Here is a 56,724-nt window from a genome sequence, read left to right as displayed (position 1 = left end):
AAGCATTGACCGGTGCTTGCCCGGCAGACAGCTTGGCCAACGCGCTGGACGGCCGATCCTGCGCCTGCGACCACACCAGCCGGGCAAAGCTCTGCGTATAGATATTCACGCTGGCGAAGCAGGCCAGATAACCAATGATGCAGGCGACCCACAGCGCATGCTGCCCAAACAGTTGCACCACGATGCCGGGCAGCGACGCGGCGGCAGCCTGATGCTCGCCGTAAGCGTGGAAATGCAGCACCGCCACGGTGCAGCCCCAATAGACCGCCCCGGCGACCAACATGCCAAGCAACAGCGCACGCGGGAAATCGCGCTCGGGGTTACGGAATTCGGTCGCCAAATGCGCGAACGCTTCAAGGCCGACAAAGCACCAGAACATCACCGCCAGCGCATGGAACAAATTGGGAGGAGAAATTTCGTCTATCGCAGGCCAGGGGATTTGGGCAGGCGAGATATCGCCTCGCCACCAGATAGCGGCCACCAACCCCACCACCAGAATGGCGATCAGCGTTTGAATATTGGCGCTGGAGCCCGCGCTGCGCGTCCCCAACAGCCAAATCGCCAGCAGCGTGGCGATCTGCACCAACAGCAGGCCGTTGGCGCTCCAACCGAGCGTGGCTTGCCAGAACCCGGCGGCAATTTGCAAGGCGGCTGGCAGGCCGACCGGGATCACCGACAGAAACAGCCAGCCGGTGACCTTCGCCATGCGCGGACCAAAAGCCATACCGACAAAGTGCGCAGCGCCGCCGGCGCTGGGGAAGTGGCGGCCCAGAGCCGCAAAGGCGATGGCAATAGGGAATACCAGCGCAATCAGCACCGGCCAGGCCCACAGGCTATCGCCTTGCGCTACCTGAGCCGCCAGTGCCGGAACGGCAAACACCCCGGTACCCAGCAACGAAGTGGACAATAACCCGACGCCCTGCGCCAACCCCAGTTCCTGCTTCAGCCCACTCACTGACCACCGCCATTTTCAGCAGGCTTAACCACGCCCGTCTTTGATTGCCTTGATGATGTTGGTGGTCGACAGGCCGTCTTCAAAGTTCAGTACCTTGACGTCGCCGCCGTTGGCCCACACCTCGGCGCTGCCGGCGATCTCTTCAGGCTTGTAATCACCGCCTTTCACCAGCAGATCCGGCAGGATGTCGGCGATCAGACGCTGCGGGGTGTCTTCTTCAAAAGGCACTACCCAGTCCACCGCTTCCAGAGCGCCAAGCACAATCATGCGGTTTTCCAGCACGTTGACCGGACGGGTTTCGCCTTTCAGACGTTTGGTGGACGCATCGCTGTTCACCGCCACGATCAGGCGATCGCCCAATTTGCGGGCATTAGCCAGATAAGAAACATGGCCGGCATGCAGAATGTCGAAGATGCCGTTGGTCATTACCACTTTCTCACCGCGCTGGCGAGCCTGGGCCACGGCAGTTTTCAACTGGGCTTCGGTCATCACGCCAAAGCCGGTCTCGGCACGGCCACGCACTGCGTTTTCCAGTTCGATTGGCGAAACGGTCGAGGTCCCCAGTTTGCCCACCACCACGCCGGCGGCGGCATTGGCCAGGAAACAGGATTCCTCCAGCGTATTACCGGCGGCCAATGCGGCAGCCAACACGCCAATCACGGTATCGCCGGCACCGGTCACGTCAAACACTTCCTGCGCCAAGGTTGGCAGATGCAGCGGCGCAATGCCCGGTTGCAGCAGCGTCATGCCATGCTCGGAGCGGGTAACCAGCAGTGCGGAAAGGTCAAAGTCCGCCACCAGTTTCATGCCGCGTTCAACCAATTCGGCTTCGTCTTTGCAGTGGCCTACCACCGCCTCAAACTCGGACAGGTTTGGCGTCAGCAGCGTCGCGCCGCGATAACGCTCAAAATCAGAGCCTTTTGGATCGATCAGCACCGGCACCTTGGCGGCGCGGGCCAGTTGGATCATGCTCTGCACCTGGCTCAATGCGCCTTTGGCGTAGTCAGACAGCACCAGCGCGCCAATGTGCGGCAGGGCCTGCTGGATGCGTTCCAGCATCGGCTGCGGATCGACGTTGGAGAAACCTTCTTCGAAATCGAGACGGATCAGTTGCTGATTACGCGACAGCACGCGCAGCTTGGTGATGGTCGGGTGCGTCGGCACCGAAACAAAATCACAACGCACGTTCACTTCGTTCAGCTTGGCGCTCAGCGCCCGCGCCGCGTCATCAATGCCGGTCAGGCCCACCAGACGTGAGTTAGCGCCCAGCGAAGCGATGTTCATCGCCACGTTAGCCGCACCGCCCGGACGCTCTTCGATGGTATCAACCTTGACCACCGGCACCGGCGCTTCCGGTGAAATGCGGCTGGTCGGGCCATACCAATAGCGATCCAACATGACGTCACCCACCACCAATACCCCGGCGCGGCGAAAATCAGGCAGCGTAACTTTCATCCGATAACTCCAAAAAAGTCCAAAATTTTAGTGGCGCAGATATTACCACAGACGTCCGTAATACCTGCAAAACGTATTGCGCAACCGGCCTTGTCAGCCCAGCCATTTCGCCCAGCTGGCGCGTACCTGCTCACGCTCGGCGGCGAACAGCTCACTGCTGACCTTGCCGGAATGCTCTTGCAACGCCAGGTGATGGATCTCATCGCGCATGGTGACATAAGCCTGGGTCAGCGCGCGCGCTTCCTCTTCCGGCATGATGTCGTAATTGGCCATCAGTTCGAAAATGCGCACGTTATCCGACCAGCGCGTCAGGCGCGGCTCGGCGCCCGCATAGCCTAAGACCAGATATTGGGCGATAAATTCGATATCGGTGATGCCGCCCTCGTCGGCTTTGATATCAAACAGATCGCGCTGCTTGCTGCCGAGGTGACTGCGCATTTTCTCGCGCATCTCGCGCACCTCCTTCCGCAAGGTTTCAGGATCGCGCGGTTTGCACAGGATCTCACGGCGGATGACGTCAAACTGTTGATGCAAAGCCGGATCGCCGTGCACGATGCGTGCCCGCACCAGTGCCTGATGTTCCCAGGTCCAGGCTTCGTTCTGCTGGTAATCGGCAAACGCCTCGACGGTGCTGACCAGCATGCCGGCGGCGCCCGAAGGCCGCAGGCGAGCGTCCACTTCGTACAGAATGCCGGACGAAGTGCGGGTACTGAACAGGTGCATCACCCGCTGCGCCAGGCGCAGATAGAACTGGCGACCATCAATGCAGCGTTCGCCGTCAGTCATCACATCCGGCGGGCAATCGAGGATAAACACCAGATCCAGATCGGAACTGTAACCCAGTTCCCAGCCGCCCAACTTGCCGTAGCCAATCACCGCAAAACCACGCCCTTCCCGCTCTTGCAAATGGGTTGGCTGGCCGTAGCGCGCCACCATGTCGCTCCACGCCTGCTGTACCACCACGTCGATGATCGCCTCTGCCAGATAGGTGAGGTGATCGCTCACTTTCATCACCGGCAGCGCGCCGGAGATATCCCCGGCGGCGATACGCAGTTGCTGGGCCTGCTTGAACTGGCGCAACGCTTCCAGCTTTTGTTCTTCGTCGTCTTCCGGCACCCGCAGCAGGTACTGGCGCAGCTCGCTGCGGTAGGCGTCCGGCGCCACCGGCTGATACAACGTCGCCGGATCCAGCAGCTCATCCAGCAGCAGCGGGTAGCGCGACAGCTGATTGGCGACCATCGGCGAAGCGGCGCACAGGCGAATCAAGTGGCTGAGCGCCGCGTGGTACTCCACCAGCAGCTCAAGATAGGTGGTGCGGGTCACAATGCTCAGCAGCAGTTGCGTCAAACGCAGCAGCGCGGTCGGCGCATCCCGGCGCGGGCACACCTCGGCCAACAAACGCGGCATCAGTTGATCGAGCACGTCGCGGCCGCGCGGGCCAATGGTGCGTTTGTCTACGTCATGGCGGAATTCGGCAATGATACGCAGCACCTGCCTGCGCGCGTCTTCATCCAGATGCGGGGTCAGCGGCGCCAGTTCGTTCTCTTCCAGCGCATCCTGCCACAGACTGTGATAGTGCTGATAATCGGGATCTTCGCCCACATCGGGGCTATCATCGCCAATCAGGTCGTTAAATACCGCCCTTACTGCCTGCATGTGGGTTTCCAGCGCCGCCAGCAGCGCCGGCCAGTCGCTGAACCCCATGCCCCAGGCCAGACGCGCCTGATCGAGCTCATCCTGCGGCAGCGTTTGGGTCTGTTGATCGGCAATCGCCTGCAGCAGGTTTTCCAGCCGGCGCAGGAACAGGTAGCTGGCGCTCAGCGCCTGCGCCTGTTGCGGCTCCAGCAGCCCCAGTTCACCCACCGCTTGCAGTGTCGGCAGCAGCGAACGCCCTTGCAGCATCGGCTCGCGCCCGCCGCGGATCAGCTGGAACACCTGGGTGATAAATTCAATCTCGCGAATGCCGCCGGCGCCCAGTTTGATGTTGTCTTTCAAGCCGCGGCGGCGCACTTCACGTGCGATCATCCCTTTCATGTTGCGCAGCGACTGGATCACGCTGAAATCGATATAGCGACGGAACACAAATGGCCGCAGGGTTTTGCGCAACTCCTGGCTGTAAGCGTCTTCAGACCCGCCCATCAGCCGCGCCTTTACCATGGCGTAACGCTCCCAGTCACGGCCCTGCTCCTGATAATAATCTTCCAGCGCGGCAAAACTCATCACCAGCGGACCGCTGTCGCCGAAAGGCCGCAGCCGCATGTCCACGCGATAGACAAAGCCGTCAATGGTTTGCTGGTCCAGCGCTTTGATCAGCCGCTGCCCCAGACGGGTGAAGAACTGGGCGTTATCCAGCTCACGCCGCCCGCCCTGGGTCTGGCCGTTTTCCGGGTAGGCGAAGATCAGATCGATATCGGACGAGAAGTTCAGTTCACCGCCGCCCAATTTCCCCATGCCGAGGATCAGCAGCGGCTGCGGAACGCCCTGCGCGTTGCAAGGCGTGCCCCACTCGCGGCAACAGGTTTGGTACAGCCAATCGCGGGCGCTGACAATCAGCGTTTCCGCCAGCCCACTCAGTTGCAGCAGCGTTTCTTCCGTACTGCACAGGTTCAGCGCCTGCGCCCAGGCGATCCTCACCAGCGTCTCGCGGCGGAACAGGCGCAGCACGCGCATCAGTTGCGCTTCGTCACGCACCTCTTCCAGAGAGTCCTGCAACCAGGCCGCATAGTGTTGCCACTCATTCGCCACCGGCGGTTGCTTACGCAGCGTCTCCAGCCATGCTGGCTGGTTGAGCAACATGTCGCTGACAAAGTCACTTGATGCTAAAACCCACTGTTCCTGACTGCTGAGCGCGCAATCCGCGCCCTGAGTTTCCTGAAAACGCTGCACGATGTTCTGTGCCTGAGCCTGTAACGCGCATGAGAGTGGCAACATAGTGAATGATCCGTCCTGCGGCCTGCGCCTCGCAGGCCGGCTTGATTAGCGGAGCGCGCCGTTTAACCAGAATGGCGCATGCGATAAGGCCTGTTTGCGGGTGGCTTCGTACCAGCCCTGACGCCGTTCAGCCACCGCCAGCTGCAGTTCGCGCCAGCTTTCGATATACGGGCCGGTTTCGTCGTCCGGATACGCGCCCGACAGCAGAATAAATGCCGAGACCTGGCGCGTCAGACGCGGCAGCTGTTCTTCATACTCGTCGTCATTGAGCGTGCGGGTGAAGGCTTCTTTCAGCTCGGCGGCGCTGCGCCCCAGCATAATGTCGCTGAAACGTTTGAAGGAACCGTCCAGCTTGGTCTGTGCTTTTGCGTCGATAAATGGCCGCCAGGCGCCGGTCACCAACCACGATGTGAGCGCCAACTTACATTGCAGGTATTCCGCGCTGTAGCACAGCACCTGCGGTTTGGTGGTCTTATCAACCAGCAACGGCTCCAGGGCAGTTAGCCGGGCGCGCAGATCGGCGCTGGCCTTGCGCGGCACCAGGCCGCCGAAGATAACCAGTGCCTGGCGAATCAGAGCAATCGCCTCCATCACCGAACGGCGAGCCTGGTTATCACCGCGCAACCACAGTTCTTCGTGGTATTGCCAATGGCTCAGCCCCAGTTCAAAGCTGGCAACCATCCCCTGCTCAACGCTGGATTTGGCTGCCGGCTTCAATACCGCCAGCGGGTGGCGCTCGCGCGGGAGGTTGCCCTGCGCCAAATGATAACCGCGCGCCGCCTTGCTCAGGCTGCCCTGACGCAGGCCGCCGTGTTCTGCCAGCGCGTTCGCCAACGCCAGCAAATCGGCGGTGTTGCCTTCTTTAAGCTCCAGTTCGATCTCGCACAGCGCTTCGTTCAGTTCACCCGCGCTCACCTCGCCCTGGTCCAGACCGACCTCAATCTCGCTCTTACCGTAAGTGACCAGCCACTTCTCACGCACGAAATCGGTGCGGAACAGCGGTTGCAATTGCTGCTGCAGCGCCTGGATGTCGCAGCCCTGTGGCCAGATATCCGCCGGGAACAAATCCAGCGCCAGCTCGGGCTTGGCGATCGCCACGTTGTATTCCGGACGCTGATGCAAACCCGCCACCACCTTGCCGGCGGTTTTGATGGTCATTTCGTAACTGTCGTCAAAACCGCGAATGCGCAGACCCATATCATGGCTGCGCAAAAAATTGTCGGCGGTTTCAAAGTAAATATTGGTCAGCTTTTGCGGCGCCGAATGCTGATGCGCCCAGGCGGCCAGTTGCTGCGGCAACGCGGCGACGGCATCCGGGGTAGCAATAAATTTCAATTCTATTTCAACGGTCATAAGTCTTTTACACCAATAAGTTACGCGTTCGCGTCAGCCTTCACGGCGGCGAGCTCTGCCTGCCACGCTCTGCCCGATGACGCACAGTTGCCGTTATCTTACCGCGATTCCCGGCGCCTTAACCCTGCTAACTGCAGAAAAAACCTGTTACGTTATAAAACGCTGCGCAACTCACAGAATCTGCCACAGTAAGATAGTTCTCATTCCGGTTTTTGCGTTGCGTCGTCAGACTGAACGCTCTACTATCGTTCCATAAATTCACACAGAAACGATGAACTAATGCAGAAATTACGCCTAATTTGCCTTGCCGTGCTGAGCTTCAGCATCACTTGGGGCGCACATGCCGAAGATAAGCGCTATATCTCCGATGAATTAAGTACTTACGTCCACAGCGGCCCAGGTAACCAGTACCGTATTGTCGGGACTCTGAACGCCGGTGAAGAAGTCGCCCTGTTGAGCGTAAATGAAAGCACCAATTATGGCCAAATCCGCGATCCGAAAGGCCGCAATATCTGGATCCCGCTCGATCAGCTCAGCCAGACGCCAAGCCTGCGCACTCGCGTACCTGCGCTGGAACAACAGGTGAAAACCCTGACCGACAAGCTGGCCAATATCGACAACAGCTGGAACCAGCGCACGGCAGAAATGCAGCAAAAAGTGGCTGCAAGCGACGGCACCATCAGCGGCCTGCAGCAGGAAAATCAAGATCTGAAAAACCAGTTGGTCGTAGCCCAGAAGAAGGTTAACGCGGTTAACCTGCAGCTTGACGACAAACAGCGCACCATTATCCTGCAGTGGTTCATGTACGGCGGCGGCGTCGCCGGCGTTGGCCTGCTGCTCGGCCTGCTGTTGCCGCACCTGATCCCGCGTCGCAAGAACAGCAATCGCTGGATGAACTGATTTCAGTATCGTTCAGTTTGAGATTGGCGCCTGCGGGCGCCTTTTTTATTGGCTTCGGCACGGCCCGGCTAATTGAGGTAATCTGGTCAACAGAGTCCCAGAATCATGCAGGAGCATAATAGTGAAGATCTACCTGGTCGGCGGCGCTGTCCGCGACAGTTTACTTGAGATACCGGTTTTCGACCGCGACTGGGTGGTGGTGGGCGCTGCGCCTTCAGAACTGCTGGCTCAGGGGTATCAACAGGTCGGTAAAGACTTCCCGGTGTTTCTCAACCCTGAGACCCATGAAGAATATGCGCTGGCGCGCACCGAGCGTAAATCGGGCCAGGGGTATACCGGCTTTACCTGTTACGCCGCGCCGGACGTGACGCTGGAAGAAGACTTGCAGCGCCGCGATTTGACCATCAACGCCATCGCTCGCGGCAGCGACGGTGAGCTGATAGACCCTTTCCACGGCGTGACCGATTTGCAAGCGCGCGTGCTGCGCCACGTTTCCGATGCCTTCGGTGAAGATCCGCTGCGCGTGCTGCGCGTGGCCCGTTTTGCCGCCCGCTTTGCCCATCTGGGTTTTACCATTGCCCCGGAAACCGCTGAGCTGATGCGCCACATGGCACGCAGCGGTGAATTGGCGACGCTGACCGCCGAACGGGTATGGAAGGAAACGGAAAAAGCGCTGCAAAGCCAGAGCCCGCAAGTGTATTTCCAGGTCCTGCGCGACTGCGACGCGCTGGCGATACTGTTCCCCGAGATTGACGCCCTGTTCGGCGTGCCGGCCCCGGCCAAGTGGCACCCGGAGATCGACACCGGCATTCATACCCTGATGACGCTGGCTATCGCCGCCCAGCTCAGCCCTGACGTCGACGTACGCTTCGCGGCACTGTGCCACGATCTCGGTAAAGGGCTGACACCACAAGAACTCTGGCCACACCATCACGGTCACGGCCTGACCGGCGTTAAGCTGGTCGAAGCATTGTGCCAACGTTTACGGGTGCCCAACCCGGTGCGCGATTTGGCCAAACTGGTGGCTGAATACCATGATCTGATTCATACCGTAAGCAAGCTGCGTCCGGAGACTCTGCTGAAGCTTTTCGATGCGATAGACGTCTGGCGTAAACCGCAGCGGCTGGAACAGATGATCCTGACCAGCGAGGCGGACGCACGCGGCCGTACCGGCTTTGAAAACAATCCCTACCCACAGGGCGACTATTTGCGCCAGGCTTTCCAGGTGGCAAATGCGGTCTCGGTAAAAGAGGTGGTCGCCAGCGGCCTGCAGGGGCTGGCGATCCGCGATGAGCTAAAACGCCGCCGCCAGCAGGTACTGGCCGACTGGAAACTCACCCAGGATATCCCTCTCGATCAGGCATAAAAAAACCCCGCGAAGCGGGGTTTTTTATTGACGCGGTCGCTTACATGAAGACCATGTAAACCACGGCGGCAACGATAAAGCGGTAGATGGCGAACGGCACAAACGAGATGCGCTTAATCAGCGACAGGAAGGTCTTAATCGCAATCAGCGCCACCACGAAAGCGGTCGCAAAGCCGACGGCGAACATCGGCAGATCGCCCATCGTCAGGAAATGCAAACTCTTGTACAGGTCCAGGCCACTGGCGCCAATCATCATCGGCACCGCAAGAATGAACGAGAACTCAGAAGCCGCATAACGGTTCACGCCCACCAACATGCCGCCGGCAATGGTGGAGCCGGAACGGGAGAAGCCCGGCCACAGCGCCAGACACTGGAAACAGCCAATCATAAACGCCTGACGGTAGGTAATGTCATCCAGCCCTTCCGCGCTCGGTTTTTTCGGCTTCAGCCATTCCGCTGCCAGCAGCAGGAAACCACCGACCACCAGCGCATACATCACGTTCTTTGGTGCGAACAGCGACTTGATGAAATCATGGAGTAACAGCCCCAGCACCACCGCCGGGATCATCGCCAGCAGGATATGGCCCAGTTTTAACCGCCCAGCGGTCTTGCCTTCGTGCTCTACCGGCTTGCCGCCAAAGTGAATGCCGATCAGGCCGAACAGACGGCGCCAGAACATCACCACCACCGCCAGAATCGACCCCAGTTGAATAATGACTTCAAAGGTTTTGGCCTTGTCGCCGGTAAAGCCCAGCCACTCGCCGACAATAATCATGTGCCCGGTAGAGGATACCGGCAAGAATTCAGTTAACCCTTCGACCACCCCAAGAACAAACGCGATAAACAGTGAATGCATGTCCGCCATGTGTTTCGCTCACCCTATAAATTTGCGACTACCAACATAAAAAAGCGGCAGTGTTCAATACATTGCCGCTAAAACAGTTCTCTGGTTCAGACCAGGTTAACGGTCTTTAGTTGCACGCGTATGACAGGAAGTCACACCGGCCGGGTACCACGTTCAATAATGACCCCAACCCGGCTGGCGTGTGCAACTGCGCCCGGTTTGCTGACCTTAATACGGACCCACGGGGAATTGAAGCGCTGGAGTAAAATTTCAGATATTTCCTCTGCCACCCGCTCCACTAACGCAAAACGATTCGGTTCCACGTGCTGGATGATGGCTTCGCTGATATCGGCATAGCTCAGGCAGTCGTTCACATCATCGCTGGCAGCGGCCTGGCGGTTGTCCCAGCCCATTTCGATATCGAACACCAGCTTCTGGCGAATGTTTTGTTCCCAATCATAAACGCCAATGGTAGTAATAACGGTAAGCTCTTCAATAAATACGATATCCATCACGTCATTCTCTGTTTTTGGCCTTGCCGGATACCACTTCCAGCGGAATATGCGTATTATCCATAGATGTTGCTAGTAAAACGACCATTATTAAACGGAACCGCGTTATGAGTGCTACCGCGCTTGGCATGATTATCTTCGCGTATCTGTGTGGCTCAGTTTCCAGTGCGATCCTGGTTTGTCGGATCGCCAGGCTGCCCGATCCGCGTGAACATGGCTCAGGGAATCCAGGGGCCACCAACGTCCTGCGCATCGGCGGTCGCCTGGCGGCGGCGGCGGTGCTGGTGTTCGATATTCTCAAGGGAATGCTGCCGGTTTGGCTGGCGTACAAGCTTGAAATACCACCGCTGTATCTGGGCCTGACGGCGATAGCCGCCTGCCTGGGGCATATCTATCCGGTATTCTTCCATTTCCGCGGAGGTAAAGGCGTGGCGACGGCCTTTGGCGCCATCGCGCCGATCGGTTGGGATCTTACCGGCCTGATGACCGGCACCTGGCTGCTGACCGTGCTGCTTAGCGGTTACTCCTCGTTGGGCGCAATTATCAGCGCCTTGATTGCCCCGTTTTACGTTTGGTGGTTCAAACCGCAGTTCACCTTCCCGGTAGCGATGCTGTCTTGCCTGATTTTGATGCGGCACCATGACAACATCCAACGCCTGTGGCGTGGGCAGGAAGGGAAAATCTGGGACAAGTTCCGCAAGAAAAAAGCGGATGCGGCGGATCAGGAAGAAAAGAAAGAATCGTGAAGTAAAAGGCCGGAAATTTCCGGCCTTATGTCTATCATACCGCAGGCAATTCTGCCAACGGCCAGCGCGGACGCACCGAAACGCTCAGTTCCGGGTTGGCACCGCTCTTCAGCCGCACCAGACCCGCGTAGGCGATCATCGCGCCGTTATCGGTACAGAATTCCGGACGGGCATAGAACACCTCACCGCCGCGTTTATGCATCATTTCCGCCATTTTGCTGCGCAGAGTACGGTTGGCGCTGACGCCGCCGGCCATCACCAGGCGTTTGAAGCCAGTCTGCTCCAGCGCACGTTTGCATTTTATCGCCAGCGTATCCACCACCGCATCTTCGAACGCGCGGGCTATGTCTGCACGCGTCTGGTCATCATTGCCGTTAGAGCGGATGGTGTTGGCGGCAAACGTCTTCAGCCCGGAGAAACTGAAATCCAGTCCCGGACGATCGGTCATCGGACGCGGGAAGGTGAAACGGCCCGCCACACCTTGTTGCGCCATCTTAGACAGCATTGGCCCACCAGGGTAATCCAGCCCAAGCAGCTTGGCGGTTTTATCGAAAGCTTCACCGGCCGCATCGTCTATCGACTCGCCCAGCAGTTCATACTGCCCAATGCCGGTCACGCTGATCAACTGCGTGTGGCCGCCGGAAACCAGCAGCGCGACAAACGGGAATGCCGGCGGATTGTCTTCCAGCATCGGCGCCAACAGGTGGCCTTCCATGTGGTGCACCGGCACCGCAGGCACGTTCCAGGCAAACGCCAGCGCGCGACCAATGGTGGCGCCGACCAGCAACGCCCCCACCAGGCCTGGCCCGGCAGTGTAGGCGACGCCGTCGATATCGGCGGCGGTCAGGTTCGCTTCTTTCAAGGCCGCCTGAATCAGCGGCACGGTTTTACGCACGTGATCGCGGGAGGCCAGCTCCGGCACTACACCGCCGTAATCGGCATGCAGCTTCACCTGGCTGTACAACTGATTCGCTAATAAACCGGTCTGATCGTCATACACTGCAATTCCGGTTTCATCGCAGGAGGTTTCTATACCCAGTACTCGCATTACCCTTTCCCATCATTCACGTGCGGCCTGCAGTTTACCACAATCATGCCTATTTACCGCCAGCAGGGTACATCTTGTCGCCGGCCGGAAGCTATGTTGATGATTCCAGCCATAAATGCCGGTTTGATTAAAAACGAGCATTTTTTTCTGATTAGACTATAATCAGCGCCCGATGCAAAATTGCGCACGTTTTACCAGGGCGGCGCAGGTTTCAATTTGCTGTGGTGCTTTACAAAGCAGCATCCGTTGAAGTAAAATTCCGCACCATTTTGAAAAGGCTGGCGCTTGGCCAGCAGCAAACCGAATTTTATTGAGGTGAGAGGCACATGCCGGTAATTAAAGTACGTGAAAACGAGCCATTTGACGTTGCTCTGCGTCGTTTCAAACGCTCTTGCGAGAAAGCAGGCGTTTTAGCTGAAGTTCGTCGTCGTGAGTTCTATGAAAAACCGACTACCGAACGTAAACGCGCTAAAGCTTCTGCTGTGAAACGTCACGCGAAGAAACTGGCTCGCGAAAACGCACGCCGCACTCGTCTGTATTAATTCTTCGGGGGTAACCCCGCCGCGTGAATTTCTGATTTTAAAAATCGCGCAGACCGTGTAGTTGCATACGAAGGCCGTGCTTTCCGAAAGGAATGCGCGGCTTGTTCTCGTTTATAGGCTAGTAAAGTAAGGGCTTATGGCTGGACGAATTCCGCGTGTATTTATCAATGACTTGCTGGCTCGCACCGACATCGTCGATCTGATCGACGCGCGTGTAAAGCTCAAGAAGCAAGGCAAGAACTATCACGCGTGCTGTCCGTTCCACCACGAAAAAACGCCTTCATTTACGGTTAATGGCGAAAAGCAGTTTTACCACTGTTTTGGTTGTGGTGCGCACGGTAACGCCGTCGACTTTCTGATGAATTACGACAGACTCGAGTTTGTCGAAACCATCGAAGAGCTGGCGACCATGCACGGACTGGAAGTGCCTTACGAGGCAGGAACCGGGCCGACCCAGATTGAACGCCATCAGCGTCAAAGCCTGTATCAACTGATGGAACAGCTCAGCGCGTTCTATCAACAGTCACTGCATCAGCCTTCCGGCACGCCGGCGCGCAATTACCTGCAACAGCGCGGGCTCAGTGACGACGTTATCCGCCATTTTGCCATCGGCTTTGCACCCGCCGGTTGGGATAACGCACTGAAGCGTTTTGGTCGTGACGCCGACTCGCGTCTCGCATTGAACGATGCCGGCATGCTGGTGACTAACGATCAAGGCCGCTCGTACGATCGTTTCCGTGAGCGCGTGATGTTCCCTATTCGCGACAAACGCGGGCGAGTGATCGCCTTTGGCGGGCGCGTATTGGGTGACGGCATGCCGAAATACCTGAACTCGCCGGAAACCGAAGTATTCCACAAGGGTCGTCAGCTGTACGGCCTGTATGAAGCGCAGCAGAACCACCCTACCCCGCAACGTTTGCTGGTAGTGGAAGGCTATATGGACGTGGTAGCGCTGGCGCAATACGGCATCGATTATGCCGTCGCCTCGCTCGGAACTTCAACGACGGCTGAACATATTCAGCTGCTGTTCCGCGCTACCGATAACGTTGTCTGCTGCTATGACGGCGACAGAGCCGGTCGCGAAGCGGCCTGGCGCGCATTGGAAACCGCATTGCCCTATCTGAACGACGGGCGCCAACTGCGGTTTATGTTTTTGCCCGATGGCGAAGACCCGGACACATTGGTCCGAAAAGAAGGCAAAGACGCCTTCGAGCAGCGAATGGAGCTGGCGCAGCCGCTTTCCACTTTCCTGTTCGAAACGCTGATGCCACAGGTAGATTTGAGCAGCCCGGACGGCCGCGCCAAGCTGAGCACGCTGGCACTGCCACTGATTACTCAGGTGCCGGGCGAAACGTTGCGTTTGTACCTGCGCCAACAGCTCGGCAGCAAGCTTGGCCTGCTCGATGACAGCCAGCTCGACAAGCTGATGCCCAAACAGGCTGAAAATGCGAATACTTATCAGGCGCCCCAGCTAAAACGCACAACCATGCGTATACTGATAGGGTTACTGGTACAAAATCCGCAACTGGCTACACTTATCCCTTCACTCGAGGGATTGGAGCAGACCAAACAGGCGGGTTTACCGCTATTTGTCGAGCTGGTGCAGACCTGCCTGGCCCAGCCGGGGCTGACGACCGGCCAATTGTTGGAGCAGTATCGCGACAACAAATTGAGCCAGCAGCTTGAAACCTTGGCGACATGGAACCATATGATCGTTGAGGACAGGGTCGAGCAGACATTTTTGGATACCTTGGCCAGCCTGTACGACTCCGTACTGGAGCAGCGGCTGGAAACATTGATCGCGCAGGCCAGAACGCACGGCCTGAGCCCGGAAGAACGTGAAGAAGTCCGTTCTCTCAATCAGGTTTTAGCGAAGAAAAACTGAATACCAAACGGCTTAAGTGCCGATAAATGCGAGGGCAGAGCCCTGCAATATGCCGCCACAGTGGGCCGCGGCAACAACAAAAACGCCCCAAATGCTATTGTTGGCGGTTTCGCCGACCGACACCAACCTAAATACTCTGAAGTGTGGATACCGTCTTATGGAGCAAAACCCGCAGTCACAGCTTAAACTTCTTGTCCAACGTGGTAAGGAGCAAGGCTATCTGACCTATGCTGAGGTCAATGACCATCTGCCGGAAGATATCGTCGACTCCGATCAGATCGAAGACATCATCCAGATGATTAACGACATGGGCATCCAGGTGATGGAAGAAGCCCCGGACGCCGATGACCTGTTGCTGGCTGAAAACTCCAACAGCACAGACGAAGATGCGGAAGAAGCTGCCGCTCAAGTCCTGTCCAGCGTTGAATCTGAAATTGGCCGTACCACCGACCCGGTGCGCATGTACATGCGCGAAATGGGTACCGTTGAACTGCTGACGCGCGAAGGCGAAATCGACATCGCCAAGCGTATTGAAGACGGTATCAACCAGGTTCAGTGCTCGGTTGCCGAATACCCGGAAGCCATTACCTATCTGCTGGAGCAGTACGATCGCGTTGAAGCCGGCGAAGCTCGCCTGTCCGACCTGATCACCGGCTTCGTCGATCCTAATGCGGAAGAGGACATCGCCCCAACCGCAACGCACGTCGGTTCTGAGCTGTCGACCGAAGAGCAGAACGACGACGAAGAAGACGAAGATGAAGACGACGACGCTGAAGACGACAACAGCATCGATCCGGAACTGGCACGTCAGAAATTCACCGACCTGCGCGATCAGTATGAAGCGACCCGTCTGGTCATCAAAAAGAACGGCCGTAGCCACGCCAGCGCAGCAGAAGAAATTCTGAAGCTGTCTGAGGTGTTCAAGCAGTTCCGCCTGGTGCCAAAACAGTTCGACTTCCTGGTCAACAGCATGCGCATCATGATGGACCGCGTTCGTACCCAGGAACGTATCATCATGAAACTGTGCGTTGAACAGTGCAAAATGCCGAAGAAAAACTTCGTCACTTTGTTCGCCGGCAACGAAACCAGCAATTCCTGGTTCGAAGCGGCGCTGGCAATGGCCAAGCCATGGTCAGAAAAGCTGAAAGACGTAACGGACGACGTGCAGCGCAGCCTGCAGAAACTGCGTCAGATCGAAGAAGAGACCGGCCTGACCATCGAGCAGGTGAAGGACATCAACCGTCGCATGTCTATCGGTGAAGCGAAAGCCCGCCGTGCGAAGAAAGAGATGGTTGAAGCCAACTTGCGTCTGGTTATTTCTATCGCCAAGAAATACACCAACCGCGGTCTGCAGTTCCTGGATCTGATCCAGGAAGGCAACATCGGTTTGATGAAAGCGGTAGACAAATTCGAATACCGCCGTGGTTATAAGTTCTCAACTTACGCCACCTGGTGGATCCGTCAGGCTATCACCCGTTCTATCGCCGACCAGGCGCGTACCATCCGTATTCCGGTGCATATGATTGAGACCATCAACAAACTCAACCGTATTTCGCGCCAGATGCTGCAAGAGATGGGCCGCGAACCGACGCCGGAAGAGCTGGCTGAACGTATGCTGATGCCGGAAGACAAAATCCGCAAAGTGCTGAAGATCGCCAAAGAGCCGATCTCCATGGAAACGCCAATTGGTGATGATGAAGATTCACATCTGGGCGATTTCATCGAGGATACCACCCTCGAGCTGCCGCTGGATTCTGCCACCTCCGAAAGCCTGCGCTCTGCAACGCACGACGTATTGGCCGGCCTGACCGCCCGTGAAGCGAAAGTGCTGCGCATGCGTTTCGGCATCGATATGAACACTGACCACACGCTGGAAGAAGTGGGCAAACAGTTCGACGTTACCCGTGAGCGTATTCGTCAGATCGAAGCCAAGGCACTGCGTAAACTGCGCCACCCAAGCCGTTCCGAAGTGCTGCGCAGCTTCCTGGACGACTAAGGCCAGCGGTTAGCGGCAAACAAAAAACCCCGGCCTGCCGGGGTTTTTTATTGCCTGAAATCCTGAGGAATCACTCCAGCGCAAGGAACAGCTCGCGGTAGCTCTCGGTAAGCTGCTCCAGCGTGGCGCGGTTCAGCCCGCTGGGATTAGGCAATACCCACACCTCGGTTTTGCCGATCGTCATCTCCTGCCGTCCCCAGGGCGCATTTTTCACCCCAAAGGCGCTACTGAACGCCTGCTTGCCCAGAACCGCCAATGCACGCGGCTGGAATTGCAGAATTTTGTCTTTTAACGCCTCCCCGCCGCTGCGCAACTCTTCACGCGTCACTTCGCTGGCCGCTACCGTCGGGCGCGCCACCAAAGCGGTGATGCCGCAGCCGGTATCCTGCAACTGCTGCCACTGCTCCGGGGCCAGTTGGCGCTGGGTGAAACCGGCCTGATGCAGCACCTTCCAGAAACGGTTGCTGCCATTGGCAAAGGGATAGCCCTGATGGGCGGAGGAAAGGCCGGGATTGATGCCACAAAACACCACCCGCAAGTTTGGCGCCAAAAGATTCATGGGTCTGTGAGGTCCGATAAAAGGGATTTACACCGGTTATCGCAAAATCCACCAGCAATTACAACAGACTACAACTGCGCAGAAAAACAACATACAGGCGGCAAACAGTAGACCTGCACCGGAGGATTACCGTATAATCTCGCCGCTTGGCCCCTTAGCTCAGTTGGTTAGAGCACGCGACTCATAATCGCTTGGTCACTGGTTCAAGTCCAGTAGGGGCCACCAAATTCTCGCTGATATAACAGCGCATCAAACCACCTCTCTGCAGGTGGTTTTTTGTTTCCGCTCACTCAACGCTGCCAAAGTGAATCTCGCCCCTCCTGATGCACGTCGCAACGCCGCAGCCCGATGTCACGCAACTGACAACGGCTCATCGAGCACAAAGACTTTCTACGGATATACGTAAAATACCCACGGCGGCAATACCGGCATAATTTGCGCCACAAGCCTTCGCGGTCAGCAGGTAAATCTAGTGTCTTTTCCATCACGTCACCCCAATTACACGCAAAGTAATAGGGTGACTCAGGTCACAAACACAAGACAGATTCAACGACTAACAATCAAAACCACACAGATCGACGTTCTGTGATTCTGTATGGTTAAAACAGTGGGTTTGTGTACCGGTTACCGTCTTGCCGATCGCCGACATCATCAGGCTGCGCCGTTCTGCCGCCGATGAGCGACCTGCTCCGCTCGCTGCAGGATCTCCTGCAAATCGTCCTCGTCGATGTCAAACAGCTCGCCCTGCATCAGCACTTCATGCAGATCCGCCCGGGTAATAGATACCGCATCAATCGGCAAGCCGGCAGGCTTGGTCTCGGCCGGTGCCAGTTGGTGCGGGTAACGGCGCCCGGCCAGGTTATTGAAGATAATCGCCAGTACCGCCAGCAACACTGAGTTAAGCAGCACCGGGTACAGTACAAAGCTGTAACCCAGTTGGTGAATGCCCGGCCCGCCGAGGATCGCAGTCAGCGCCACCGCGCCGCCGGGCGGATGCAGGCAACGCAGTTTGAACATCAATCCAATGGCCACTGCGGCCGCCACGCCGCAAGCCAGCCCGGGATCGGCAATCAGCAGGCTGGTGCTGACCCCCACCAGCGCAGCCGACATATTGCCGCCCACGATCGACCAGGGTTGCGCCAACGGACTGTTCGGTACGCCAAACAGCAAAACGGCGGAGGCTCCCATAGGCGCGATAAACCACAGGTTTACCTCCCCCAACACAAAATGGCTGATCCAACCGGTAATCATCAACCCCAGCCCGGCGCCGATGCTGGAAAGCAAAATCTCTTTTTTGCCCATGGCCAACGGATGCGGCCACAGACGCGCGCAGCCGATCTTGAGTCTTGTTACTAACGGGTTCTTCATGTTACTTCGCACTGCCAAATTCAACGTAATAGCAACAAATATATCACATCATGCCCGGCGGAATAACCGCAGCCCCGCCTGCACCCGGCAACAACTTTCCGCTAACAGATTGATTTTTCGCCACCCCTCGGTAATGATCAATGTTCTCCCCTTAGCCTTGAGGAAAAGCCGATGTCTCAACCGATTGCCGAGCTCTATACCGACAGCCAATTTTTCAGCCCTTATGCCATGTCCGCATTTATTGTGCTGACGGAGAAAAGCATCCCCTTCACCGTGAAACCGGTCGATTTGGCGCAGGAAGAAAATAAAGGCGCTGCCTATGCGGCACTGTCGCTAACCCGTCGGGTGCCTACGCTGGTGATCGGTGAGTTCCAACTGTCCGAGTCCTCGGCAATTAGCGAGTATCTGGAGGATATCCATCCGGCTCACGCGGTCTACCCGCGCGACGTCAAGCTACGCGCCAAAGCGCGTGAAATTCAAGCCTGGCTGCGCAGCGATCTGTTGCCAATTCGCGTCGAACGGCCAACCGAGGCGGTATTCGGCAACGAAAAATTCCCGCCGTTGTCCGCCGTCGCCGAGGCCGCTGCCAACACACTGATCGCCGCAGTCGAAAAGTTGCTGAGCCACGGCCAGGATAATTTGTTCAGGGAGTGGTGCATTGCCGATACCGACCTGGCGTTGATGCTGAATCGGCTGGTGATGAACGGAGATGACGTGCCGGAGAACCTGCGCCACTACGCGCAAAAACAGTGGCAACGCCCTTCGGTGCAGGCCTGGCTGGCGCTGCCGGAGCAAATGCGCGGAAAATAAAAAAATCGGCGGCCACGACGCCGCCGTTCTCAACTGAGAAACAACATCACTTCCTGAAGGAAGGCAGGTCACCATCCAGAGGGCAGATAGCCTAACAACGACGCAATAGCGTATACCGCACTGGCCAGATAGAGCAGCACGATGCTGATCTGCAACAATGGGTGGGTGATCCAGTTGCACTGCCAGCGCGGCGTTTGGTCACCGTGCTTGCGCGCCCCTCGCAGGATCAACATCGGCATAATCGACAGGATCACCCCGCTGAACACCCCGGCGAAATACAGCGCGTTAACGAACGACACCAGGCCGCTGTAAGCCAGCACGAACGGGGGGACCACCACCAGCAACAGCACGCCGAAACGGCGCAGCGGTTGCTCGTCATTGCCCAGTCTGAATTTGTCGAAAATATTGGTCAGGAAGCTGCCGCCCAGCCCCCAGTAAGAAGTCAGCATCGCGCACAAAGCAAAGATATTGGCGGAGAAGAACGCCCACTGCCCAAGAGCCTGCCCCCAGGAGATGGTCGCCACGTCGGAGATATTATTCAGCCCGCTGAGGGCAATCACCGACATCGGCACCGCCGCCAGCAGCACGAAGGTTACCGCCATGCCGACGATAATCGCCTTCGGCAGCTGTTCCGGCTTATCCGAGAAGCCACGCGCCATTTCCGGCACTATGTACTGCGCCGAGAAGCAGAACACCACCACGTTGAATACCGGCACCATAAAGCGCCAGTCGCCGTCCAGCAGGTTGCGCATCTGGGTGGTGTCTTTCAGCAGTGTGGCCGCCACCAGCGCGGTCAACATCACCACCATGCCGATACTGATAAATTTCTCGCCGCGGCCAATCGCCTTCAGCCCCAGGTACAACACCCCTGCAGCGGGAACGAAAAACAGCAGGCTGCCGATGGCCGGCGAGATACCGAACAGAGATTGCAGCAGCTTGCCGCTGCCGGTCATGTACGCGGTCAACGCCCCGACGCTGTTGACGCACACCGAAGCGAACATCAGCCAGGCGCCAATACCGCCGACATAGCGTTTCGCCAGCCCGCTTAATTGCAGGTGGGCACGGGTACGCAAGGTGGATTCGGCGACGTACAGCATGGTGATGGTGGTCAGGCTCCCCACCAGCACCAGCCAGAACAGCAGCGGTAAAAAACCGGCTTTGCTGGAGGCATAAGCGATGGACAATACGCCGGCGCCGATATTGGTGCCGACAATCATCGCCACCCCTTCGAGGAAACTCAGTGATTTGGCGGGTGCAGACGTTCGCACCCCGGCGGCAAGCGCCGGAGAAATAGAGATGTTTTCAGAAGACATGCAGCATCCTTTGTTGCCCGGCGGCTCCGGCCACCGGGACAGGTTAATTTCCCGGTGGTTAACAGCTCACATCGATACACAGGTATTTCAGCTCCAGATATTCTTCAATGCCGTAACGCGATCCTTCACGTCCGAGTCCTGACTGCTTCACACCGCCAAACGGCGCGACCTCATTGGAGATCAGCCCGGTGTTGATGCCGACCATGCCGTATTCCAGCGCTTCCGGCACTCGCCACTGGCGCGAGGCACTCTGCGTAAACAGATAAGCGGCCAGACCGAATTCGGTATCGTTGGCCATGGCGATCGCTTCCGCTTCATCATGGAAACGGAACAGCGGCGCCACCGGGCCAAAGGTTTCTTCCCGGGCGAAGCGCATTTTTTGCGTCACGCCGGTCACCACCGTCGGTTGGAAGAAGGTACCGCCCAGCTCGTGCGGCTGCCCACCGATAGCAATCTGCGCGCCTTTGATCAGCGCATCGTCAATGTGGCTCTGCACTTTATCCACCGCGTCCTGGTCGATCAGCGGCCCTTGGGTGGTGCCTTCATGGCTGCCGTCACCGACCTTCAGTTGCTCAACCGCCGCCACCAGCTTGTCCACCAAACGGTCATAGATGCCGTCCTGCACGTAGATGCGGTTGGCGCAGACGCAGGTCTGGCCGCTGTTACGGAACTTGGAGGCCATGATGCCCGCCACCGCCGCGTCCAGATTGGCGTCGTCGAAAACGATCACCGGCGCGTTGCCCCCCAGCTCCAGCGACAGCTTTTTAATCGTCGGCGCGCACTGCGCCATCAGAATGCGGCCGACCTCGGTCGAACCGGTAAAGCTCAGTTTGCGCACCACCGGGCTGTCGCACAGCACCTTACCCACCTGCGCCGCGTCGCCGGTCACCACCTGCAACACGCCCGGCGGAATGCCGGCATCCTGCGCCAGCTTCGCCAACGCCAACGCGGTCAGCGGCGTCTGTTCGGCCGGTTTGACGATCATCGCGCAGCCCGCAGCCAACGCCGGCGCAACCTTGCGGGTGATCATCGCCGCCGGGAAGTTCCACGGCGTGATCGCCGCGCAAACGCCGATCGGCTGTTTCACTACCACCAGGCGCTGCGAGGCCAGCGGCGCCTGCAACACGGCACCGTCGACACGCTTGGCCTCTTCGGCGAACCAGGTAATAAACGAAGCGGCATAGGCGACTTCACCGCGCGCTTCCGCCAGCGATTTCCCCTGCTCGGCGGTCATCAGTTGCGCCAAATCCTCCTGGGCCGCCAGCACCTTGTCGGCCCAGACCAGCAACAGCACGGAGCGCTGTTTGGCGGTCAGCTGTTTCCAGCCCTGCTGCGCCAACTGCGCCGCGTTAATCGCCTGCTGCGTTTCTTCTTCGCTGACCAACGGAATGCTTGCCAGCTCAGCACCGGTCGCCGGGTTGATGACCGCTTCACGCAGGCCGCTCAAGGCGTCGCACCACTCACCGTTAATCAAACACTGGCTGCGCAGCAGCTCGGGATTATTCAGTTTCATTGCCGGTCACTCCTTATTGGGCCAACGCGCGGGAAAGAATGCCCAACGCCTGAGTGAACTGCTCGTCAGGGATGGTCAGCGGATACAGGAATCGGATCACGTTGCCGTTCACACCGCAGCTCAACAGCAGCAGGCCCTCTTCCAGCGCCTTCTGCTGTACCTGACGGGTGATCTCCGCCGAAGGCTTGCCGGTCGCCGGATCCTTGAACTCCACCGCCACCATTGAACCCTGCGCACGAATATCCGCGATCGCCGGGCTGGTTTTGCGCGCCTGTTGCAGCACTTCCACCAAATGCTGGCCCAAACGTTGGGAACGCTGGCACAGCTGTTCTTCGTCAATCACGTCCAGCACCGCAAGTGCCGCAGCCACCGCCAGCGGGTTACCGGCATAAGTGCCGCCCAGCCCGCCCGGCGCCGGGGCGTCCATCACGTCGGCACGGCCGGCCACCGCCGACAGCGGCATACCGCCCGCCAGGCTTTTCGCCATGGTGATCAGATCCGGTTTCACCGCATAATGTTCCATGGCAAACAGCTTGCCGGTACGGGCAAAACCGGTCTGCACTTCGTCGGCAATCAGCAAAATGCCGTGCTGGTCGCACAGTTCACGCAGCGCCTGCATAAAATCGGCCGGCGCAATGTTGAAACCGCCCTCGCCCTGCACCGGCTCCAGCACGATGGCGGCCACTTGTTTGGGATCGATATCCGCCTTAAAGATGCGCTCCAGGCTGTTCATCGCGTCTTCGGTGGTCACGCCATACAGCGCATTCGGATACTGGCCGTGGAACACCGAACCGGGGAAGGGCCCGAAGCCCAGCTTGTATGGCGCCACTTTGCCGGTCAGCGCCATGGTCATGTAAGTGCGGCCATGGAAACCGCCGCCAAAGGTGATCAGGCCCGGCCGGCCGGTATAGGCGCGGGCGATTTTGACCGCGTTTTCCACCGCTTCTGCGCCGGTGGTGAACAACGCGGTTTTACAAGGCCCTTCGATCGGTGCGCGCTGGTTGATGCGCTCTGCCAACGCGACATAGCTTTCGTAAGGAACGATTTGGTAAGCGGTATGGGTAAAGGCCTTCAGTTGCCGTTCAATGGCGGCGATCACCTTCGGATGGCGGTGTCCGGTATTCAGAACAGCAATACCGGAAGCGAAATCGATCACTTCATTGCCTTCTACGTCCCACAGCGTGGCGTTCTCCGCACGCTCGGCGTAAAAACCGCACATCACGCCAATCCCGCGTGGGGTGGCATCCTGACGACGTTGATTCAGTTCTGCGTTTTTCATGCTGTTCTCTCCGGTCGGTGTCCGTTGTACGTTTCGTTCACATTCGTGAAACAATGACGTTTATTTACACAGGATGTGGCCCTATAATCGAGTGCCAGTTACGATTAATTGAGGGATCCAATTGCGCTCACTGAGTGGTGACCTGTTATTGCAGCGCCTCGGCGAACAGCCCGATGATAAGCTGCACAAGCGGCTGTATAACACGATCCGCACCAGCATTTTGGACGGCAGTTTGCCGCCCTCCAGCCGCCTGCCCGCCTCGCGCGATCTGGCACAGGAACTCAGGCTATCCCGCAACACCGTATTAACCGTTTATGAACAACTTCTGGCGGAAGGTTATGTTTTGGCACGCGCTGGCAGCGGCACATTCGTCGCCGAAACCGTGCCGGACAGCTGTTTATCTACCGTCAGCGCCCCCGCAGGCAGTGACGGAGAACAACGGCGCATTGAGCTGTCGGCCCGAGGATCCACCCTGCTGCATCACGCCAGCGCCAGCCCCAAACAGTGGGGCGCGTTTATCCCCGGCGTACCCGACGTCAACGCCTTTCCTCACCAGCTGTTCAGCAAGATCCAGGCGCGCATTAGCCGCCGCCCCGTCCCACAGCGGCTGACCTACAGTAATCAGGGCGGCAGCCCGGAGTTGCAGCATGCATTGGTGGACTATCTGCGCGTGGCGCGCTCGGTGCGCTGCTCGCCGGAACAAATTTTGATTACCGAAGGCATTCATCAGGCGATAGATCTGGTGACACGCATGCTGTGCAATCCGGGCGACGACGCGTGGATTGAAGAACCGGGCTATTGGGGGATCCGCAATATTCTGCGGATGAACGACGTGAATATCTGCCCACTGGGGGTCGATGAGGCCGGCATGGTGCCGCCGGAGCAGCCAACCGGCGCGCCACGGCTGATTTTCGTCACCCCATCGCACCAGTATCCGCTGGGATCGGTGATGAGCCTGGCGCGGCGGCAGCGGTTGCTGGCATTGGCGCGCAACGGCGGCAGTTGGATTGTCGAAGACGACTACGACAGCGAGTTCCGCTTTTCCGGCCAGCCCATCCCGGCGCTGCAAGGGCTGGAAGCCGATGCGCCGGTGATTTATATCGGCACCTTCAGCAAGACGCTCTACCCGGCGCTGCGGCTGGGTTACGTGGTGCTGCCAAAACCCTTGATGACGGCGCTGAAAACCGCGCACGCCGAACTGTATCGCGGCGGTCACCTGCTGATCCAGACCGCGCTGGCGCAGTTTATTCAGGAAGGCCACTACACCGCGCATATTCGCCGCATGCGGCTGCTGTATGCCCGGCGGCGGGCGTTTCTGACCGCGTTGATTGAGCAGCATCTGGGCAAGCAGGCGTTGAGCGAATTCAACAACAACGCCGGGCTGCACCTGATCCTGAACCTGCCTGACGAAGCCGACGACGTGGCGATCGCCGCCGCCGCCAGCGCACGTGGCGTGCTGGTGCGGCCACTGTCGCGTTACTACATGCTGCCCAACCACCGCCGCGGCTTGCTGATGGGCTTCGCCTGCGTTCCGGAAGAACAGATGGCCGCCGCCTTTACCCTGCTGCTGCAATGCATTACAGCACCCTGAACTGCCAGCCCCCGTCCTGCCAATGCAGGCGATGAGTCAGTTTCAGCGCCCGCAGGAAGTCTTCATCGTGCGAGACCACCAGCATCGCACCGGGAAACTCCGCCAGCGCGGCCTCGATGGCCAGTGACGAAGCCAGATCCAAATGGTTGGTCGGCTCGTCCAGCAACAGCAATTGCGCCGGCTCCTTACGCCACAGCGCACAGGCCAGCGCCGCCTTCAGCCTTTCTCCGCCGCTCAGCGCCGCCAACGGCAACCTGATCCGTTCCGCACCGAGTTGCAACTGCGCCAGCTGGGTGCGCAATGCCCCCTCCGCCAGCGGAGAATCCTGCAACCCCAGCAGCGCCATCACCGATAACCGCGAATCGAACTGCGACAGGGTTTGGTCGAGGTAAGCCATTGGCAGCGGGCAGTGAACGTGGCCGGACACCGCCACCACCTGGCCGAGGATCACCTTCAGCAACGTGGATTTTCCGCAGCCGTTCGGGCCAGTCAGCGCTACGCGCATGGGTCCGTCGATGCGCATATCCAGCGGCGGCGCACTGACAAAAGGCAGTTGCAGCTGCTCGAGCACCAGCACCTGCTTGCCCGCCATCACCGCGCTGCCTGGCAGGGTCAACATCACCGGGCTGTCTTCTTCCACCCGCTGGTATGCCTCACGCACGGCGGCATCGAGACTGCCTTTTTGGTCCTGATGCTGTTTGCGCAGCGTGCCGAGGCTCTCTTTGGCCGCCGCTTTGTAGGCCACGCGTTCGAAAGAGGCGATATTCAGCGTATCGACGGTTTTCAGCGTTTGGGCCGAGCGCCGTTGGCTGATGTCGTGCTCTTTCTGCTGCCGGGCACGAGTGCGTTTGCGTTCCTGCCGCGCATGTTCCCAGCCTGCTCGCGCCGCCTGCCGCTCCAAATCGCGCTGCCGGCGATAGTCATCGTAGTTGCCGCCGTAGCTGTGCAGCCCGTCAGGCGTCAGCTCAACGATGCGCGCCATACGCGCCAACAGCTGCCGATCGTGGCTGGCAACCAGCAGCCCCCCGCGCCACTGCGCCAACTGCCGGTACAGCCAGTCGCGCCCGTCGGCATCAAGGTGGTTGGTCGGTTCATCCAGCAGCAAGCAATCCGCACCGCCCAGCATCGCGCCACACAGCGCCGCACGCATTCGCTCCCCGCCGCTCAGGGAGCCGGCCGGCCGCAGCGGATCGAACTCAGGCAATCCGGCGGCAGCGAAGGCAGCGTGCAGACGATCGATCAGATCCCACTGCCCTTCCAAGCGATCGATATCGTCCGCCAACGGGCGCCCCTGCTCAATGCGGGCCAGCGCGGCAAACACCTCGCCATAACCCAGCAGCTGCGCCAGCGTGATCTGCGCTGCGATCTCCGGCTGTTGAGCCACATAGGCCAGAGAAGCATGCGTTTCCACATGTCCGCTCCCCGGTTGATCCAGGCCGGCGATCAGGCGCAGCAGACGGGTTTTGCCGACGCCGTTACGCCCAACCAGGCCACAGTGTTGTTGATCGAAAGTGAGATCCAGCGGGCCGAACAGCGTTTCGCCGTCAGCAAACTGACAGGTCAGTTGGTGTAAAACAAAATAAGGGGATTGCGCAAAATGAGCCATAAGCACTCCTGAATGAAATCAAAACATCCCCATCCGGCACTGGCGTGCTCAGAATGGGACAAGATATCAACAGGCGTGTTTGTTCATTTTCGGTGATGGCTCCGCAAAGAAGGCATGGACATGCCGCAGACAAAGGTTACCCGATAACTTGTCTACTATGCAAACAACCACAAAGATTCATGACATCTATCACATTCAGCGCAACGCAAATTCCCAACGGCACTGACAACGGCTAGATTTATCTCATCCGACCACTTGGGTCGCACATAATAATAACGATGAAAGACGCGATGGAGACTGCAATGAGCAATTACCCGCACCTGCTGGCGCCGCTGGATCTCGGTTTCACCACCCTGAAAAACCGGGTGTTGATGGGATCGATGCACACCGGCCTGGAAGAACTTCCCGATGGCCCGGAACGCATGGCCGCTTTCTATGCCGAACGCGCGGCGGCCGGTGTGGCGCTGATCGTGACCGGCGGCATCGCCCCCAATGAAAAAGGCGTGGTGTATCGCGGCGGTTCCACTCTCAGCCGCCGGGATCAGGTCGATCATCACCGGATCGTCACCGATGCCGTCCACCAGGCCGGGGGCAAAATTGCGTTGCAGATCCTGCATGCCGGCCGCTACAGCTATCAACCGCAGCCGGTGGCGCCGTCCGCGCTGCAGGCACCGATCAACCCTTTCGCCCCGACCGCGCTGAGCGAGGCGGAGATAGAACAGACCATCGCCGACTTCGCCCACTGTGCGCTATTGGCGCAGCAGGCCGGCTACGACGGCGTAGAAGTGATGGGTTCCGAAGGCTATTTGATCAACCAATTCCTGGTGGCACGCACCAACCAGCGCGAGGACACATGGGGAGGCAGTTTCAGCAACCGCATGCGTTTTGCCGTGGAGATCGTCCGGACGGTGCGTCAGGCGGTTGGCCGCGAGTTCATTTTGATTTACCGCCTGTCGATGCTCGATCTGGTGGAAGACGGCTCCAGCTGGCAGGAGATCGAACAGCTGGCGCTGGCGATAGAACAGGCGGGTGCGACCCTGATCAACACCGGCATCGGCTGGCATGAGGCGCGGATCCCGACTATCGCCACCATGGTGCCGCGCGCCGGTTTCAGTTGGGTGACCCGCAAGCTGATGGGCAAAGTACGCATTCCGCTGATCACCACCAACCGCATCAATGACCCGGCGGTTGCAGAACAAGTTCTGGCGGACGGCTGCGCCGACATGGTGTCGATGGCCCGCCCGTTCCTGGCCGATGCCGCTTTTGTGCAAAAAGCCGCCGAAGGACGCGCCGACGAGATAAACACCTGCATTGGCTGCAATCAGGCCTGTCTCGATCAGATTTTTGAAGGCAAGCTCACCTCCTGCCTGGTGAACCCGCGCGCCTGCCGCGAAACCGAAATGCCGCTGACCATGGCCGAAAAGCCGAAAAAGTTGGCGGTGATCGGCGCCGGGCCGGCCGGATTGGCGTTTGCCACCACCGCCGCCAGCCGCGGCCACCGGGTGACGCTGTTCGATGCCGCCGATCAGATTGGCGGGCAGTTCAATATCGCCAAACAGATCCCCGGTAAAGAAGAATTCCACGAGACCCTGCGCTACTTCCGCCGCCAGTTAGCACTGCTTGAGGTGACGGTGAAACTGGGTTCGCAGGTAGAAGCCGCCGATCTGGCGGAATTCGACGAAGTGATCCTCGCCTGCGGCATAGTGCCGCGCACGCCGGCAATTCCAGGGATTGATAACGCCAAGGTGCTGACCTACCTGGACGTATTACGCGACAAAAAGCCGGTCGGCCAACGGGTGGCGATTATCGGCGCCGGCGGCATCGGCTTCGACACCGCCGAGTACCTCAGCCAGCACGGCGTGTCGAGCAGCCTGGATCAGGCAGAATTTAACCGTGAATGGGGTATCGATGGCCAGCTCAGCCAACGCGGCGGGTTGGCGGCGCAAGGGCCGGTGGCGGAACGCGGGCCGCGGCAAATCTATCTGCTGCAGCGCAAAACCAGCAAGGTGGGTGAAGGGCTGGGGAAAACCACCGGTTGGATCCACCGCGCCAGCCTATTGATGCGCGGCGTCAAGATGCTCAACAGCGTGAACTATCAACGTATTGATGAGGAGGGATTGCACATCTCGCGCGCAGAGCAGGAAAGCTGTCTGCCGGTGGATACGGTGATTATCTGCGCAGGGCAGGAGCCACGCCGCGAACTGCAGCAGCCGCTGCTGGCGATGGGAAAAACCGTGCATTTGATTGGCGGTGCGGACGTAGCCGCCGAGCTGGACGCCCGCCGCGCAATCGATCAGGGCACGCGGCTGGCGATGGCGCTGTAATAAATAACCCTTAAGGGGCGCATGCATTGCGCCCCCCGGTTACTCAATAACGTGCGCCGGATTTCACCGCTTTCAGGATCACAAATTTCTTGTTGGATGCCACAAGGGTGCAGTTACCAAACAGACGCTTCAGCTTCTGGTGATAATCCAGATGACGGTTGCCGACGATGCGCAGCTCGCCGCCCACCTGCAGGCAACGCTTGGCGTCGCAGAACATCTGCCAGGCAGTATGATCGGTGATCGCATGCTGCTGGTGGAACGGTGGGTTGCACAGTACCGCCTGCACGCTTTCACGCTCAATCCCCGCCAGCGAGTTATTCACTTCAAACTGACAGCGATCCAGCTCCTGCGGCAGGTTGTGCTCCACGTTCAACTCGCTGGACGCCACCGCCATATAGGACTCATCGACAAAGCTCATCTGCGCTTGCGGGTTCTGCACCAGCGCGGCCAGGCCAATAACGCCGTTACCGCAGCCGAGATCGACAATGTGACCGTCCAGATCGTGCGGCAGATTTTCCAGGAACAGACGAGCGCCAATATCCAGGCTGCCGCGTGAGAACACGTTGGCATGGTTGTGGATCAGCCAATCGGTGCCGTCCAGCGTCCAGTTGGTGGTTTCCGCCGCCGCCGGTGGCACGATGTCCGCCACTTCGCAGTGGATCAGGCGCGCTTTCTTCCACGCCAGGCTGGTGCGCGTCGGCCCCAGTACCTTTTCAAACAACTGCATGGTTGAGGTGTGCACGTCGCGCGCCTTGGCTCCGGCGATGATCACCGTGTCCGGCGCCACCACGTTGCGCAGCGAACGCAGTTGCTGTTCCAGCAGCGCCAGCGCCTTGGGAATGCGGATCAACACCACTGCCGGTGATGCGGGCAGTTCGGCGAGGCTGTCCAGCAGCGTAACCTGCTCCGGATCCAGCTCATTGAGCTTCAGGTTATGGCGCGTAGCCAGCTGACTCATGTAGGAATCGCTGATGCTGTAGGGCTGATGGCCGTGCAGCGCACAGGCCAGCGTGCCGAAGTTGTCGTTGAAAATCAGCACCGGACGACCGCCAATGTCTACATTTTCAAGCTGTTGCAGCAAATATTCGTCTGCCGCTTCCCACGCCTGCAATTGGGTGGATTCTTCCTGTTGGGGATAACGCTCCAGCTCAAGTTGCTGTGTTCCCAGATCGAGTTGGCTCATTGCCCCTCCTGACTGATAAAATTTGGGCTGTTTATCCCCTAAAAACGTCCATCAGTAAAATGTTTTTTCGGATAAATTGCCCTTTGCGGGCTTTGCGCGAAAAAACGTCATAGAATAGCCCGCTGAATTGCCGCCAATACGGGAAGATGATGTCCGAACTGACTTACCTGCAGGGTTACCCTGAACATCTGCAAAGCCAGGTGCAGCAGTTGATCGACCAGCAGCGGCTGGGGGATGTGCTGTTGCAGCGCTATCCGCAGGTGCATGATTGCACCACCGACAAGTCGCTTTATCAGTATACCGTCGATCTGAAAAACCAGTATCTGCGCAACGCCCAACCGCTGAGCAAAGTGGCCTACGACGGTAAAATCCAGGTGATGAAACACGCGCTTGGCATGCACACCGCCATTTCACGCGTGCAGGGGGGCAAGCTGAAGGCCAAGGCGGAAATCCGCGTGGCGACGGTGTTCAAGCTGGCGCCGGAGCCGTTTCTGCGCATGATCGTGGTGCATGAACTGGCGCACCTGAAAGAGAAGGATCACAACAAGGCCTTCTACAGCCTGTGCTGCCATATGGAGCCGAATTACCATCAGTTGGAATTCGACACCCGGCTGTACCTGACCCACCTCTCCGTATTTGGCGATCTGTATGCATAGCAGGATTCGCCTTCGGTAATTGCCGTGATAATCTGATTCTTTCTACCCTATGCAGCACTTGAGTTCATAGGGTATAGGGCTTGGGAACCGGAGATATCTATGATTCGCTTTGCCGTCGTTGGCACCAACTGGATTACGGAACGCTTTATCGACGCCGCACATGAAAGCGGCAAGCTGAAGCTGACCGCCATCTATTCGCGCAAGCTCGAGCAGGCGCAGGCGTTTGGCGCCAACTATAACGTCAGTCTGTTTTTCGATTCCCTGGAGGCGCTGGCCCAATCCGACGCCATCGATGCGGTTTACATCGCCAGCCCCAATTCCCTGCATTGTCAGCAATCGCTGCTGTTCCTTAGCCATAAAAAACACGTGATTTGCGAAAAGCCGCTGGCCTCCACCCTGCGCGAAGCGGAACGGCTGGTCGCCTGCGCGCGGGAAAACCAGGTGGTGCTGTTCGAAGCCTTCAAAAGCGCCCACCTGCCGAACTTCCTGGCCCTGAAGCAGGCACTGCCGAAAATCGGCCGGCTGCGCAAAGCCTTTATCAACTACTGCCAATACTCTTCGCGCTATCCACGCTATCTGGCCGGCGAGAACCCAAACACCTTTAACCCGCAGTTCTCCAATGGCTCTATCATGGACATTGGTTACTATTGCCTGGCCAGTGCCGTGGCGCTGTTTGGCGCACCAAAATCCGTGATCGCCAGCGCCGCGCTGCTGGACACCGGCGTTGATGCGCATGGAACCGCCTGCCTCAACTACGGGGATTTTGACGTAACCATTTCGCATTCCAAGGTCAGCAATTCGGATATCCCGAGCGAGATCCAGGGTGAAGAAGGCACGCTGGTCATTGATAAAATCTCGGAGTGTCAGGGTGTGGCGCTGACGCCGCGCGGTGGCAACCGTCAGGACCTGACTCAACCGCAGCATATCAATACCATGCTGTATGAGGCGCAAGTCTTCGCCGACCTGGTTGAAAAACGGCAGGTGGAACATCCAGGGTTGGAAAACTCGCTGATCGTCGCCCAGTTGCTGACCGAAATCCGCCGCCAGACCGGCGTAGTATTCCCTGCCGACGGAGAATGACATGAAACCGCTATTGTTGATGCAAACCGGCGATGCGCCGGAGGCAATACGTCGTGATAAAGGCAATTTCGACGGGATGTTCCTGCAACAGGGTAACATCGCCGCCTATCGCGTGCAGATCGTGCATCTTCCTTCAGGCGAACCGCTGCCGGCACCGCAAAACTACGCCGGCGTGGTGATTACCGGGTCGGCGGCGATGGTCACCGAACAATTGCCGTGGAGCGAGCAGGCCGCCGAGTGGCTGCGTCAGGCGATGCAGATCAAGCTGCCGATTTTCGGCGCCTGCTACGGTCACCAACTGCTGGCCTATGCGCTCGGCGGTGAAGTGGGCTATCACCCGCAAGGCATGGAGGTCGGTACGCTGGATATTGAACTGCTGCCCGCCGCCGCCAACGATCGACGTCTGGCGATGCTGCCGCCGCATTTCAAGGCCAACCTGATCCACTCGCAGAGCGTACTGACGCCGCCTGTGGGCGCGAAGGTGCTGGCGCGTTCACAGCAGGACGCCTGCCAGATCCTCAGTTATGGCGATCACGTACTGACCACCCAATTCCATCCGGAATTTAACGGCGCGGTGATGCATCAATACCTGAGCTGGCTCGGCGAACTTTACCCCGAGCAGCAGGCGCAGTATCGGCTTAAGCAACAGCAGGTTAGCGATACGCCCTTCAGTCGGTTATTGCTGCAAGGTTTCGTCGTCAGCCTCGGCGCGCAGAAGGCCCTGGCCGGCTAGCGTGATAAACGTTGACCGCTGACACATTTTGCATTACTTTCTGCGGTGCAAAGGGGAGTAACTTCATTGCCGGTTAATCGTCATTACGATGCGCAAGCATCCGGTTACCGGGCAACATGATGTGACGGGCACTGCAGGTGCACCTTCATCAACGTTGTAAGTGAGACCTTGCCGGAAGGCGAGGTTTGCTTGCAGCGTTCACAGAGCGGCTGGCGTCTTCCGACGTTGGCCGTTTTTGTTTTTGAAGGATATCTCTGATGATGAATACCGTTGGCACACCTTGGTTATGGGGCAGTTTCGCCGCCATCATAGTTGTGATGCTCGCAATCGACTTATTGCTGCAAGGCCGCAAAGGCGCGCACACCATGACGCTGAAGCAGGCCGCCAGTTGGTCGCTGGTGTGGGTCAGCCTTTCCCTACTGTTCAACCTGGGTTTCTGGTACTACCTGAACCAAACCGCCGGGCGTGCCGTCGCCGATACGCAGGCGCTCGCCTTCCTCACCGGTTACCTGATCGAAAAAGCGCTGGCGGTCGATAACGTCTTCGTTTGGCTGATGCTGTTCAGCTATTTCGCCGTTCCGGCTAACCTGCAACGACGCGTGCTGATTTTCGGCGTATTGGGCGCGATCGTGCTGCGTACCATCATGATCTTCGCCGGTAGCTGGCTGGTGACCCAGTTCCAGTGGCTGCTGTATCTGTTCGGTGCCTTCCTGCTGTTCACCGGCATCAAGATGGCGCTGGCGAAAGAAGACGATTCGGCGATTGGCGACAAACCGCTGGTAAGGTGGCTGCGCAGCCATCTGCGCATGACCGACAACCTCGAAGGCGAACGTTTCTTCGTGCGCCGCAACGGGCTGCTGTTCGCTACGCCGCTGGTGCTGGTGTTGATCCTGGTGGAACTGAGCGACGTGATTTTCGCGGTCGACAGCATTCCGGCCATCTTTGCCGTTACTACCGATCCGTTTATCGTCCTGACCTCTAACCTGTTTGCCATCATGGGCCTGCGCGCCATGTATTTCCTGCTGGCCAACGTGGCGGAGCGCTTCTCGATGCTGAAATACGGTCTGTCGATCATCCTGATGTTTATCGGCGTCAAGATGCTGATTATCGACTTCTTCCATATCCCGATCGGCGTTTCGCTCGGCGTGGTAGCCGGTATTTTGACATTAACGCTGCTGATCAATGCCTGGGTTAACCGCCGCAACGATCGCCTGGCGAATAAAGCACCATAATCTGTTATCCGGGGCGCTAGCCGCCCCGTGATTGTTTGGCAATTCGTCCAAAACGCCAAACGTTATTGCGATCACACAAATGTAACCAGTATGTTATCAAGAGTTGATCCGCCCTCAGAATTTCACTTCCTTCCCTTTCCAACCCCCTTTGTTTACTGAATACTGGTTTGGCAAACATACTTAGTTACAGATAGAAATAAAAATTGCCCGGCAGCGTTCCTGTCGAGGCAGTCAGTCTGTGCGCAACCTCACCGGGAAGAAAAGCATTATGCAAAAACTGTTAAAACGGATCACACAGGGCAGCCTGGTTAAGCAAATTATGGTCGGCCTGGTGGCCGGTATTATCGTGGCGCTGGTTTCACCGGGGACGGCCTCCGCCGTCGGGCTGCTTGGCGCGCTGTTCGTCGGCGCGTTAAAAGCCGTGGCGCCGCTGTTGGTTCTGGTACTGGTCATGGCCTCGATCGCCAACCACAAGCACGGGCAGAAAACCAATATTCGCCCGATCCTGTTCCTCTATCTGCTGGGGACTTTCGCTGCGGCGCTGGTGGCGGTGGTGGTCAGCTTTATGTTCCCGTCCAATCTGGCGCTGGTTGCCGGCAATGCGGACATCAACCCGCCGGGCGGCATTGTTGAAGTGCTGAAAAGCCTGTTGATGAGCGTGGTCGCCAACCCGTTCCACGCGCTGATTAACGCCAACTATATCGGCATCCTGGCCTGGGCGATTGGCCTGGGGCTGGCGCTGCGCCACGCTTCGGAAACCACCAAATCGCTGATTAATGACATGTCGCATGCGGTCACCTTGGTGGTGCGCGCGGTGATCCGCTGTGCGCCGCTCGGCATCTTCGGTCTGGTGGCTTCGACGTTGGCGGAAACCGGCTTCGGTGCGCTGTGGGGCTATGCGCAACTGCTGATGGTGTTGATCGGCTGTATGCTGCTGGTCGCGCTGGTGCTGAACCCGCTGATCGTTTACTGGAAAATCCGCCGCAACCCTTATCCTCTGGTGTTCGCCTGCCTGCGTGAAAGCGGCGTGACCGCGTTCTTCACCCGCAGCTCGGCCGCCAACATTCCGGTGAATATGGAGTTGTGCAAAAAGCTGAATCTGAACGAAGACACCTACTCGGTTTCTATCCCGTTGGGCGCAACCATCAATATGGCCGGCGCGGCGATCACCATTACCGTGCTGACGCTGGCGGCGGTGCACACTCTGGGCATTCCGGTTGACGTCCCGACCGCGCTGCTGCTGAGCGTGGTGGCGGCGATCTGCGCCTGCGGCGCTTCCGGCGTGGCCGGCGGTTCGTTGTTGCTGATCCCACTGGCGTGCAACATGTTCGGCATCCCGAACGATATCGCCATGCAGGTCGTGGCGGTGGGCTTTATCATCGGCGTGCTGCAGGACTCCGCAGAGACCGCACTGAACTCATCCACCGACGTGCTGTTCACCGCCGCGGCCTGCCAGGCGGAAGATCAACGTCTGGCGGATGAAGACCCGTTGAACGTGCGTTAAGCGGTTAACGATCGTCAGCAAGGCGCCCAATGGGCGCCTTTTTTTCTACCGCAAAAGGATCGATGCCGCGCAGTTGCAGGCGACGAAAACGGATAATGTTGAAGCCGTTCATCAGCAGGAAGCTGCCTTCTATCAGCGAACCGCCTATCGACCCGAGCCAGATGTTATGCGTGACCCAGCAGGCGGTGGAACACCACATCACGCAACGGGTCGTCAGCCCGCGGGTGCGAAACAGTGCCCAGGTGCTGATTGAAGTACCGAAGATCGGCAACAGTTCGATGGGATGTTGGAAGTGCGTCAGGCCGATGGTCAGCGTCAAACTGATAAACAGCCACATCACCCACAGGCTGCGAGTGCGCATTGAAACCAGGTTGCGGCAGGCGCTGAGCAACGCGCTGCTGCCGGCGGCGCTCGCCCCCATCAGGAAGAAGTGGATGCCGATAATCAGGCTGTATCCTGACAGTTGCAGCTTGAAACGCTGGTCGTCGCGATTGAAAAAACTGGTGATGCCTACCAGAAAAGCCAGTACGCCCACGGCTTGGGCAAACCAATAAAACGTCATTAGGGGATCCTGAAGCGGGAGACAATAGCGTTAAAAATGAAACGCTGTTTTATGTTACTCCCGCTGCCGGTGCTTTACAATGTCACCCCACTTTTAAAAATCGCCAACTCGCGGAAATCGTTCGCTTCGTTGCGCGCCGCTTTGCCATCGGCGATCGCCACGATCAGATCGACAAACTGTTCCAGCAGGCGATCCATCGGCGTACCGTGGATCAATTGCCCGGCGTCGAAGTCGATCCAGTGCGGCTTTTTCGCCGCCAGTTCGCTGTTGGTCGCCAGTTTTACCGTGGGAACGAAGCCGCCATAGGGCGTGCCACGCCCGGTACTGAACAACACCATATGGCAGCCGGCGCCGGCCAGCGCGCTGGTCGCCACCGCGTCATTGCCGGGTGCGCTGAGCAGGTTTAACCCTGGCTGCCGCAGCCGTTCGCCGTATTTGAGCACGTCCACTACCCGGCTCTGTCCGGCTTTCTGCGTGCAACCAAGGGATTTTTCTTCCAAAGTGGTAATGCCGCCCGCCTTGTTGCCCGGCGAAGGGTTTTCATAAATCGGCTGGTTATGGGCGATAAAATACTGTTTAAAATCGTTGACCATGCTGACGGTTTTCTCGAAGGTCGCCCGATCGCGGCAGCGGCTCATCAGGATCCGTTCTGCGCCAAACATCTCCGGCACCTCGGTCAGCACCGTGGTGCCGCCGTTGGCGATCACATAATCGGAAAACCGCCCCAGCAACGGGTTGGCGGTGATGCCGGACAGCCCGTCCGATCCACCGCACTCCAGGCCGAACTTCAACTCGCTCAATTTGCCCGGCTGGCGACGATCGTCGCGCATGGCCCGGTACAACTCATGCAGTTGCTCCAGCCCGGCTTCCACCTCATCGTCCTGCTGCTGGCACACCATAAAGCGCACCCGCTGCTCATCCGTCGGCCCGAGCGTGCTGCGGAAAACATCTACCTGATTGTTCTCGCACCCCAGGCCAATCACCAGCACCGCGCCGGCATTCGGATGGCGCACCATATTTTGCAGCATGGTACGGGTGTTTTCATGATCCTGCCCCAATTGCGAACAGCCGAACGGATGGCTGAATAGATGTACGCCATCGATCCCCTGTGCATCCTGAGTTTCCTTCAGAAAACGCTGCTGGATCTGCCGGGCAATGCCGTTGACGCAACCGACGGTCGGCACGATCCACAGTTCGTTGCGGATCCCCACCTCGCCGCTGCTGCGGCGATAGAGCTGTACTTCACGATCAGCAGCCTGCGGCGGCAGCGCGGGAAATTCCGGCTGGTACTGATAGCTGTCCAGATCGCTCAGGTTGGTTTTGGCATTTTGCGAGTGGATGTGCACGCCCGGCGCTATGGCGACCAGCGCATGGCCGATCGGCAGCCCGTACTTGATGATCGCCTCGCCGGCTGCGATCGGCTGCAGCGCAAACTTGTGCCCACGCGCCACCGGCTGCGAAAGCCGAATAGTCAGCGCTTCCAGCGCCAGCGTTTCGCCGTCGGCCAGATCGCGCAGCGCCACCGCCACATTATCCTGCGAATGAATTTTTACGATGCTTTGCATAAACCAACCTCGGGCAGCGGCTACGCCAGTTCAATGGCGAAATAATTTTTGGCATTGTCGAAGCAGATGTTTTTCACCATCTCGCCGAGCAGCGCGATATCCGCCGGCGCTTCCCCCTCTTCCACCCAGCGACCTATCATCTGGCAGAGAATGCGACGGAAATATTCATGGCGGGTATACGACAAGAAGCTGCGGCTGTCGGTCAGCATGCCGACAAAGCGGCTCAGCAGGCCAAGCTGTGCCAGCTGCGTCATCTGGCGTTGCATGCCGTCTTTCTGATCGTTGAACCACCAGCCTGAACCAAACTGCATTTTGCCTGGCGTGCCCTCACCCTGGAAATTACCCACCATGGTGCCGATCACTTCGTTATCGCGCGGGTTGAGGCAATACAGGATGGTTTTCGGTAATCCTCCCTGCCGGGATTGGGCATCCAGCAAGCGGGAAAGCGGCTCCGCCAGCGGCCGGTCGTTAATGGAGTCGAAGCCGATATCCGGGCCAACGCTTGCCAGCATCCGGCTGTTGTTATTGCGCAATGCGCCGATGTGATACTGCTGCACCCATTCACGGCGTTGATATTCAGCGGCCAGGAACAGCAGCACTGCGCTTTTGAACTGGGCGCTTTGCTCCGGCCCAGGCAGCTTGCCGCTCAGGCGCTGGGCCAGAATGGCGTCCAGCTCGGCTTCGTTAGCTTCGCCATACACCACCACGTCCAGCGCATGGTCGGCCACTTTGCAGCCGTGAGCGGCGAAGTGGTCCATGCGTTTTTTCAGCGCGTCGCACAGCGAAGTGAAGCGGCTGATACTGATATCCGCGGCCGCCTCCAGCTTTTTCAGGTAATCGTTAAAGCCCGGCGCATCGATATTGAACGCCTTATCCGGTCGCCAGCTTGGCAGCACCTTGATATCGAAACTGTCGTCGGCGGCAATCGCTTTATGGTGGCGCAGATCGTCGATCGGATCGTCGGTGGTGCCGACCATTTTCACCTTCATCTGCTGCATGATGCCACGCGCCCTGAAATCGTCCTGCGCCAGCAGCGCGTTACCGCGATGCCAGATATCGTCCGCCGTCGCCGGGGAAAGCAGCGTGCCGGTGATGCCGAATGGACGGCGCAGTTCGAGATGAGTCCAGTGATACAGCGGGTTGCCGATGGTATGGGGCACGGTGGCGGCCCAGGCGTCAAATTTCTCGCGGTCGCCGGCATCGCCGGTGCACAGACGTTCGGCCACGCCGTTGGTGCGCATCGCCCGCCATTTGTAGTGATCGCCCTTTAACCAGATGTCATATAAGTTTTTGAAGCGGGTGTTCTCGGCGATCTGTTCCGGCGGCAAATGACAGTGGTAGTCAAAGATCGGCTGATCCGCCGCATAGTCGTGATACAAACGCCGGGCAAATTCGCTGCCCAACAAGAAATCTTCGTTTAAAAACGTCGCCATATCAGGCTCCTCACCTTACTGACCGTTCGACACAGTGTTCAATACGACAAAGTTATCACACCAATTACACGGAGCGTCCAGCAAAATCTTCCCCCAGCCTGCGGCCTATTTCCCTTTAAAAAGGCAATTAACGCGTAATTTCGCAGCAAAAGACGGCCTGAATCACGTAATTACCGGCCAAAGCGTATTGCCCCATTGAATCTTGGCTTTTGTGATATCACTCAACTTTTAAATCTGTATGACAAGTTATTGTCTCGCCACCCCGTCGCTGGTGCGTTGGGAATGCGTCGGTGATGGAAGGGCCGATGCAGATCAACGAAAAGGAATCACACCCCTACACGCCGCCACCTCGGCTGCGCATATTCAAGACTGGGAGATATTTCGGATGCGTAAAATTAAAGGGTTACGCTGGTACATGATTGGGTTGGTGACCATCGGCACCGTGCTGGGTTACCTGACCCGCAACGCCATTGCCGTGGCAGCGCCGACGCTGGAAGGCACCTTGCATATCACCACGCAGCAGTATTCTTACATCGTCGCCGCTTATTCCGCCTGCTATACCGTGATGCAACCGGTGGCGGGCTACGTGCTGGACGTCTTGGGCACCAAGGTAGGCTATGCCATGTTCGCCGTCTTGTGGGCACTGTTTTGCATGGGGACTGCGCTGGCTAACAGTTGGGGCGGGCTGGCGCTGGCGCGCGGCGCCGTGGGCATGGCCGAGGCGGCAATGATCCCCGCCGGCCTGAAGGCCAGCAGCGAGTGGTTCCCGGCCAAAGAGCGTTCCATCGCCGTAGGGTACTTTAATGTAGGTTCGTCGATCGGCGGGATGATCGCGCCGCCGCTGGTCGTCTGGGCCATCGTCGCCCACAGCTGGGAAATGGCGTTTATCATTACCGGCGTGCTGAGTCTAATCTGGGCCATCTGCTGGCTGATCTTCTACAAGCACCCGAAAGATCAAAAGAAACTCAGCCAGGAAGAGCGGGATTACATCCTCGAGGGCCAGGAACCGCAACACCAGACCGGCAACGCCAAGAAAATGTCCGCCTGGCAGATCGTGCGCAACCGCCAGTTCTGGGGCATCGCGCTGCCGCGTTTTCTGGCAGAACCGGCCTGGGGTACCTTCAACGCCTGGATCCCGTTATTCATGTTCAAAGCCTATGGCTTTAACCTGAAAGAGATCGCCATGTTTGCCTGGATGCCGATGCTGTTCGCCGATCTCGGCTGCATCGTCGGCGGGTATCTGCCGCCGTTTTTCCAGAAACACTTCAAGGTGAACCTGATCGTTTCACGCAAGCTGGTGGTCACGATGGGCGCGGTGCTGATGATTGGCCCCGGTATGATCGGCCTGTTCACCAGCCCTTATGCCGCCATCGCGTTGCTGTGCGTCGGAGGCTTTGCTCACCAGGCGTTGTCCGGTGCGTTGATCACCCTGTCTTCAGACGTATTTGGCCGTAACGAGGTCGCGACCGCCAACGGCCTGACCGGCATGGCGGCCTGGACCGCCAGCACCCTGTTTGCTCTGGTGGTCGGCGCCTTGGCAGATACCCTGGGCTTCAGCCCGCTGTTCGCCGCGCTGTCGGTATTCGATATTCTCGGCGCCATCGTTATCTGGACCGTCCTGCAAAACCGGCCGGCCTTATCCCCCACGGAAGATGCTCCACAGCCTGTCCCGGCGCGCAGTTAACCCCCCGCCCGGCCACACGCCGGGCGTCCTCTGCGGCCACTGGCAGCCCTGCCGAATAAGTGGTATAACAAATCCGACAGCCACGCCCCTTCTTACCCTAAGAGCATTCATTATGGAATTCACTGAAACCAGACGCCTGTATCAGCAACTGGCCGCCGAGCTTAAGCAGCGCATTGAAAGCGGCCGCTACCCGGTGGGCGATAAGCTGCCGGCCGAGCGCTATATTGCTGAAGAGATGAACGTCAGCCGCACCGTGGTACGCGAAGCCATCATCATGCTGGAAGTGGAAGGCTACGTTGACGTACGCAAGGGGTCCGGGATCCACGTGATGTCCAACCAGCAAAAGCATCTGGTGGTGCCGGGCGACAGCATTGAGTTCGCCACCGCCGGGCCGTTCGAACTGCTGCAGGCGCGCCAGTTGATTGAAAGCAACATCGCCGAATTCGCCGCCACCCAGGTCACCAAACAAGATATCGTCCAGTTGATGGAGATCCAGGAACACGCACGCAAGGAAGACCGGTTCCGTGATTCGCAGTGGGATCTGAAATTCCACGTGCAGGTGGCGCTGGCCACGCAAAATACCGCGATGGCGACCATCGTGGAAAAAATGTGGAGCCAGCGGGTGAATAACCCTTACTGGATCAAGCTGCACGAACATATCGACGAGCGATCTATCGCCAGTTGGTGCGACGACCACGATCAGATCCTCAAGGCATTGATACGTAAAGACCCTTATGCCGCAAAACTGGCAATGTGGCAGCATCTGGAAAACACCAAGCAAATGCTGTTCAACGCCACCAGCGATGATTTCGAATATAACGCCGACCGCTATCTGTTCGCCGAAAACCCGGTGGTGCATCTGGACGGCGTGACCGCCGAAAACAAATAGCGTACGCGGTCAAAAACCGTTGGGTTATGTCAGGTAATGTAAAATCCTCCGAATCGATGCCTGAACCGCCGTTTGCCGTGTAGTATTTCACCGGAGGCAACGTAGATTTCCCTGTTGCCAATCGTGCTATTTTGGTAAAGTTAGGCCACTTTTTTTACCCTTTGCTACGGGGCGGAACACGAATACATGCGCTGGTTGTTTGCCATGCTTATTGCTCTTTTTTGCTGGACCGGCTCGGTCTCCGGCCAAAAGCTATGCGCGGCACCCTCCAAAGCAACCCCCACGGCACTGAGTAGCCTGCCCTCGCTCGATAACCCGGCGCTGTCCCCTTATGACCAGGTTTATCGGTCTCCAGCAGAGTTGCAGCGCAAAGCGCCCGGCAAATTGCCGCTGCTGTTGCCGCGTGTGCATTCTTACCCCGGCTCACTGCCGGCCTCCGCCCAATTGCAGCCGGTCTATACGTTGGCCTCTGAGCTGGGCCATAATGCCAGATTCCCGCGTCAGCACTTATCTGTACCCAATCAGCTTGTTCAGGCCAACTGGATGCTGCACACCCCACAGCAGCAAAACAGGCTCGGTGGCTGGAAAGAAAGTAATATGCTTTATCGTGGCACGCTGACTTACCACTCATGACCGGTGTCGCACCGACGAGAACTCACTAAAAGCAACACCGTTTCATCGTTATCAGCAGCCAGGATCGCCCGCGCGCTTTCAGCCCACTTCTGATCCGCCGCTGAGATAAAGACAAACAATGACGTTTTAGGAACACCGGATGGACATCATTAAAGAACTGTTACATGCCTTATGGCAGCAGGATTTTGAGACGCTGGCGAACCCATCGCTGGTCTGGACGCTTTATGTCCTGCTGTTTCTGATTTTATTTTTGGAAAACGGCCTGCTGCCGGCAGCATTTTTACCCGGCGACAGCCTGCTGATCCTGGTAGGCGTTTTGATCGCCAAAGGCACCATGAATTTCCCGCTCACCATCCTGATCCTGACCGTTGCCGCCAGTCTGGGGTGCTGGGTCAGTTACATACAAGGCAAATGGCTGGGCAATACGCGAACGGTGCAGGGCTGGCTGTCGCATCTGCCGGCGCATTATCACCAGCGCGCACACCAATTGTTCCACCGCCACGGGCTTTCCGCCCTGCTGGTCGGTCGTTTCCTGGCGTTTGTCCGCACCCTGTTGCCTACCATTGCCGGTCTCTCCGGCCTGAGTAATGCCCGTTTCCAATTCTTTAACTGGATGAGCGGTCTGCTGTGGGTGGTGATCCTGACGTCACTGGGCTTTGCTTTGGGCAAAACCCCGGTGTTCCGCAAGTACGAAGACCAACTGATGTTCTGCCTGATGCTGCTGCCGTTGGTGCTGCTGGTGGTTGGGCTGGTGGGATCGCTGATCGTGCTGTGGCGCAAGAAACGCGCCGACAGCCAGAATCAGGGGAAAGGGGCGTGATGGCAAAGCGCCCGCGCTGGCAGTATGTTTTGCTGATTGCACTCGCCCTGTTGGCGCTGGCGACGCTGCTGGTTCCCTGTATGGTGCGCACCGAAAGCGAGCTGCGCATCCGCGCCGGCCAGCAAGGCCTTTCGTTGCCTGACGGCTTTTTTGTCTATCAGCGGCTGGATGAGCGCGGTATTCGCATCAAAAGCATTACCCCCGAAGGCGATGGTCTGGTGATCCGTCTGGATTCACCGGAACAGCAGCTGTTGGCGCGCGAAGCGCTGCAAACGATTTTACCGCCGGGTTATATCATCGCTCTGAGCGAATCCCCTGTTCCAAGCCATTGGGTCCGTGAATTTGCACGCGCCCCGCTCAATCTGGGATAATACCCCTTCGAATGAAGGGTTTTCCTTTCGTTTTTACGCCCCGTTCAATTAATCGCCAATCGCCATCGAACTGCGGCTGATTCTTTGGGGTCTGCGCGATTCAAGGCTATGCTGAAAGCTAGCTGCGTAAACTCCTGTCGCACTGCTTTTGCAAGCAGTCAGGAAAAGCGGATGCGTGCCAATGCGTCCCATTAACAAGGAACCGATAGCATGAAATTACGCCACTCACTCTTACTGATCCTCCCGTTATGTGCATTGCCGGCCCTGTCATTTGCCGCCGAAGGCGGTTGTGCGACCAAAGCGCAAAACATCCAGCAGCAGATTGATTACGCCACCCAACATGGCAATCATAACCGTATAGCCGGGCTGAAAAAGGCGCTGAGTGAAGTACAGACGAACTGTACCGAAGCGAGCCTGCAGGCCGATCGCCAGAAAAAAATCGAAGAGAAACAAAGCAAGGTCGCCGAACGTCAGCAAGAGCTGAAAACAGCCCAGCAAACCGGCAACCTGGATAAAGTTGCCAAGAAGCAGAAAAAACTGACGGAAGCACAGGCTGAGCTTAAACAGGCCCAGGCGGAATAATTTTTTTACACCAGCGGATTTATCGCTGAGAGCCGCGTCATGCGGGATTTTTACTGCATATAGAATGAATACTTAGTGATATCGGCTACTCATTCACCCTTTGCTCCGGCGAAAAAATCCGCTATGTTGAAAGTCTGTCGAAGTTAACGTTAAGGAATAATCACATGGCACATGATTCAAATGCAGAAAACTTACGCGCTGAACTTAAATCCTTAGCCGATACGCTGGAAGAAGTGCTGAACTCTTCCACCGATAAACCAAAAGCCGAGCTGGAAAAGCTGCGCTCCAAAGCTGAAGACGTATTGAAAGATACCCGCGCTCGCCTGAGCGACGCCGGGGACAAAATTGCTTCCCAGACCAAGCAAATCGCCGGCCAGGCGGATGATTACGTGCGTGATAATCCGTGGACAGGTATCGGTATCGGCGCTGCGGTTGGCGTAGTGCTGGGCGTTCTGTTAGCGCGCCGCTAATTATGGCAGAACAACCACAAGTTCGTGCACAGGGCCCCGCCAAAGGGGTCCTGGATGTCGGCCAGCGCATCATCACCATTCTGGTGGGTATGGTTGAAACGCGGGTGCGCCTGGCGGTTGTCGAGCTGGAAGAGGAGAAAGCCAACCTCATTCAGTTGCTGATCATGGCCGGTATGACCCTTTTATTCACCGCATTTGGCCTGATGAGCCTGTTGATCCTGATTTTCTGGGCCATTGACCCTATCTACCGCCTGATGGCGTTAGGCGCCACCACGGGCATCTTGCTGTTCCTGGCTATTTTCGGCGCCATCTGGACGCTGGTCAAAGCGCGCCGCTCCACCCTGTTGGGCGCTACACGCAAACAGTTGGAGATCGACCGTTCCGAGCTGGAGGGTGAAAAATGAATCGCCGTCGCTACCTGGAATGGAGAAAAGAGAAACTGATTCGGCAGATCCAGCAACAACGGCTGGATCTGGCCGACAACAAAACCCTGTGGCTGGAAAAAACCGAGCGCATCGATCGCGGTTGGCAAACTCTTTTCGGTCTGCGCAAATACCTGGTCGTCGGCTCCAGCGTGATGGCGCTTTACGGTATCCGCCATCCAAGCAAACTGATTCGCTGGTCACGTCGCGCTTTTGGTGCCTTTGGCACTATCCGATTGATCCAGAAAACTTTTTCTACCAAATAGCCCTACTGATTTCTTCAACTCTTCCGTCGTTATGCCCCGTTTTTCACAGAAATTTATTCCTTCTGTCGATAACGGCTGGGTAACTTTCTGATTCGCCATCATTTGTTAGCAGGCTACAGATTCAGTTTTTTTGAAAAAATACGACAGTTTTACTTGCTAACAACGGAATCACTTCCCGATTAACATTCACTCCATCAAACACGTAACGGGCAGGACAGGGTCAGAGACCCGGCATACCGCCCGCTAACAGCGGTAAACGCCAAGACTGGCGAACTAAAAATCACTTTGGAGTTGATGATGAAAAAATTAGAAGATACAGGTTTGCTGGTTGCTCGTATTCTGATGCCAATCCTGTTTATCGTGGCAGGTTACGGCAAAATGGGCGACGCCTATGCCGGCACCCAGCAGTATATGCAATCGATGGGCGTACCTGGCTTCTTGTTGCCGCTGACCATCTTGCTGGAGTTCGGTGGCGGCCTGGCGATTCTGTTCGGTTTCCTGACCCGCACCGTGGCGCTGTTCACTGCCGGTTTCACCCTTCTGACCGCGGTACTGTTCCATACTAACTTTGCGGAAGGCGTAAACCAGCTGATGTTCATGAAGAACCTGACCATCGCCGGTGGCTATATCGTACTGGCCGTTGCCGGCCCAGGCGGTTTCAGCATCGACCGTATTTTGAACAAAAAGTGGTAAGCTTCTAATACCGAATCAGGGGTCCGGCATGCCGGACCCTTCTGCTTTTTCACTCGGACACGAAGGAGATCATCATGGGACAACTCGTCGATGGCGTTTGGCAAGACATCTGGTATGACACATCATCTACCGGAGGCCGTTTCAAACGCTCAACCTCTCAGTTCCGCAACTGGGTGACTGCAGATGGCCAACCGGGCGAACACGGCACCGGAGGGTTTAAAGCGGAGAAAGACCGTTATCACCTGTACGTTTCACTCGCCTGCCCTTGGGCGCACCGCACGTTGCTGATGCGTAAACTGAAGGGGATGGAGCAGATTATCCCGGTTTCCGTGGTGCATCCGCTGATGTTGGAAAACGGCTGGACCTTCGGCCAGGACTTCCCTGAAACGACCGGCGACAGCCTTTATCACTCAGACTTTCTCTATCAGCTTTACCTGCGCGCCGATGAACATTACACCGGCCGCGTGACGGTGCCGGTACTGTGGGACAAACAGCAGCAGACCATCGTCAGCAATGAATCTGCCGATATCATTCGCATGTTCAACAGTGCATTTGATGGCGTCGGCGCTCGCGCAGGGGATTATTATCCCAACGACCTGCACGGCAAAATCGATGAGCTGAACGGTTGGATTTATGACCAGGTGAATAACGGTGTCTACAAGGCCGGTTTCGCCACCAGTCAGGAAGCCTATGACGAAGCGGTGAATGCGCTGTTTGACGCACTGGCGCGGCTGGAGCAGATCCTGGGCCAACACCGTTACCTGACCGGCGATCGCCTGACCGAGGCCGACCTGCGTCTGTGGACCACGCTGGTGCGCTTCGATCCGGTGTATGTCACCCATTTTAAATGCGATAAACGCCGCATCAGCGATTATCTCAACCTGTACGGCTTCCTGCGCGACATCTACCAAATGCCAGGCATCGCCGAAACGGTTAGCCTACCGCACATCCGCAACCACTATTACCGTAGCCACACCACTCTCAATCCGCACGGCATTATTTCCATCGGGCCGGCGCAGGATCTGGACGAGCCGCACGGCCGCGACAAACGTTTCGGTTAGCCCATTTCCCCCTTTCTTTAGCGGTCAGGGGGAACAATAAAACCGCCCGCCGTGCTTGCACTTGCGGGCCGTTGGCGATCAGGCAATCAATAGCGGCACACAGTCCGGTTACTGCCGTTCCTGCTGGGCGAAGAGCCGTGGGATTTCGCGCAGGAACCAGGCTTTCGCCTCCCCCATGCTGTCGCGCCGCCAGGCCATGATGATATCGGCCTCACGGCTGTATTCCGGCCCTACCACCCTCAGCCGCCCTTCTTCAATGTCTTTTTCCACCATCGGGTAAGGCATGGTCGCCACGCCCAGGCCGGCCAGCAGCGCCAGGCGCTTGTCGCCAATGGTGCTGACCGTCAGGCGTTGCTGTTTATCCAACAACTGCACGGTCAATACCGGCCGTTCACGGGCTGTATCCGCCACCGCAATGCCGCGGTACTTCACGCGAGTCAGTTCGGACAAGGGTTCCGGCTCCAGATGAATGGGGTGATCCGGCGCTGCGACGTAAACGCTCATCACCTTGTACAGCTTGCGGGTGTTGATCTCCGAGGAAGCACGGAAATGCATGTCCGGAGCGATGACGATATCGGCTCGCCCTTGCTCCAGCCGCTCCCAGGCACCGGCCAGCACTTCGGTAAAAATCGATACCTGGGTATTGGCCTTCAGCGCCAGCTTGTCGACCAGCGGAAACAGTTTGCTCGCCGGCGACAGCGCTTCGCTGACGATGGTCAGGTGAGTTTCCCAACCGCGCGCCAGCGCTTCGGCATCCGTGGTCAGCTTGTCTGCCGCCTCCAGCAGCACCCGCCCGCGCTCCAGCAACATGCGCCCAACGTTGGTGAACTTGGTGCGGTGGCCGGAGCGATCGAACAGCACCACGTCCAATTCTTCTTCCAATTTTTGCATGGTGTAGCTGAGCGCCGAGGGCACACGCCCCAGTTCATCGGCTGCCGCAGCAAAGCTGCCACGTCGGTCGATCGCATCCATAACCCTTAACGCTTCAAGCGTTAACGCCCGATCTCTGGCCATCGAATCTCTCTGTCAGGAAATTTGAATATGCCGACCAGATTAACTGGCTAACAATCCGGCGTCCAGATGCTTACCATTTGGATAATGAATTTAGAGAGCCGATTGCCATGATTACATGCAGAACAGCACAACAATGCGGGCAAGCTGACTTTGGTTGGCTGCAGGCTCGCTACACCTTTTCTTTTGGACATTACTTCGATCCCAAGCTGATGGGCTACGCCTCGTTGCGGGTGCTGAACCAGGAGGTGCTGGCGCCGGGAGCGTCATTCCAGCCACGCACCTATCCCAGCGTGGATATCCTGAATCTGATCTTGCAGGGGGAAGCCGAATACCGCGACAACGACGGCAATACCGTGCGCGCCAAGGCCGGTGAAGCCTTGTTGTTGGCCACGCAGCCAGGGCTGAGTTACAGCGAACAGAACGTCAGCAGCGATACGCCGCTGACCCGTCTGCAGCTGTGGCTGGATGCCTGCCCGGAGCGCAACAACGATCGAGTACAGCGTCTGACGCTGCCGGATAACGGCTCGACGCTGCTGGCGTCACCGGACGGCGCCCAGGGCAGCCTGCAACTGCGCCAGCAGGTGTGGATCCATCATCTGGATTTACAGCCGGGCGAACAGCAGACGTTTGCGCTGAACGGGCAACGGGCTTACCTGCAGTCGATCCACGGCACCATCGAAGCCAATGGCGATCGTAACGAAGGCCAACGCTTGACCTGCGGCGACGGGGCTTTTATCCATGAAGAGAACCGCCTGACGATCCGCGCCGAAACGCCGCTGCGCGCGCTGCTGATTGATTTACCGGTGTGAATCAAGCGAGTGCAACATGTCGAACTCGCTGAATACCAATGGAAAAAACCCCGCGTAACTTGCGTCACGCGGGGTTTTCTTTATAGAGGGAGTTGACCGGTAAGCCGGGTTCTGTCGTGGACAGTCATTCCTCTAGGCCAGCAATCGCTCACTGGCTCAAGCAGCCTACCCGGGTTCAGTACGGGCCGTACCATGTGAACCCCTATTTGGCCTTGCTCCGGGTGGAGTTTACCGTGCCACGAACTGTTGCCAGCCGCGCGGTGCGCTCTTACCGCACCCTTTCACCCTTACCTGATCCCGCTTGCGCGGGCCATCGGCGGTTTGCTCTCTGTTGCACTAGTCGTAGGCTTGCGCCTCCCAGGCGTTACCTGGCACCCTGCCCTATGGAGCCCGGACTTTCCTCCCCTCCACCTGTCTCCCCCGAAAGGGACGGCAGTGAAGCGGCGACTGTCTGGTCAACTCCGGCGCGGATAGTAGCGTCGCGCTCACGGCAGGTCAACCGCTTTACTGTTCTTGTTGCTCTAACGCGTGTTTATACAACGCATTTTTCTTCACGCCGTGGATTTCCGCCGCCAACGCCGCCGCCTTTTTCAGCGGCAATTCTTTTTGCAGCAACGCCAGCGTGCGCAGCGCCTCCAGCGGCAATGCGTCATCCTGCGGCTTATGGCCTTCGACGATCAGCACCATTTCGCCACGGCGACGCACTTCGTCTTCCTGCACCCAGGCCAGCAGCTCACCCACCGGCGCACCCGTGATGGACTCCCAGGTTTTGGTCAGCTCACGCGCCAGCACTACATAGCGCTGCGGCCCCCACACGGTGACCATGTCCTGCAAACTTTCCAGCAAACGGTGGGTGGATTCGTAGAAAATCAACGTGCGCGGTTCCTCTGCCAGCGCCATCAGCGTATCCTTACGCCCCTTGGTTTTCGCCGGCAGGAACCCTTCGTAACAGAAGCGGTCTGAAGCAACGCCGGCGGCACACAGTGCGGTGGTTGCCGCACAGGCTCCCGGCAGCGGTACCACGCGAATGCCGGCTTCGCGGCAGCGGCGCACCAGGTGATAACCGGGATCGTTGATCAACGGGGTGCCGGCGTCGGAAACCAGCGCAATACTCTGGCCTTCCTGCAGTTTCGCCAGCAGTTGGTCGGCCTTTTGCTGTTCGTTATGGTCATGCAGCGCAAACAGCCGCGCGCTAATCGCAAAGTGTTGCAACAGCAACCCGGTGTGGCGCGTGTCCTCGGCCGCAATCAGATCAACGCTTTTCAGTACCTCTAACGCACGGTGGGTAATATCCCCCAAATTACCGATGGGAGTGGGCACCACATACAGCGTTGATGCAGAAATGACTGATTGTTGGTGTTGATTCATTGTTTCATCCGGGTTGCCGATTTAATATTGAGCATCTTGAAAAAAACATCACTGGATACAGTATGCTTTCCTCAACATTCGTTCGTACCAAAGCAGGGCGTTCAAAGCCTGTCCGACTTACCGCAGTGATCGCGGCAGCCCTGTTCCTTGCAGGCTGTCCTAGTCAGGCCCCGCAGACGCCGCCCGCCAATATACAGGACGAAGCGAGCGCCAGCTCCGATTACTATCTGAAGCAGCTGCAACAAAGCAGCGATGATAACAAGGCTGACTGGCAATTACTTGCTATTCGCGCGCTGTTACGTGAAGGAAAACTGCCGCAGGCCGGTGAACAACTGAAGCAACTGCCGAAAAACCTCAGCAGCGTTCAGCAGGTTGAACGCCAGTTGCTGACCGCAGAACTGCAGGTGGCGAACAAAAGCTATGTGAGCGCCCGCAGCACGCTGGGCCATCTGGATAGCGGTTCACTGTCAGCTAACCAATTGGTGCGATTCTACCAGGCGCAGATCGCCGCCAATCAGGGTAAACCCTCTCTGCCGCTGATCCGCGCCTACGTTGCGCAAGAACCGCTGCTGACCGGCAAGGCTCATCAAACCAATCTGGATCAAACCTGGCAGGCGCTGCTGCAGTTGACGCCGCAGGACATGAACAGTCTGGTGATCAACGCCAATGAAAACGTGCTGCAAGGCTGGCTGGATCTGCTGCGTGTCTATCAGGACAACAAGCAGGATCCCGACCTGCTGAAGGCCGGCATCAAGGACTGGCAAAACCGTTACCCGCAGAACCCGGCGGCGAAAACGTTGCCGACGCAGCTGAACCAGGTGCTGAACTTTACCCAGGCTTCCACCTCCAAAATCGCCCTGCTGCTGCCGCTGAACGGCCAGGCAAAAGTGTTCGCCGATGCGATCCAACAAGGTTTTGAAGCGGCGAAAAACGGCGTGGCCGCACCGGCGCAGGTACAGCAACAGCAGCAACCTGCCAACAATCCCGTTCAGGCAGCAGCCCCTGCGGACGCCAATGCCAACGGTGCGGTAAGTACCTCGGCGCCGTCTGCGGATGCCGCGCCCGTGACCGCGGCTCAGCCTTCTACGCCGTCCAATGCGCAGATTACGCCGCCGCAGGCCACCAATGCGCAAATTAAAGTGTATGATACCACCAGCCAACCGCTGGCCGCGCTACTGACACAGGCACAGCAAGACGGCGCAACGCTGGTGGTGGGTCCGCTGCTGAAAGAGAACGTCGATCAACTGTCCGGCAGCAATACCACGCTGAACGTGCTGGCGCTCAATCAGCCGGAAACGCCGAAAGACAATCCGAACATCTGTTACTTTGCCCTGTCGCCGGAAGACGAAGCGCGCGACGCTGCCCGCCACATTTGGGAACAACAAAAGCGCCAGCCGCTGCTGCTGATCCCGCGCGGTTCGTTCGGCGATCGCGTTGCCAAAGCCTTTAATCAGGAATGGCAAAAACTGGGCGGCCAGACCGTGCTGCAACAAGGTATCGGCTCTGCCGGCGAACTGCGTCAGGCGGTGAACAGCGGCGGCATCCGCATGAGCGGCACGCCGATTTCCGCTGCACCGGCTCCGCAGGCCGTGACCATTGCCGGGCTGACCATTCCGGCGCCGCCAAGCGATGTGCCTGCCGAATCCGGCGGCAACGTGGATGCCGTCTACATCGTGGCAACCCAGTCCCAGCTGACGTTGATCAAACCGATGATCGACATGGCCACCACCTCGCGCAGCAAACCGGCAATGTACGCCAGCTCGCGTAGCTACCAGGCCGGTGCAGGCCCTGACTTCCGTCTGGAAATGGAAGGCCTGCAGTTCAGCGATATCCCGTTGCTGGCCGGCGCCAACCCGCAGCTGTTGCAGCAGGCGAGCAGCCGGTTCCGCAACGACTATTCGCTGGTGCGTCTGTACGCCATGGGGATGGATGCCTGGACATTGGCCAATCACTTTGCTGAAATGCGCCAGTTGCCCGGCTTCCAGGTCTCCGGTACCACCGGCATGCTGACCGCTTCACCAAGCTGCGTGATCAACAGGAAACTGCCTTGGCTGCAATACCGTCAGGGAATGGTGGTTCCCGTCTCTTGAGTCAACGCGCCAAGGGGGCGGGCTATGAGTTACAGGCCCGCCGCTATCTGGAACGCGCCGGGCTCACCTTCTTCGCCGCCAACGTTACGCTGCGCGGCGGTGAGCTCGATCTCATCATGCGCGATGGTCAAACCTGGGTGTTTGTTGAAGTCCGCTACCGCCGCAGCGACGCCTTTGGCGGTGCGGCCGCCAGCGTGACTTACCGTAAACAGCAGCGGTTGCTGCATGCCGCCGCCGTTTGGTTGGCGGGGCGCGGAGCCAGCTTTGACACATCGTCTTGCCGTTTTGATGTTTTGGCCATCACCGGTAGCCAGTTAGAATGGATACCCAACGCCTTCAATGCGGATTAATCATGGTTTACCGGTGCAGACCGGCCCTTTGACTTAGTGGATTAATACAACGTGCTGGATAGAATTAAAGCCTGTTTTACCGAAAGCATCCAAACCCAGATTGCGGCGGCGGAAGCCTTGCCCGACGCCATCTCGCGTGCGGCGATGACGCTGGTTCAATCCTTACTTAACGGTAATAAAATTCTGTGCTGCGGCAACGGTACCTCGGCGGCCAACGCGCAGCATTTCGCCGCCAGCATGATCAACCGCTTTGAAACCGAGCGCCCAAGCCTGCCGGCCATTGCGCTGAATGCCGATAACGTGGTGCTGACGGCGATCACCAACGATCGCCTGCACGATGAGGTTTATGCCAAGCAGGTGCGCGCTCTCGGCCATGCCGGCGATGTCTTGCTGGCAATTTCCACCCGCGGCAACAGCCGTGATATTGTGAAAGCGGTCGAAGCCGCAGTGACGCGTGACATGACGATTGTCGCACTCACCGGTTACGACGGCGGGGAGTTGGCCGGTTTGCTCGGTCAACAGGATGTCGAGATCCGTATCCCATCGCATCGCAGTGCTCGTATTCAGGAAATGCATATGCTCACAGTAAATTGCCTATGCGACCTGATAGATAGTACGTTGTTTCCCCACCAGGACGAATAAGGAACTGAGATGAAGCTGAAAGCCACATTTGCAGTGCTGTCCAGCGCCCTGCTGTTACAAGGCTGTATCGCCGGCGTTGTCGTCGGCAGCGCGGCTGTCGCCACCAAGAGCGCCACCGACCCACGCAGCGTAGGCACTCAGGTAGACGACGGCACGCTGGAAGCCCGGGTTGAAAACGCCCTGAGTAAAGATCAACAGTTGAAGAAAGACGCCCGGGTGGTTGCTACCGCCTATCAGGGTAAGGTATTGCTGACCGGCCAGTCGCCGAGCACCGACCTCGCCGCCCGCGCCAAGCAAATAGCGATGGGCGTCGAAGGCACGGCCGAAGTGTATAACGAGATCCGCCAAGGGACGCCAATCAGCCTCGGCACTGCGTCCTCCGATACCTGGATCACCACCAAGGTGCGCTCGCAGTTGCTCACCAGCGACACGGTGAAATCATCCAATGTGAAGGTCACTACCGAAAACGGTGAGGTATTCCTGCTGGGCCTGGTCACGCAACAAGAAGCGCAGTCGGCCGCGCAGATCGCCAGCCAGGTGAGCGGCGTGAAACACGTCACCACCGCCTTTACCTTCGTGAAATAACCCGCTGCGCCGGGGTAGGCCTGATGCCTTTATCCCGGCGCGCTAATCCAGATTATTTTCTTTCAGAAAACCTTCCCCACCCAACTGCCGCATCTGGCGCATAATCCACTGCTGCCGTTGAATCACATAGCCGGAAGGCGCACTGGCTTTAAAACGATGCGGGTTTGGCAACACCGCCGCCAGCAGCGCCGCTTCAGAAGCGGTCAGGCGTTTAGCCGGCTTATTGAAAAAGCGTTGCGACGCCTCTTCCACGCCGAATACCCCATCGCCAAATTCAACGATATTCAGGTAAACCGTCAGGATCCGCCGCTTGGTCCACACCAGTTCGATCCCCGAGGTCAGCCCGGCCTCCAGCCCCTTGCGCAGCCAACTGCGGCCATCCCACAGAAACAGGTTCTTCGCCGTTTGCTGCGACAGCGTGGAGGCGCCGCGGATGCGTGTGGGGCGACGTTCGTTGTGGCTGAGCGCCTTTTCGATCGCCGCCACGTCGAACCCCCAGTGTTCAGGGAACTTCTGGTCCTCCGCCGCCATGACCGCCAGCGCCATCTGCGGAGAAATATCGTCCATCGATACCCAGTCGGAGTGCGCCACATAGCCAAAATCGCCGCTCAGCCAGGCACCGAACTGCCGCTCCACCATCACCGCAGAAAAAGGCACCGGCAAGAAAGCAAAAACGGCTATCCCAAGCCCCCACAGGCCGACCAGGGCAATTATTCCGCGTTTCAGCCAAAACCAGGGCCGGGAAAAAATCGATTTGCCCGCGGACTTTCTCATTCAACCAAATCCAGCACCCGTGAAACCAGCTTATCAATCCCGTCGGCCGCCTCGCCGATAGATTTCGCCAACATATAGGCTGGCGTGGTCACCACTTTGTTTTCAATATCCACCACGATGTCATCAACCGGGCAAATAACCGGCTCGCCGCCCATGGCATCAATCACTTCACCCAGGTCCGGATCGTTGCCAATGGTCAGCCGCACTTGTTGATCCAGCAGCTTCGGCAGCAGCGCGGGGGCAATGCACATAAAACCAATTGGTTTATTTGCCTTATACATTTGTTGCGTTAACTTAGCTAAATCTTTATCAATCCAGCATTCTGCCCCTTCACTGGCGAAGCTGCTGAGGTTCTTCGCCGCACCAAATCCACCGGGTACAATCAGCGCATCCAACTGGCCGGCATCGGCCTGTGAAAGCGGCCGAATTTTCCCTCTGGCGATACGCGCAGACTCGACCAAAACATTGCGTTCTTCCGGCATCTCATCGCCAGTTAAGTGATTAATAACATGAAGTTGAGATTTATCCGGTGCAAAGCACACCGCCTGTGCCCCCGCCCGGTCCAACGCAAGCAGCGTCAGGACGGCTTCATGGATCTCCGCACCGTCATAAACTCCGCAGCCGCTCAGCACAACGCCAACGTTTTTCATCACCCTTACTCCTTATGAGACTGTCAACTGGTTAGTGCTCGGAGTTAACAAACACTAATCTACATCACACATTTTAATGAATCTTCTAACAAGAGCGCTTACATTTGCTATGTTGTTGGCTGTATGATGTTTAGGAATTCTCTACAACCTGCTCGACCAGAACACTGAATACCAATACGCAGGTTCACAATTTCCCTGGTGTTGGCGCAATATTCGCGCACCCCGGCCTAGGTCGGGGTCATTTTTTTTCAGCGTTCGCAACCCACTCACGCAGTACCTGTACATCGTTGCGCCATTCCTGTTTGAGCTCATCAACCCAGTCCTGCACGTTATCCCACCACGCCGGCAGCGTCGGGGTTTGAATTTGCTGTGCAAGCTGCTGCAAATGACGCAGGCCAACCGACCCGCAAGCGCCCTTGATTTTATGCCCTTCTTCGGTGATGCCTTTCTGGTCACGCGCCGTCATATTGGACTCCAGCACCGCCAGATAGCCCGGCATCATCTGCTCAAACATCTCCAGGCTCTGATGAATCAGTTGCGGCCCCACCAGGTCCATGTACTGTTCCAGCATTGTGGTATCCAGTAACGACTCATTAATCTGCATCGCCTTTTGCTCCGTTTTCTTTGTGGTGTGAGAGGGTTGATGATCCCAGTAATGTTTAATGACCTTGGTCAACGCCGGTACAGAAAGCGGCTTGCTCAGCACATCGTCCATACCCGCGTCGAGATACTCTTTTTTGTCTTTCAGCACGTTGGCGGTCAAAGCAACCAGCGGCGGCAGCGTTTGCCCGGCATAACGCTCGCGCAGCACCCGGGCGATATCCAGCCCGGTCATGTCCGGCAGTTGGATATCCAGCAGCACCAGATCAAACTCGTCCGGATCGAACATCGCCAGCGCGTCGGTGCCGTTCATCGCCACGTCCACGCTGTTGCCGAGCTTCTCCAGCACCGAGCGCGCCACAATCACGTTCAGTTCGATATCCTCCACCAGCAGGATATGCAACGCCGGCAACGGCAGATCCTCCTCGGCACGCGTCTCACTTTCCGCCTCCTGCACCGCCGGCGCATTGATGGTCAAGGTGAAGCAAGAACCGTGCCCCTGTACGCTGCTGACGGTGATATCGCCGCCCATGCTCTGCGCCAGGCGCTTGGAAACAGCCAACCCGATGCCGGTGCCGGTCGCCGGGCGGCCACCGTGCTGATCTTTCACCTGATAATACATGGCGAAGATCTTGTCCTGTTCGTCCTGTGGAATACCCATGCCGGAATCTTCCACCTCAAACACCAGTCGATCCTGCTCTTCACGCCGCACACGCACCACAATCTGCCCGTGCGGGGTAAACTTCACCGCATTGCCGATCAGGTTCCACAGGATCTGCCGCAGGCGGGTGCCGTCGGTGATGATTTGCTGCGGCAGCGGCGATTGCGGCTCCATCACGAACTGCAGGCCTTTTGGCTGCGCCAGCAGGCCGGAGAGGTTTTCCAGATCCGCCAGGAAGCCGGTAAAATCCACCGGTTGGTTGTCGAGTTGCACTTTCCGCCGCTCGAGCTTGTCCATCTCAATGATGTCATTGAAGATATTGCCCAGCGTGATGGCGCTGACATGGATGGTCTTCAGGTATTTCAGTTGCTCATCGTTCAAATCGGTATCGAGCAGAATGCGGCTCAGCCCGACGATGCCGTTAAGCGGCGTACGAAGCTCGTGGC

Annotated in this window: 52 protein-coding genes, 1 tRNA gene and 1 other RNA gene (2 of these 54 running past the window's edge); 31 read left to right on the top strand and 23 right to left on the bottom strand. The window is 57.9% G+C overall.

Translation table 11 applies throughout. The features are described 5' to 3' along the window. The 4 genes from yjeH to ACUTSW_RS17835 all read right to left on the bottom strand — a co-directional run. Positions 1 to 955, bottom strand: the 5' portion of a protein-coding gene (yjeH, locus tag ACUTSW_RS17850; protein ID WP_006328185.1) for an L-methionine/branched-chain amino acid transporter. Its footprint begins 296 nt before the window's first position; only the first 955 of its 1,251 coding nucleotides appear in the window; its start codon is at positions 953 to 955; its stop codon lies beyond the left edge, outside the window. A 24-nt stretch (positions 956 to 979) separates the two neighbouring features. Next, positions 980 to 2,410, bottom strand: a complete 1,431-nt coding sequence (hldE, locus tag ACUTSW_RS17845; protein ID WP_020439835.1) for a bifunctional D-glycero-beta-D-manno-heptose-7-phosphate kinase/D-glycero-beta-D-manno-heptose 1-phosphate adenylyltransferase HldE — start codon at positions 2,408 to 2,410, stop codon at positions 980 to 982. A 93-nt stretch (positions 2,411 to 2,503) separates the two neighbouring features. After that, positions 2,504 to 5,341, bottom strand: coding sequence for a bifunctional [glutamate--ammonia ligase]-adenylyl-L-tyrosine phosphorylase/[glutamate--ammonia-ligase] adenylyltransferase (glnE, locus tag ACUTSW_RS17840; RefSeq protein ID WP_004948330.1), 2,838 nt, complete (start codon positions 5,339 to 5,341; stop codon positions 2,504 to 2,506). Positions 5,342 to 5,386: 45 nt separating this feature from the next. Next, positions 5,387 to 6,694, bottom strand: coding sequence for a CYTH domain-containing protein (locus ACUTSW_RS17835; RefSeq protein WP_445584984.1), 1,308 nt, complete (start codon positions 6,692 to 6,694; stop codon positions 5,387 to 5,389). 279 nt (positions 6,695 to 6,973) lie between these two features. Between ACUTSW_RS17835 and ACUTSW_RS17830 the strand changes: the two genes are divergently transcribed. Both ACUTSW_RS17830 and ACUTSW_RS17825 read left to right on the top strand, forming a co-directional pair. After that, the gene (locus ACUTSW_RS17830) at positions 6,974 to 7,594 is read left to right on the top strand and encodes a TIGR04211 family SH3 domain-containing protein (protein ID WP_004948337.1); all 621 of its coding nucleotides are present in this window, start codon (positions 6,974 to 6,976) and stop codon (positions 7,592 to 7,594) included. A 121-nt stretch (positions 7,595 to 7,715) separates the two neighbouring features. Next, positions 7,716 to 8,960: a multifunctional CCA addition/repair protein gene (locus tag ACUTSW_RS17825; RefSeq protein ID WP_445584983.1), complete on the top strand. Its 1,245-nt coding sequence runs from the start codon at positions 7,716 to 7,718 to the stop codon at positions 8,958 to 8,960. A 40-nt stretch (positions 8,961 to 9,000) separates the two neighbouring features. Here the strand turns inward: ACUTSW_RS17825 and bacA are convergent, their stop codons facing one another. Both bacA and folB read right to left on the bottom strand, forming a co-directional pair. Further along, positions 9,001 to 9,825: an undecaprenyl-diphosphate phosphatase gene (gene bacA, locus ACUTSW_RS17820; RefSeq protein ID WP_004948342.1), complete on the bottom strand. Its 825-nt coding sequence runs from the start codon at positions 9,823 to 9,825 to the stop codon at positions 9,001 to 9,003. A 131-nt stretch (positions 9,826 to 9,956) separates the two neighbouring features. Further along, positions 9,957 to 10,316, bottom strand: coding sequence for a bifunctional dihydroneopterin aldolase/7,8-dihydroneopterin epimerase (folB, locus tag ACUTSW_RS17815; protein ID WP_006320572.1), 360 nt, complete (start codon positions 10,314 to 10,316; stop codon positions 9,957 to 9,959). A gap of 107 nt (positions 10,317 to 10,423) precedes the next feature. On the opposite strand from folB, the gene plsY reads away from it, so the two are divergent. After that, the gene (gene plsY / locus ACUTSW_RS17810; protein ID WP_041416403.1) at positions 10,424 to 11,062 is read left to right on the top strand and encodes a glycerol-3-phosphate 1-O-acyltransferase PlsY; all 639 of its coding nucleotides are present in this window, start codon (positions 10,424 to 10,426) and stop codon (positions 11,060 to 11,062) included. 34 nt (positions 11,063 to 11,096) lie between these two features. Here plsY and tsaD read toward each other — a convergent pair whose 3' ends face one another. Then, complete coding sequence (gene tsaD / locus ACUTSW_RS17805; protein ID WP_004948351.1) at positions 11,097 to 12,110, bottom strand: tRNA (adenosine(37)-N6)-threonylcarbamoyltransferase complex transferase subunit TsaD; 1,014 nt, start codon at positions 12,108 to 12,110, stop codon at positions 11,097 to 11,099. A 326-nt stretch (positions 12,111 to 12,436) separates the two neighbouring features. On the opposite strand from tsaD, the gene rpsU reads away from it, so the two are divergent. The 3 genes from rpsU (at position 12,437) to rpoD (ending at position 16,533) form a co-directional block, all read left to right on the top strand. Next, a complete protein-coding gene (gene rpsU, locus ACUTSW_RS17800) occupies positions 12,437 to 12,652 on the top strand; it encodes a 30S ribosomal protein S21 (RefSeq protein WP_001144069.1) in 216 nt (71 codons plus the stop codon). 136 nt (positions 12,653 to 12,788) lie between these two features. Then, complete coding sequence (gene dnaG / locus ACUTSW_RS17795) at positions 12,789 to 14,537, top strand: DNA primase (RefSeq protein WP_006328193.1); 1,749 nt, start codon at positions 12,789 to 12,791, stop codon at positions 14,535 to 14,537. Between the two features lie 157 nt (positions 14,538 to 14,694). Beyond that, a complete protein-coding gene (gene rpoD / locus ACUTSW_RS17790; RefSeq protein ID WP_006328195.1) occupies positions 14,695 to 16,533 on the top strand; it encodes an RNA polymerase sigma factor RpoD in 1,839 nt (612 codons plus the stop codon). Between the two features lie 70 nt (positions 16,534 to 16,603). Here rpoD and mug read toward each other — a convergent pair whose 3' ends face one another. Next, on the bottom strand, positions 16,604 to 17,092 hold the full coding sequence (mug, locus tag ACUTSW_RS17785; protein ID WP_004948359.1) for a G/U mismatch-specific DNA glycosylase: 489 nt from the start codon (positions 17,090 to 17,092) through the stop codon (positions 16,604 to 16,606). A 148-nt stretch (positions 17,093 to 17,240) separates the two neighbouring features. Between mug and ACUTSW_RS17780 the strand changes: the two genes are divergently transcribed. Further along, positions 17,241 to 17,317: transfer RNA gene (locus ACUTSW_RS17780), tRNA-Ile, on the top strand. Between the two features lie 426 nt (positions 17,318 to 17,743). Here ACUTSW_RS17780 and ACUTSW_RS17775 read toward each other — a convergent pair. Continuing rightward, positions 17,744 to 18,460, bottom strand: a complete 717-nt coding sequence (locus tag ACUTSW_RS17775; protein WP_063200903.1) for an HPP family protein — start codon at positions 18,458 to 18,460, stop codon at positions 17,744 to 17,746. Between the two features lie 171 nt (positions 18,461 to 18,631). On the opposite strand from ACUTSW_RS17775, the gene yfcF reads away from it, so the two are divergent. Further along, the gene (gene yfcF, locus ACUTSW_RS17770) at positions 18,632 to 19,270 is read left to right on the top strand and encodes a glutathione transferase (protein ID WP_445584982.1); all 639 of its coding nucleotides are present in this window, start codon (positions 18,632 to 18,634) and stop codon (positions 19,268 to 19,270) included. Positions 19,271 to 19,338: 68 nt separating this feature from the next. Here yfcF and ACUTSW_RS17765 read toward each other — a convergent pair whose 3' ends face one another. The 3 genes from ACUTSW_RS17765 to ACUTSW_RS17755 are packed head-to-tail and all read right to left on the bottom strand — an operon-like array spanning position 19,339 to position 23,375. Beyond that, positions 19,339 to 20,583 (bottom strand): aromatic amino acid transport family protein, encoded by a 1,245-nt coding sequence (locus tag ACUTSW_RS17765; protein WP_445584981.1) that lies wholly within the window; start codon positions 20,581 to 20,583, stop codon positions 19,339 to 19,341. 58 nt (positions 20,584 to 20,641) lie between these two features. After that, positions 20,642 to 22,096, bottom strand: a complete 1,455-nt coding sequence (locus tag ACUTSW_RS17760; RefSeq protein ID WP_445584980.1) for an NAD-dependent succinate-semialdehyde dehydrogenase — start codon at positions 22,094 to 22,096, stop codon at positions 20,642 to 20,644. Positions 22,097 to 22,109: 13 nt separating this feature from the next. Next, complete coding sequence (locus ACUTSW_RS17755) at positions 22,110 to 23,375, bottom strand: 4-aminobutyrate--2-oxoglutarate transaminase (protein WP_006328221.1); 1,266 nt, start codon at positions 23,373 to 23,375, stop codon at positions 22,110 to 22,112. Between the two features lie 121 nt (positions 23,376 to 23,496). Between ACUTSW_RS17755 and pdxR the strand changes: the two genes are divergently transcribed. Then, a complete protein-coding gene (gene pdxR, locus ACUTSW_RS17750; RefSeq protein WP_445584979.1) occupies positions 23,497 to 24,966 on the top strand; it encodes a MocR-like pyridoxine biosynthesis transcription factor PdxR in 1,470 nt (489 codons plus the stop codon). Here the strand turns inward: pdxR and ACUTSW_RS17745 are convergent. Further along, positions 24,953 to 26,572, bottom strand: coding sequence for an ABC-F family ATP-binding cassette domain-containing protein (locus tag ACUTSW_RS17745; protein ID WP_445584978.1), 1,620 nt, complete (start codon positions 26,570 to 26,572; stop codon positions 24,953 to 24,955). The genes pdxR and ACUTSW_RS17745 overlap by 14 nt on opposite strands. Before the next feature lie 302 nt (positions 26,573 to 26,874). On the opposite strand from ACUTSW_RS17745, the gene ACUTSW_RS17740 reads away from it, so the two are divergent. Next, complete coding sequence (locus ACUTSW_RS17740) at positions 26,875 to 28,896, top strand: oxidoreductase (protein ID WP_445584977.1); 2,022 nt, start codon at positions 26,875 to 26,877, stop codon at positions 28,894 to 28,896. Positions 28,897 to 28,939: 43 nt separating this feature from the next. Here the strand turns inward: ACUTSW_RS17740 and rlmG are convergent, their stop codons facing one another. Next, positions 28,940 to 30,079: a 23S rRNA (guanine(1835)-N(2))-methyltransferase RlmG gene (gene rlmG / locus ACUTSW_RS17735; RefSeq protein ID WP_445584976.1), complete on the bottom strand. Its 1,140-nt coding sequence runs from the start codon at positions 30,077 to 30,079 to the stop codon at positions 28,940 to 28,942. A gap of 149 nt (positions 30,080 to 30,228) precedes the next feature. Here rlmG and ACUTSW_RS17730 point away from each other — a divergent pair, with 149 nt between their 5' ends. From ACUTSW_RS17730 to sstT, 5 genes are all read left to right on the top strand, one after another. Then, a complete protein-coding gene (locus tag ACUTSW_RS17730; RefSeq protein ID WP_004948389.1) occupies positions 30,229 to 30,735 on the top strand; it encodes a M48 metallopeptidase family protein in 507 nt (168 codons plus the stop codon). A gap of 99 nt (positions 30,736 to 30,834) precedes the next feature. Continuing rightward, entirely contained in the window at positions 30,835 to 31,815 is a 981-nt protein-coding gene (locus tag ACUTSW_RS17725; RefSeq protein ID WP_434461554.1) for a Gfo/Idh/MocA family protein, read from the top strand. Position 31,816: 1 nt separating this feature from the next. Continuing rightward, a complete protein-coding gene (locus ACUTSW_RS17720) occupies positions 31,817 to 32,548 on the top strand; it encodes a glutamine amidotransferase (RefSeq protein ID WP_445584975.1) in 732 nt (243 codons plus the stop codon). Between the two features lie 257 nt (positions 32,549 to 32,805). Next, a complete protein-coding gene (locus ACUTSW_RS17715) occupies positions 32,806 to 33,780 on the top strand; it encodes a TerC family protein (RefSeq protein WP_006320513.1) in 975 nt (324 codons plus the stop codon). A 268-nt stretch (positions 33,781 to 34,048) separates the two neighbouring features. Beyond that, entirely contained in the window at positions 34,049 to 35,284 is a 1,236-nt protein-coding gene (gene sstT, locus ACUTSW_RS17710) for a serine/threonine transporter SstT (RefSeq protein WP_004948401.1), read from the top strand. A 4-nt stretch (positions 35,285 to 35,288) separates the two neighbouring features. Here sstT and ACUTSW_RS17705 read toward each other — a convergent pair whose 3' ends face one another. The 3 genes from ACUTSW_RS17705 to uxaC all read right to left on the bottom strand — a co-directional run bounded on the left by ACUTSW_RS17705 (position 35,289) and on the right by uxaC (position 38,844). After that, positions 35,289 to 35,846, bottom strand: coding sequence for a YgjV family protein (locus tag ACUTSW_RS17705; protein WP_006320511.1), 558 nt, complete (start codon positions 35,844 to 35,846; stop codon positions 35,289 to 35,291). A gap of 74 nt (positions 35,847 to 35,920) precedes the next feature. After that, positions 35,921 to 37,411, bottom strand: coding sequence for a UxaA family hydrolase (locus tag ACUTSW_RS17700; RefSeq protein WP_122288891.1), 1,491 nt, complete (start codon positions 37,409 to 37,411; stop codon positions 35,921 to 35,923). A gap of 20 nt (positions 37,412 to 37,431) precedes the next feature. Beyond that, complete coding sequence (gene uxaC / locus ACUTSW_RS17695) at positions 37,432 to 38,844, bottom strand: glucuronate isomerase (protein ID WP_004948418.1); 1,413 nt, start codon at positions 38,842 to 38,844, stop codon at positions 37,432 to 37,434. Positions 38,845 to 39,229: 385 nt separating this feature from the next. On the opposite strand from uxaC, the gene ACUTSW_RS17690 reads away from it, so the two are divergent. The 11 genes from ACUTSW_RS17690 to ACUTSW_RS17640 all read left to right on the top strand — a co-directional run bounded on the left by ACUTSW_RS17690 (position 39,230) and on the right by ACUTSW_RS17640 (position 46,735). After that, the gene (locus ACUTSW_RS17690; RefSeq protein ID WP_062868804.1) at positions 39,230 to 40,528 is read left to right on the top strand and encodes an MFS transporter; all 1,299 of its coding nucleotides are present in this window, start codon (positions 39,230 to 39,232) and stop codon (positions 40,526 to 40,528) included. A 112-nt stretch (positions 40,529 to 40,640) separates the two neighbouring features. Next, entirely contained in the window at positions 40,641 to 41,417 is a 777-nt protein-coding gene (exuR, locus tag ACUTSW_RS17685; protein WP_006320504.1) for a transcriptional regulator ExuR, read from the top strand. A gap of 186 nt (positions 41,418 to 41,603) precedes the next feature. After that, complete coding sequence (locus tag ACUTSW_RS17680; protein ID WP_004948424.1) at positions 41,604 to 42,050, top strand: hypothetical protein; 447 nt, start codon at positions 41,604 to 41,606, stop codon at positions 42,048 to 42,050. 139 nt (positions 42,051 to 42,189) lie between these two features. Beyond that, on the top strand, positions 42,190 to 42,870 hold the full coding sequence (locus ACUTSW_RS17675) for a DedA family protein (RefSeq protein ID WP_004948426.1): 681 nt from the start codon (positions 42,190 to 42,192) through the stop codon (positions 42,868 to 42,870). Then, on the top strand, positions 42,870 to 43,241 hold the full coding sequence (gene mzrA / locus ACUTSW_RS17670) for an EnvZ/OmpR regulon moderator MzrA (RefSeq protein WP_062868805.1): 372 nt from the start codon (positions 42,870 to 42,872) through the stop codon (positions 43,239 to 43,241). The genes ACUTSW_RS17675 and mzrA overlap by 1 nt, the downstream gene beginning before the upstream one ends. Positions 43,242 to 43,451: 210 nt before the next feature. After that, positions 43,452 to 43,823, top strand: a complete 372-nt coding sequence (locus ACUTSW_RS17665; RefSeq protein ID WP_445584974.1) for a DUF1090 domain-containing protein — start codon at positions 43,452 to 43,454, stop codon at positions 43,821 to 43,823. 164 nt (positions 43,824 to 43,987) lie between these two features. Then, positions 43,988 to 44,293, top strand: a complete 306-nt coding sequence (locus tag ACUTSW_RS17660; protein WP_062868807.1) for a DUF883 family protein — start codon at positions 43,988 to 43,990, stop codon at positions 44,291 to 44,293. A 2-nt stretch (positions 44,294 to 44,295) separates the two neighbouring features. After that, positions 44,296 to 44,697 carry a phage holin family protein gene (locus ACUTSW_RS17655; protein WP_062868808.1) on the top strand — a complete coding sequence of 134 codons (402 nt, stop codon included), beginning with the start codon at positions 44,296 to 44,298 and terminating at the stop codon, positions 44,695 to 44,697. Further along, positions 44,694 to 44,981 (top strand): YqjK-like family protein, encoded by a 288-nt coding sequence (locus tag ACUTSW_RS17650; RefSeq protein ID WP_445584973.1) that lies wholly within the window; start codon positions 44,694 to 44,696, stop codon positions 44,979 to 44,981. Before ACUTSW_RS17655 ends, ACUTSW_RS17650 begins: the two co-directional genes overlap by 4 nt. Before the next feature lie 297 nt (positions 44,982 to 45,278). Next, complete coding sequence (locus tag ACUTSW_RS17645; RefSeq protein ID WP_006328232.1) at positions 45,279 to 45,674, top strand: DoxX family protein; 396 nt, start codon at positions 45,279 to 45,281, stop codon at positions 45,672 to 45,674. 74 nt (positions 45,675 to 45,748) lie between these two features. Next, entirely contained in the window at positions 45,749 to 46,735 is a 987-nt protein-coding gene (locus tag ACUTSW_RS17640) for a glutathione S-transferase family protein (protein WP_445584972.1), read from the top strand. A gap of 108 nt (positions 46,736 to 46,843) precedes the next feature. Here the strand turns inward: ACUTSW_RS17640 and ACUTSW_RS17635 are convergent, their stop codons facing one another. Next, on the bottom strand, positions 46,844 to 47,749 hold the full coding sequence (locus tag ACUTSW_RS17635; protein WP_004948447.1) for a LysR family transcriptional regulator: 906 nt from the start codon (positions 47,747 to 47,749) through the stop codon (positions 46,844 to 46,846). Between the two features lie 107 nt (positions 47,750 to 47,856). Between ACUTSW_RS17635 and ACUTSW_RS17630 the strand changes: the two genes are divergently transcribed. Continuing rightward, positions 47,857 to 48,558, top strand: a complete 702-nt coding sequence (locus tag ACUTSW_RS17630; protein ID WP_062868811.1) for a pirin family protein — start codon at positions 47,857 to 47,859, stop codon at positions 48,556 to 48,558. Positions 48,559 to 48,642: 84 nt separating this feature from the next. Here the strand turns inward: ACUTSW_RS17630 and rnpB are convergent. Further along, positions 48,643 to 49,021, bottom strand: an RNA gene (rnpB, locus tag ACUTSW_RS17625) — RNase P RNA component class A. Between the two features lie 41 nt (positions 49,022 to 49,062). After that, positions 49,063 to 49,926, bottom strand: coding sequence for a 16S rRNA (cytidine(1402)-2'-O)-methyltransferase (gene rsmI / locus ACUTSW_RS17620; RefSeq protein WP_013814662.1), 864 nt, complete (start codon positions 49,924 to 49,926; stop codon positions 49,063 to 49,065). A 62-nt stretch (positions 49,927 to 49,988) separates the two neighbouring features. Here rsmI and ACUTSW_RS17615 point away from each other — a divergent pair, with 62 nt between their 5' ends. From ACUTSW_RS17615 to dolP, 4 genes are read left to right on the top strand one after another with little or no spacing between them, the layout of a single operon-like run. Further along, entirely contained in the window at positions 49,989 to 52,016 is a 2,028-nt protein-coding gene (locus ACUTSW_RS17615) for a penicillin-binding protein activator (protein WP_445584971.1), read from the top strand. Next, a complete protein-coding gene (locus ACUTSW_RS17610) occupies positions 52,013 to 52,366 on the top strand; it encodes a YraN family protein (RefSeq protein WP_004948459.1) in 354 nt (117 codons plus the stop codon). The genes ACUTSW_RS17615 and ACUTSW_RS17610 overlap by 4 nt, the downstream gene beginning before the upstream one ends. Before the next feature lie 51 nt (positions 52,367 to 52,417). Continuing rightward, positions 52,418 to 53,008: a DnaA initiator-associating protein DiaA gene (gene diaA / locus ACUTSW_RS17605; protein WP_004948462.1), complete on the top strand. Its 591-nt coding sequence runs from the start codon at positions 52,418 to 52,420 to the stop codon at positions 53,006 to 53,008. A 9-nt stretch (positions 53,009 to 53,017) separates the two neighbouring features. Beyond that, the gene (dolP, locus tag ACUTSW_RS17600) at positions 53,018 to 53,593 is read left to right on the top strand and encodes a division/outer membrane stress-associated lipid-binding lipoprotein (RefSeq protein ID WP_004948464.1); all 576 of its coding nucleotides are present in this window, start codon (positions 53,018 to 53,020) and stop codon (positions 53,591 to 53,593) included. 42 nt (positions 53,594 to 53,635) lie between these two features. On the opposite strand, the gene mtgA is transcribed toward dolP, so the two are convergent. The 3 genes from mtgA to arcB all read right to left on the bottom strand — a co-directional run. Next, the gene (gene mtgA / locus ACUTSW_RS17595; RefSeq protein WP_006328238.1) at positions 53,636 to 54,367 is read right to left on the bottom strand and encodes a monofunctional biosynthetic peptidoglycan transglycosylase; all 732 of its coding nucleotides are present in this window, start codon (positions 54,365 to 54,367) and stop codon (positions 53,636 to 53,638) included. Next, entirely contained in the window at positions 54,364 to 55,017 is a 654-nt protein-coding gene (gene elbB / locus ACUTSW_RS17590; protein WP_197929469.1) for an isoprenoid biosynthesis glyoxalase ElbB, read from the bottom strand. The genes mtgA and elbB overlap by 4 nt, the downstream gene beginning before the upstream one ends. A 238-nt stretch (positions 55,018 to 55,255) precedes the next feature. Continuing rightward, positions 55,256 to 56,724 carry the 3' portion of an aerobic respiration two-component sensor histidine kinase ArcB gene (gene arcB / locus ACUTSW_RS17585; RefSeq protein WP_445584970.1) on the bottom strand. 871 nt of this gene lie beyond the right edge of the window, so 1,469 of the gene's 2,340 nt are visible here — the last part of the coding sequence; the start codon falls outside the window, past its right edge — the gene reads right to left on this strand; the stop codon is at positions 55,256 to 55,258.

This window comes from Serratia sp. TSA_198.1 (assembly GCF_052686505.1).
This window is presented reverse-complemented; position numbering and strand designations above follow the sequence as displayed.

Excerpts from the sequence above, each read along its gene's own strand:
- rsmI (WP_013814662.1), bottom strand. The coding sequence starts at position 49,926 with ATGAATCAACACCAACAATCAGTCATTTCTGCATCAACGCTGTATGTG.
- tsaD (WP_004948351.1), bottom strand. The coding sequence starts at position 12,110 with ATGCGAGTACTGGGTATAGAAACCTCCTGCGATGAAACCGGAATTGCA.
- rpsU (WP_001144069.1), top strand. The coding sequence starts at position 12,437 with ATGCCGGTAATTAAAGTACGTGAAAACGAGCCATTTGACGTTGCTCTG.
- bacA (WP_004948342.1), bottom strand. The coding sequence starts at position 9,825 with ATGGCGGACATGCATTCACTGTTTATCGCGTTTGTTCTTGGGGTGGTC.
- ACUTSW_RS17615 (WP_445584971.1), top strand. The coding sequence starts at position 49,989 with ATGCTTTCCTCAACATTCGTTCGTACCAAAGCAGGGCGTTCAAAGCCT.
- rlmG (WP_445584976.1), bottom strand. The coding sequence starts at position 30,079 with ATGAGCCAACTCGATCTGGGAACACAGCAACTTGAGCTGGAGCGTTAT.
- dolP (WP_004948464.1), top strand. The coding sequence starts at position 53,018 with ATGAAGCTGAAAGCCACATTTGCAGTGCTGTCCAGCGCCCTGCTGTTA.
- uxaC (WP_004948418.1), bottom strand. The coding sequence starts at position 38,844 with ATGGCGACGTTTTTAAACGAAGATTTCTTGTTGGGCAGCGAATTTGCC.
- ACUTSW_RS17835 (WP_445584984.1), bottom strand. The coding sequence starts at position 6,694 with ATGACCGTTGAAATAGAATTGAAATTTATTGCTACCCCGGATGCCGTC.
- ACUTSW_RS17725 (WP_434461554.1), top strand. The coding sequence starts at position 30,835 with ATGATTCGCTTTGCCGTCGTTGGCACCAACTGGATTACGGAACGCTTT.
- ACUTSW_RS17660 (WP_062868807.1), top strand. The coding sequence starts at position 43,988 with ATGGCACATGATTCAAATGCAGAAAACTTACGCGCTGAACTTAAATCC.
- folB (WP_006320572.1), bottom strand. The coding sequence starts at position 10,316 with ATGGATATCGTATTTATTGAAGAGCTTACCGTTATTACTACCATTGGC.
- plsY (WP_041416403.1), top strand. The coding sequence starts at position 10,424 with ATGAGTGCTACCGCGCTTGGCATGATTATCTTCGCGTATCTGTGTGGC.
- hldE (WP_020439835.1), bottom strand. The coding sequence starts at position 2,410 with ATGAAAGTTACGCTGCCTGATTTTCGCCGCGCCGGGGTATTGGTGGTG.
- ACUTSW_RS17630 (WP_062868811.1), top strand. The coding sequence starts at position 47,857 with ATGATTACATGCAGAACAGCACAACAATGCGGGCAAGCTGACTTTGGT.
- ACUTSW_RS17830 (WP_004948337.1), top strand. The coding sequence starts at position 6,974 with ATGCAGAAATTACGCCTAATTTGCCTTGCCGTGCTGAGCTTCAGCATC.
- ACUTSW_RS17635 (WP_004948447.1), bottom strand. The coding sequence starts at position 47,749 with ATGGCCAGAGATCGGGCGTTAACGCTTGAAGCGTTAAGGGTTATGGAT.
- mug (WP_004948359.1), bottom strand. The coding sequence starts at position 17,092 with ATGAATCTTTTGGCGCCAAACTTGCGGGTGGTGTTTTGTGGCATCAAT.
- ACUTSW_RS17675 (WP_004948426.1), top strand. The coding sequence starts at position 42,190 with ATGGACATCATTAAAGAACTGTTACATGCCTTATGGCAGCAGGATTTT.
- ACUTSW_RS17700 (WP_122288891.1), bottom strand. The coding sequence starts at position 37,411 with ATGCAAAGCATCGTAAAAATTCATTCGCAGGATAATGTGGCGGTGGCG.
- ACUTSW_RS17645 (WP_006328232.1), top strand. The coding sequence starts at position 45,279 with ATGAAAAAATTAGAAGATACAGGTTTGCTGGTTGCTCGTATTCTGATG.
- exuR (WP_006320504.1), top strand. The coding sequence starts at position 40,641 with ATGGAATTCACTGAAACCAGACGCCTGTATCAGCAACTGGCCGCCGAG.
- mtgA (WP_006328238.1), bottom strand. The coding sequence starts at position 54,367 with ATGAGAAAGTCCGCGGGCAAATCGATTTTTTCCCGGCCCTGGTTTTGG.
- ACUTSW_RS17765 (WP_445584981.1), bottom strand. The coding sequence starts at position 20,583 with ATGTCTTCTGAAAACATCTCTATTTCTCCGGCGCTTGCCGCCGGGGTG.
- ACUTSW_RS17745 (WP_445584978.1), bottom strand. The coding sequence starts at position 26,572 with ATGGCTCATTTTGCGCAATCCCCTTATTTTGTTTTACACCAACTGACC.
- ACUTSW_RS17720 (WP_445584975.1), top strand. The coding sequence starts at position 31,817 with ATGAAACCGCTATTGTTGATGCAAACCGGCGATGCGCCGGAGGCAATA.
- sstT (WP_004948401.1), top strand. The coding sequence starts at position 34,049 with ATGCAAAAACTGTTAAAACGGATCACACAGGGCAGCCTGGTTAAGCAA.
- elbB (WP_197929469.1), bottom strand. The coding sequence starts at position 55,017 with ATGAAAAACGTTGGCGTTGTGCTGAGCGGCTGCGGAGTTTATGACGGT.
- glnE (WP_004948330.1), bottom strand. The coding sequence starts at position 5,341 with ATGTTGCCACTCTCATGCGCGTTACAGGCTCAGGCACAGAACATCGTG.
- rpoD (WP_006328195.1), top strand. The coding sequence starts at position 14,695 with ATGGAGCAAAACCCGCAGTCACAGCTTAAACTTCTTGTCCAACGTGGT.
- ACUTSW_RS17730 (WP_004948389.1), top strand. The coding sequence starts at position 30,229 with ATGTCCGAACTGACTTACCTGCAGGGTTACCCTGAACATCTGCAAAGC.
- ACUTSW_RS17740 (WP_445584977.1), top strand. The coding sequence starts at position 26,875 with ATGAGCAATTACCCGCACCTGCTGGCGCCGCTGGATCTCGGTTTCACC.
- ACUTSW_RS17715 (WP_006320513.1), top strand. The coding sequence starts at position 32,806 with ATGATGAATACCGTTGGCACACCTTGGTTATGGGGCAGTTTCGCCGCC.
- mzrA (WP_062868805.1), top strand. The coding sequence starts at position 42,870 with ATGGCAAAGCGCCCGCGCTGGCAGTATGTTTTGCTGATTGCACTCGCC.
- ACUTSW_RS17690 (WP_062868804.1), top strand. The coding sequence starts at position 39,230 with ATGCGTAAAATTAAAGGGTTACGCTGGTACATGATTGGGTTGGTGACC.
- ACUTSW_RS17775 (WP_063200903.1), bottom strand. The coding sequence starts at position 18,460 with ATGAAGAACCCGTTAGTAACAAGACTCAAGATCGGCTGCGCGCGTCTG.
- ACUTSW_RS17650 (WP_445584973.1), top strand. The coding sequence starts at position 44,694 with ATGAATCGCCGTCGCTACCTGGAATGGAGAAAAGAGAAACTGATTCGG.
- ACUTSW_RS17655 (WP_062868808.1), top strand. The coding sequence starts at position 44,296 with ATGGCAGAACAACCACAAGTTCGTGCACAGGGCCCCGCCAAAGGGGTC.
- ACUTSW_RS17680 (WP_004948424.1), top strand. The coding sequence starts at position 41,604 with ATGCGCTGGTTGTTTGCCATGCTTATTGCTCTTTTTTGCTGGACCGGC.
- ACUTSW_RS17640 (WP_445584972.1), top strand. The coding sequence starts at position 45,749 with ATGGGACAACTCGTCGATGGCGTTTGGCAAGACATCTGGTATGACACA.
- ACUTSW_RS17705 (WP_006320511.1), bottom strand. The coding sequence starts at position 35,846 with ATGACGTTTTATTGGTTTGCCCAAGCCGTGGGCGTACTGGCTTTTCTG.
- yfcF (WP_445584982.1), top strand. The coding sequence starts at position 18,632 with ATGTCTCAACCGATTGCCGAGCTCTATACCGACAGCCAATTTTTCAGC.
- ACUTSW_RS17760 (WP_445584980.1), bottom strand. The coding sequence starts at position 22,096 with ATGAAACTGAATAATCCCGAGCTGCTGCGCAGCCAGTGTTTGATTAAC.
- ACUTSW_RS17755 (WP_006328221.1), bottom strand. The coding sequence starts at position 23,375 with ATGAAAAACGCAGAACTGAATCAACGTCGTCAGGATGCCACCCCACGC.
- dnaG (WP_006328193.1), top strand. The coding sequence starts at position 12,789 with ATGGCTGGACGAATTCCGCGTGTATTTATCAATGACTTGCTGGCTCGC.
- ACUTSW_RS17665 (WP_445584974.1), top strand. The coding sequence starts at position 43,452 with ATGAAATTACGCCACTCACTCTTACTGATCCTCCCGTTATGTGCATTG.